General features: G+C 69.3%; 53 protein-coding genes and 2 pseudogenes (1 of these 55 running past the window's edge). 27 read left to right on the top strand and 28 right to left on the bottom strand.

Annotated features, from left to right (window positions below; translation table 11 throughout):
- From BO39_RS22400 to BO39_RS22410, 3 genes are all read right to left on the bottom strand, one after another.
- A partial coding sequence (locus BO39_RS22400) for an IS5 family transposase (RefSeq protein WP_043837804.1) occupies positions 1-287 on the bottom strand: 287 nt, incomplete at its 3' end.
- Positions 288-301: 14 nt separating this feature from the next.
- The gene (locus tag BO39_RS22405; RefSeq protein WP_084698378.1) at positions 302-667 is read right to left on the bottom strand and encodes a LysR family transcriptional regulator; all 366 of its coding nucleotides are present in this window, start codon (positions 665-667) and stop codon (positions 302-304) included.
- A 149-nt stretch (positions 668-816) separates the two neighbouring features.
- Complete coding sequence (locus BO39_RS22410; protein WP_342666336.1) at positions 817-2,100, bottom strand: MFS transporter; 1,284 nt, start codon at positions 2,098-2,100, stop codon at positions 817-819.
- Between the two features lie 97 nt (positions 2,101-2,197).
- Here BO39_RS22410 and BO39_RS22415 point away from each other — a divergent pair, with 97 nt between their 5' ends.
- From BO39_RS22415 to BO39_RS22445, 7 genes are all read left to right on the top strand, one after another.
- Entirely contained in the window at positions 2,198-3,079 is an 882-nt protein-coding gene (locus tag BO39_RS22415) for a LysR family transcriptional regulator (protein ID WP_156963828.1), read from the top strand.
- Between the two features lie 262 nt (positions 3,080-3,341).
- A complete protein-coding gene (locus BO39_RS22420) occupies positions 3,342-4,652 on the top strand; it encodes an ABC transporter substrate-binding protein (RefSeq protein ID WP_052402465.1) in 1,311 nt (436 codons plus the stop codon).
- Positions 4,653-4,662: 10 nt separating this feature from the next.
- The gene (locus BO39_RS22425) at positions 4,663-5,634 is read left to right on the top strand and encodes a carbohydrate ABC transporter permease (RefSeq protein WP_043837732.1); all 972 of its coding nucleotides are present in this window, start codon (positions 4,663-4,665) and stop codon (positions 5,632-5,634) included.
- Positions 5,635-5,636: 2 nt separating this feature from the next.
- Positions 5,637-6,500, top strand: a complete 864-nt coding sequence (locus BO39_RS22430) for a carbohydrate ABC transporter permease (protein ID WP_211257521.1) — start codon at positions 5,637-5,639, stop codon at positions 6,498-6,500.
- A gap of 10 nt (positions 6,501-6,510) precedes the next feature.
- On the top strand, positions 6,511-7,623 hold the full coding sequence (locus tag BO39_RS22435) for an ABC transporter ATP-binding protein (protein WP_043837734.1): 1,113 nt from the start codon (positions 6,511-6,513) through the stop codon (positions 7,621-7,623).
- Positions 7,623-8,612, top strand: coding sequence for a Gfo/Idh/MocA family protein (locus tag BO39_RS22440; RefSeq protein ID WP_043837736.1), 990 nt, complete (start codon positions 7,623-7,625; stop codon positions 8,610-8,612). The genes BO39_RS22435 and BO39_RS22440 overlap by 1 nt, the downstream gene beginning before the upstream one ends.
- Complete coding sequence (locus BO39_RS22445) at positions 8,609-9,262, top strand: GntR family transcriptional regulator (RefSeq protein ID WP_043837739.1); 654 nt, start codon at positions 8,609-8,611, stop codon at positions 9,260-9,262. The genes BO39_RS22440 and BO39_RS22445 overlap by 4 nt, the downstream gene beginning before the upstream one ends.
- 148 nt (positions 9,263-9,410) lie before the next feature.
- On the opposite strand, the gene BO39_RS22450 is transcribed toward BO39_RS22445, so the two are convergent.
- Together BO39_RS22450 and BO39_RS22455 are read right to left on the bottom strand one after the other, a co-directional pair.
- Complete coding sequence (locus BO39_RS22450) at positions 9,411-9,830, bottom strand: SDR family NAD(P)-dependent oxidoreductase (RefSeq protein ID WP_084698379.1); 420 nt, start codon at positions 9,828-9,830, stop codon at positions 9,411-9,413.
- A gap of 285 nt (positions 9,831-10,115) precedes the next feature.
- A complete protein-coding gene (locus tag BO39_RS22455) occupies positions 10,116-10,943 on the bottom strand; it encodes an alpha/beta fold hydrolase (RefSeq protein WP_043837812.1) in 828 nt (275 codons plus the stop codon).
- A gap of 556 nt (positions 10,944-11,499) precedes the next feature.
- Between BO39_RS22455 and dinB the strand changes: the two genes are divergently transcribed.
- The gene (gene dinB, locus BO39_RS22460; RefSeq protein WP_043837741.1) at positions 11,500-12,576 is read left to right on the top strand and encodes a DNA polymerase IV; all 1,077 of its coding nucleotides are present in this window, start codon (positions 11,500-11,502) and stop codon (positions 12,574-12,576) included.
- Positions 12,577-13,175: 599 nt separating this feature from the next.
- On the opposite strand, the gene BO39_RS30325 is transcribed toward dinB, so the two are convergent.
- The 6 genes from BO39_RS30325 to BO39_RS22490 all read right to left on the bottom strand — a co-directional run bounded on the left by BO39_RS30325 (position 13,176) and on the right by BO39_RS22490 (position 19,112).
- The gene (locus tag BO39_RS30325; RefSeq protein WP_169742808.1) at positions 13,176-14,069 is read right to left on the bottom strand and encodes an alpha/beta fold hydrolase; all 894 of its coding nucleotides are present in this window, start codon (positions 14,067-14,069) and stop codon (positions 13,176-13,178) included.
- A gap of 10 nt (positions 14,070-14,079) precedes the next feature.
- Positions 14,080-15,012 carry an alpha/beta fold hydrolase gene (locus tag BO39_RS30330; protein ID WP_052402468.1) on the bottom strand — a complete coding sequence of 311 codons (933 nt, stop codon included), beginning with the start codon at positions 15,010-15,012 and terminating at the stop codon, positions 14,080-14,082.
- A 283-nt stretch (positions 15,013-15,295) separates the two neighbouring features.
- Positions 15,296-16,708 carry an FAD/NAD(P)-dependent oxidoreductase gene (locus BO39_RS22475; RefSeq protein WP_043837743.1) on the bottom strand — a complete coding sequence of 471 codons (1,413 nt, stop codon included), beginning with the start codon at positions 16,706-16,708 and terminating at the stop codon, positions 15,296-15,298.
- Positions 16,705-17,001, bottom strand: coding sequence for a (2Fe-2S)-binding protein (locus BO39_RS22480; protein WP_043837746.1), 297 nt, complete (start codon positions 16,999-17,001; stop codon positions 16,705-16,707). Before BO39_RS22480 ends, BO39_RS22475 begins: the two co-directional genes overlap by 4 nt.
- Positions 16,982-18,106 carry an NAD(P)/FAD-dependent oxidoreductase gene (locus BO39_RS22485; RefSeq protein WP_043837748.1) on the bottom strand — a complete coding sequence of 375 codons (1,125 nt, stop codon included), beginning with the start codon at positions 18,104-18,106 and terminating at the stop codon, positions 16,982-16,984. Before BO39_RS22485 ends, BO39_RS22480 begins: the two co-directional genes overlap by 20 nt.
- Before the next feature lie 76 nt (positions 18,107-18,182).
- The gene (locus BO39_RS22490) at positions 18,183-19,112 is read right to left on the bottom strand and encodes a LysR substrate-binding domain-containing protein (protein WP_052402469.1); all 930 of its coding nucleotides are present in this window, start codon (positions 19,110-19,112) and stop codon (positions 18,183-18,185) included.
- 105 nt (positions 19,113-19,217) lie between these two features.
- Here BO39_RS22490 and BO39_RS22495 point away from each other — a divergent pair, with 105 nt between their 5' ends.
- From BO39_RS22495 to BO39_RS22505, 3 genes are all read left to right on the top strand, one after another.
- Positions 19,218-21,254 carry a hydantoinase/oxoprolinase family protein gene (locus tag BO39_RS22495; protein ID WP_043837750.1) on the top strand — a complete coding sequence of 679 codons (2,037 nt, stop codon included), beginning with the start codon at positions 19,218-19,220 and terminating at the stop codon, positions 21,252-21,254.
- Entirely contained in the window at positions 21,251-22,975 is a 1,725-nt protein-coding gene (locus tag BO39_RS22500) for a hydantoinase B/oxoprolinase family protein (RefSeq protein WP_043837752.1), read from the top strand. Before BO39_RS22495 ends, BO39_RS22500 begins: the two co-directional genes overlap by 4 nt.
- 71 nt (positions 22,976-23,046) lie before the next feature.
- Entirely contained in the window at positions 23,047-24,024 is a 978-nt protein-coding gene (locus tag BO39_RS22505; RefSeq protein WP_043837755.1) for a Bug family tripartite tricarboxylate transporter substrate binding protein, read from the top strand.
- 62 nt (positions 24,025-24,086) lie between these two features.
- On the opposite strand, the pseudogene BO39_RS35295 reads toward BO39_RS22505, so the two are convergent.
- From BO39_RS35295 to BO39_RS22515, 3 genes and pseudogenes are all read right to left on the bottom strand, one after another.
- A pseudogene (locus BO39_RS35295) lies at positions 24,087-24,344 on the bottom strand (transposase); the annotation flags it as partial.
- Positions 24,345-24,362: 18 nt separating this feature from the next.
- Positions 24,363-24,788: a heme-binding protein gene (locus tag BO39_RS22510; RefSeq protein ID WP_043837757.1), complete on the bottom strand. Its 426-nt coding sequence runs from the start codon at positions 24,786-24,788 to the stop codon at positions 24,363-24,365.
- Positions 24,785-25,552 carry a D-glutamate cyclase family protein gene (locus BO39_RS22515; RefSeq protein ID WP_043837759.1) on the bottom strand — a complete coding sequence of 256 codons (768 nt, stop codon included), beginning with the start codon at positions 25,550-25,552 and terminating at the stop codon, positions 24,785-24,787. The genes BO39_RS22510 and BO39_RS22515 overlap by 4 nt, the downstream gene beginning before the upstream one ends.
- Between BO39_RS22515 and BO39_RS34540 the strand changes: the two genes are divergently transcribed.
- On the top strand, positions 25,532-25,846 hold the full coding sequence (locus BO39_RS34540; RefSeq protein WP_281175617.1) for an FCD domain-containing protein: 315 nt from the start codon (positions 25,532-25,534) through the stop codon (positions 25,844-25,846). The two genes, BO39_RS22515 and BO39_RS34540, sit on opposite strands and share 21 nt — an antisense overlap.
- 134 nt (positions 25,847-25,980) lie before the next feature.
- Here the strand turns inward: BO39_RS34540 and BO39_RS22520 are convergent, their stop codons facing one another.
- The 8 genes and pseudogenes from BO39_RS22520 to BO39_RS22550 form a co-directional block, all read right to left on the bottom strand.
- Entirely contained in the window at positions 25,981-26,754 is a 774-nt protein-coding gene (locus tag BO39_RS22520) for an SDR family NAD(P)-dependent oxidoreductase (RefSeq protein ID WP_043837761.1), read from the bottom strand.
- 13 nt (positions 26,755-26,767) lie between these two features.
- Positions 26,768-27,751 carry an NAD-dependent epimerase/dehydratase family protein gene (locus tag BO39_RS30335; protein ID WP_052402470.1) on the bottom strand — a complete coding sequence of 328 codons (984 nt, stop codon included), beginning with the start codon at positions 27,749-27,751 and terminating at the stop codon, positions 26,768-26,770.
- 4 nt (positions 27,752-27,755) lie between these two features.
- Positions 27,756-28,427: an amino acid ABC transporter permease gene (locus BO39_RS22530; protein WP_043837763.1), complete on the bottom strand. Its 672-nt coding sequence runs from the start codon at positions 28,425-28,427 to the stop codon at positions 27,756-27,758.
- A 10-nt stretch (positions 28,428-28,437) separates the two neighbouring features.
- Positions 28,438-29,109 (bottom strand): amino acid ABC transporter permease, encoded by a 672-nt coding sequence (locus BO39_RS22535; protein WP_043837765.1) that lies wholly within the window; start codon positions 29,107-29,109, stop codon positions 28,438-28,440.
- 50 nt (positions 29,110-29,159) lie between these two features.
- Entirely contained in the window at positions 29,160-30,026 is an 867-nt protein-coding gene (locus BO39_RS22540; protein ID WP_043837767.1) for a substrate-binding periplasmic protein, read from the bottom strand.
- Positions 30,027-30,145: 119 nt separating this feature from the next.
- Positions 30,146-30,559 (bottom strand): polysaccharide deacetylase family protein, encoded by a 414-nt coding sequence (locus BO39_RS35170; RefSeq protein ID WP_342666337.1) that lies wholly within the window; start codon positions 30,557-30,559, stop codon positions 30,146-30,148.
- Positions 30,560-30,580: 21 nt separating this feature from the next.
- Positions 30,581-31,066, bottom strand: a complete 486-nt coding sequence (locus tag BO39_RS35175) for a polysaccharide deacetylase family protein (protein WP_342666338.1) — start codon at positions 31,064-31,066, stop codon at positions 30,581-30,583.
- A pseudogene (locus tag BO39_RS22550) lies at positions 31,066-31,386 on the bottom strand (ureidoglycolate lyase); the annotation flags it as partial. The gene BO39_RS35175 and the pseudogene BO39_RS22550, both read right to left, overlap by 1 nt.
- A 367-nt stretch (positions 31,387-31,753) precedes the next feature.
- Between BO39_RS22550 and BO39_RS22555 the strand changes: the two are divergent.
- The 8 genes from BO39_RS22555 to BO39_RS22590 are packed head-to-tail and all read left to right on the top strand — an operon-like array spanning position 31,754 to position 38,055.
- Complete coding sequence (locus BO39_RS22555; RefSeq protein WP_043837768.1) at positions 31,754-32,215, top strand: (2Fe-2S)-binding protein; 462 nt, start codon at positions 31,754-31,756, stop codon at positions 32,213-32,215.
- A gap of 14 nt (positions 32,216-32,229) precedes the next feature.
- Positions 32,230-34,416: a xanthine dehydrogenase family protein molybdopterin-binding subunit gene (locus tag BO39_RS22560; protein ID WP_043837770.1), complete on the top strand. Its 2,187-nt coding sequence runs from the start codon at positions 32,230-32,232 to the stop codon at positions 34,414-34,416.
- A 17-nt stretch (positions 34,417-34,433) separates the two neighbouring features.
- Entirely contained in the window at positions 34,434-34,871 is a 438-nt protein-coding gene (gene soxX, locus BO39_RS22565) for a sulfur oxidation c-type cytochrome SoxX (protein ID WP_043837772.1), read from the top strand.
- A 4-nt stretch (positions 34,872-34,875) separates the two neighbouring features.
- Positions 34,876-35,355, top strand: coding sequence for a thiosulfate oxidation carrier protein SoxY (locus tag BO39_RS22570; protein ID WP_043837774.1), 480 nt, complete (start codon positions 34,876-34,878; stop codon positions 35,353-35,355).
- Between the two features lie 2 nt (positions 35,356-35,357).
- A complete protein-coding gene (locus tag BO39_RS22575) occupies positions 35,358-35,687 on the top strand; it encodes a thiosulfate oxidation carrier complex protein SoxZ (RefSeq protein WP_043837776.1) in 330 nt (109 codons plus the stop codon).
- Positions 35,684-36,445 (top strand): sulfur oxidation c-type cytochrome SoxA, encoded by a 762-nt coding sequence (gene soxA, locus BO39_RS22580; protein ID WP_052402473.1) that lies wholly within the window; start codon positions 35,684-35,686, stop codon positions 36,443-36,445. Before BO39_RS22575 ends, soxA begins: the two co-directional genes overlap by 4 nt.
- 16 nt (positions 36,446-36,461) lie before the next feature.
- A complete protein-coding gene (locus BO39_RS22585; protein WP_043837778.1) occupies positions 36,462-36,770 on the top strand; it encodes a c-type cytochrome in 309 nt (102 codons plus the stop codon).
- A 10-nt stretch (positions 36,771-36,780) separates the two neighbouring features.
- On the top strand, positions 36,781-38,055 hold the full coding sequence (locus tag BO39_RS22590) for an NAD(P)/FAD-dependent oxidoreductase (protein ID WP_043837780.1): 1,275 nt from the start codon (positions 36,781-36,783) through the stop codon (positions 38,053-38,055).
- Between the two features lie 599 nt (positions 38,056-38,654).
- Here BO39_RS22590 and BO39_RS22595 read toward each other — a convergent pair.
- From BO39_RS22595 to BO39_RS30340, 4 genes are all read right to left on the bottom strand, one after another.
- Positions 38,655-40,241 carry an ABC transporter substrate-binding protein gene (locus BO39_RS22595; RefSeq protein WP_043837782.1) on the bottom strand — a complete coding sequence of 529 codons (1,587 nt, stop codon included), beginning with the start codon at positions 40,239-40,241 and terminating at the stop codon, positions 38,655-38,657.
- Between the two features lie 99 nt (positions 40,242-40,340).
- Positions 40,341-41,942: a gamma-glutamyltransferase gene (ggt, locus tag BO39_RS22600; RefSeq protein ID WP_043837784.1), complete on the bottom strand. Its 1,602-nt coding sequence runs from the start codon at positions 41,940-41,942 to the stop codon at positions 40,341-40,343.
- Entirely contained in the window at positions 41,939-43,360 is a 1,422-nt protein-coding gene (locus tag BO39_RS22605) for a dipeptidase (protein WP_043837786.1), read from the bottom strand. The genes ggt (BO39_RS22600) and BO39_RS22605 overlap by 4 nt, the downstream gene beginning before the upstream one ends.
- 112 nt (positions 43,361-43,472) lie before the next feature.
- A complete protein-coding gene (locus BO39_RS30340) occupies positions 43,473-44,357 on the bottom strand; it encodes a helix-turn-helix domain-containing protein (RefSeq protein ID WP_052402474.1) in 885 nt (294 codons plus the stop codon).
- Positions 44,358-44,595: 238 nt separating this feature from the next.
- Here BO39_RS30340 and BO39_RS22615 point away from each other — a divergent pair, with 238 nt between their 5' ends.
- Together BO39_RS22615 and ggt (BO39_RS22620) are read left to right on the top strand one after the other, a co-directional pair.
- Entirely contained in the window at positions 44,596-46,419 is a 1,824-nt protein-coding gene (locus tag BO39_RS22615) for a CocE/NonD family hydrolase (protein WP_043837787.1), read from the top strand.
- Positions 46,420-46,487: 68 nt separating this feature from the next.
- Positions 46,488-48,107 (top strand): gamma-glutamyltransferase, encoded by a 1,620-nt coding sequence (gene ggt / locus BO39_RS22620; protein WP_043837789.1) that lies wholly within the window; start codon positions 46,488-46,490, stop codon positions 48,105-48,107.
- A gap of 34 nt (positions 48,108-48,141) precedes the next feature.
- Here ggt (BO39_RS22620) and putA read toward each other — a convergent pair whose 3' ends face one another.
- Positions 48,142-51,786, bottom strand: a complete 3,645-nt coding sequence (gene putA, locus BO39_RS22625) for a trifunctional transcriptional regulator/proline dehydrogenase/L-glutamate gamma-semialdehyde dehydrogenase (protein ID WP_043837791.1) — start codon at positions 51,784-51,786, stop codon at positions 48,142-48,144.
- Between the two features lie 119 nt (positions 51,787-51,905).
- Here putA and BO39_RS22630 point away from each other — a divergent pair, with 119 nt between their 5' ends.
- Positions 51,906-52,367 carry an Lrp/AsnC ligand binding domain-containing protein gene (locus BO39_RS22630; protein ID WP_043837793.1) on the top strand — a complete coding sequence of 154 codons (462 nt, stop codon included), beginning with the start codon at positions 51,906-51,908 and terminating at the stop codon, positions 52,365-52,367.
- 106 nt (positions 52,368-52,473) lie between these two features.
- Here BO39_RS22630 and BO39_RS22635 read toward each other — a convergent pair whose 3' ends face one another.
- Positions 52,474-53,607, bottom strand: coding sequence for a tripartite tricarboxylate transporter substrate-binding protein (locus BO39_RS22635; RefSeq protein WP_084698383.1), 1,134 nt, complete (start codon positions 53,605-53,607; stop codon positions 52,474-52,476).
- Between the two features lie 477 nt (positions 53,608-54,084).
- Here BO39_RS22635 and BO39_RS22640 point away from each other — a divergent pair, with 477 nt between their 5' ends.
- The 4 genes from BO39_RS22640 to BO39_RS22655 all read left to right on the top strand — a co-directional run.
- Positions 54,085-54,900 carry an AraC family transcriptional regulator gene (locus tag BO39_RS22640; protein ID WP_245615338.1) on the top strand — a complete coding sequence of 272 codons (816 nt, stop codon included), beginning with the start codon at positions 54,085-54,087 and terminating at the stop codon, positions 54,898-54,900.
- Between the two features lie 30 nt (positions 54,901-54,930).
- Positions 54,931-55,341 carry a DUF2000 family protein gene (locus BO39_RS22645; protein WP_043837799.1) on the top strand — a complete coding sequence of 137 codons (411 nt, stop codon included), beginning with the start codon at positions 54,931-54,933 and terminating at the stop codon, positions 55,339-55,341.
- 505 nt (positions 55,342-55,846) lie between these two features.
- On the top strand, positions 55,847-56,173 hold the full coding sequence (locus tag BO39_RS22650) for a hypothetical protein (protein WP_043837801.1): 327 nt from the start codon (positions 55,847-55,849) through the stop codon (positions 56,171-56,173).
- Positions 56,174-56,409: 236 nt separating this feature from the next.
- Positions 56,410-56,834: the start of a Na+/H+ antiporter gene (locus tag BO39_RS22655; RefSeq protein WP_043837802.1), read on the top strand. 1,150 nt of this gene lie beyond the right edge of the window; the window shows 425 of its 1,575 coding nt (coding positions 1-425); it begins with the start codon at positions 56,410-56,412; the stop codon falls past the right edge of the window.

Consider the following 56,834-nt stretch of genomic DNA (forward strand, 5'->3'; position numbering starts at 1 on the left):
ATCTGCCCGGCTGCCTGAAGGCGCTCCAGCAAAGCCCGGTGCAAGGCAGCCCAGACACCGGCCTCCTGCCAGTCCCGGAGCCTGCGCCAGCAACTCATCCCAGAGCCGCACCCCATCTCAGAAGGCAGCATCTCCCAGGGCAGGCCGGACCGCAGCACGAACAGAATGCCGGTCAGCGCCGCCCTGTCGGGCAGCCGCGGCCGCCCACCCTTGGGCTTGGGCCGCTCACGCGGCAGAAGCGGCTCGATCGCCGCCCAGAGATCATCCGGAACCAGGGGCTTCGCCATGCCCCGCAAAACGCTCACCAGCAGGTTTCGTTAGGTGCTCTTAGAGCGACCCCGGGCATATGGCCGAGCACGACGAGGCCACCTTCGCCGCCCGGCCGGCGGCGCAGGTTGCGGGCCAGCCGCTCATGGCTTTCCAGCAGGCCACGCGCATTCGCCAGCAGTTCGCGCGCCGCGATGTCGAGCCGAAGGCCCCGACCCACACGGTGAAACAGAGAGAAGCCCAGCTCGGTCTCGAGGTCCCGGATGACGCGGCTGAGCGGAGAGGCCGAGATGTTGAGGAGCACGGAGGCGCGCGATGCTCTCCGTCTCTGCGGCGCGGACGAAGGAGCGCAGGGCGCGGAGATCGAGCCTGTGCATCGTGGAGCCCGGACCAGGACCAACCGGGGCGCGACCTGGGGTTAACCGTGTGCTCCCGGTCATGGAAGGTGCCGCATCACCTTATTGCGCCGGGCCGGCCCCCCATCCCTCAGGCGCTGGACCTGTCGGAGCGTGACTCCACCCCCCCTCTCCACGCTTGTCCAGGGCCACCTCATCCCGCGGCCCCTTTGGCGCGGCGGGCCGTGGTCTCGATCAGCAAGGCCAGGGCGGCGAGGACGGCGCCGAGGCCGCAGACGGTGCTCCAGCCGCCGAAGTCCCAGGCCACCATGGCCCCGGCCGAGCCGGCCGCACCGCCGAGGAACATTCCGGTCATGAAGATCGTGTTGATTCGGCTGCGGGCGTCCGGTTGCAGGGCAAAGATGACGTGCTGGTTCGAAACGAGCGCGCTTTGCACCCCGAAGTCGAGCACGATCACACCTAGCACCAGCCCGCCCAGCGCCGACCAGGCGCCGAAGATGGCCCAGGCGGCGAGGGTGAGCAGGGCACCCAGCCCGATCACCAGCCGCGGCCCGCGCCGGTCGGCCAGACGCCCCGCCAAGGGCGCTGCCGCGATCCCAACCGCACCCACGATGCCGAACAGCCCGGCCACCTCCGAGCCGAGCGCGAAGGGCGGTCCTGCCAGCCTCAGGGCAAGCACGGTCCAGAAGACGGAGAACGAGCCGAAGAGGGCGGCCTGCATCAGCGTCGCCCGCCGCAGCGCGGGCTGCCCACGCCAGAGATGCACGAGCGAGCGCAGCGCCTGGCGGTAGCCCATAGAGGCCGCCGCGGGCCGGCTGGGCAGGATGGCCGCCATCGCGGCTGCGGCGCCGAGCGCCAGGGGTACGGCGAGCCAGAACATCGCCCGCCATCCGCCATGCGCGGCAACGAAGCCCCCGACGGTCCGGCTGAGCAGAATGCCCGTCAGGACCCCGCCGGTGACGATGCCCACCGTCGCGCCACGCCGCGCGGGCGAGGCGAGATGGGCGGCGAAGGGCACGATCTGCTGCGCCACCGTGGCGGTCATTCCCACAACAAGGGAAGCGAGGACGAGGATCGGTGCGCTGGGCGCCAGCGCCGCGAGAGCGAGCGCGGCGGCTAGGACGACGAACTGACCGACGATCAGCCGCTTCTGGTCCAGCAGATCACCGAGCGGCAGGAGCAGGAACAGGCTTGCTGCATAGCCGAGCTGCGTGGCCGTCGGGATCAGCGCAGTGGCGCCCGAGCCTGCGAAATCCTGCCCGATGATCCCAAGCATGGGTTGGTTGTAGTAGATGTTGGCGACGGCGATCCCCGCCGCGCCGGCCATGGCAAAGGTAAGGCCGGAGCCGAGCGCCGGAGGAAGCCGCCTAACGTCTTCCGGTCCTCTGCCGTGCTCCGGGGTGGTTGCCGCTTCGGGCGTGGCGGGTTGCGGCAGGTGGGGAGACGGCGGCGGCGTTTGTCGGAGGGAAGCGTCCAACACGGACCTTATCCTTTCTGCGGAGCCGGCTTTTTCGGCTCATAAAGCCCTCTGCTGTAGATCTACATTTTGATGGGGCAGTATAACGCCGGCGGATATGATCAACCTCTCTAACCTCGCCGTGCTGGTGGAGGCGGTTCAGGCGGGCAGCCTAGCGGCTGCGGCCCGCCGCCTGCGGATCACGCCGATGCTCGCTTCCCGCCGCCTGGCAGAATTGGAGGAGGAGGTTGGGGCGCGCCTGATGCACCGGACCACGCGCTCGCTGTCCCTCACCGTGGAGGGTGAGGCCTTCCTGCCCCATGCCCGCGCCTTGCTGGAGGAGGAGGCAATGGCCCGCGCTTCCGTCCGTCCGCTTTCGGCCGGGGTGACAGGGACGCTGCGGGTAACGGCCTCGGTGCCCTTCGGCCGGAAGGTGGTGGCGCCCCTGGTCGCCAGCTTCCTAAGGGATCATCCAGGACTGCAGGTGGACCTGCTGCTGAACGACGGGATCGTCGATATCGTGGCGCAGGGTTTGGACCTCGCCATCCGCATTGCCTCGCTGCGCGAGAACACGCTCGTCGCCAGGAGGCTGGCCGACAATCCACGCGGGCTCTACGCCGCGCCAGCCTACCTCGCGGAGCACGGCGTGCCGAAGGCGCCGGCGGATCTCGCGCGCCACCGCTGCCTCGCTCTGACGGGGGTGAGCCACTGGAGCTTCCTGCAGGGCGGCAGAACCCTGCGGCAGCGCGTCTCCGGGCCCTTCACCGCCAGCTCCGTGGAGGCGCTGCATCAGGCATGCCTGGGCGGGCTCGGCGTCACCATGCTGTCGGCCTGGGACGTGCGGGAGGAGGTGTCGGCGGGCCACCTGCTACCGATCCGGATGGGCGCCTGGGAACCCGAGGGGCTGGCGATCTGGGCGGTCTACCCGAGCGCGCGGCTGGTCCCGCCGAAGGTGCGGCTGTTCATTGCCGCGCTCGAGGAGCGTCTCCGGCAGAACTGAACGGCCCCTGTTGTGAAGTGCCCCCCCCGAAGAGCGCGGCTGAAGCGATCACCCGGCTTCCGCGCTGGGGATAGCGCCGGGCGGGAAGGGGGCAACGCGGGGTACGGTCCTTACATTGTCAATGATCGAGCGCTCGTCCGTTCAAACACTCGCCGCAAAGCGGCGGTCGGCGCCCTGTCGCTCGGATGCTCCGGCATTAATGTTGACAATCCGCGTGCCCGCCTGCTCCCCTGCTGGCAACAAACGTACAAGGGAACAGGAAATGTCTCGAAGCTCGTTCGGTTGGCTGCGCGCGGGCGCCGCGGCCCTGGGCCTCTTCGCCGCCATGCCGGCAGCGATGGCCCAGCCGACCGCCGCCAACCCACAGACCGTCACCATGTGGAGCCACTGGCCGGACGAAGCCTCCAAGCGCAACTATGTCGAGGCCCGCGTCCGCGCCTTCGAGGCAGCGAACCCCCAGTGCCGGATTCGGCTGAGTTTCATTCAGAAGGCGGACATCTACACCTCGGCCCGGGCTGCCGTGCGCACCGGCCAGGCTCCCGACATCTTCTGGCTTGAGCCGGACGAGATCGCCTTCGCACGGAACGGCTTTCTTGAGCCGCTCGACAGATACGTCGACCTGAACGGCCTGGAGGATTGGGCGCGCACCTCTTGGTCGCATAACGGTCGCGTCTACGGGCTCCCACTAGAGGCCTATACGGTCGAACTCTATTATAACCGCGACCGCGTTCGCGCACTTGGCGTGGAGGTTCCGGCCAGTGGTCAGCTGAACCAGGCGCAGTTCACCGATCTCGTCCGCCGCGGCGTCGCGGCCGGCATCACGCCGCTCGCGCAGGGCGTCGCGGACCGGCCCTTCCCGGGTGCCTACTTCCTGGAGGAGGTGCTGCTCCGCCGCCTCGGCCCCGACGATTATCGCAAGCTCCTGACCGGCCATCTGCCTTTCCGCGACCCGCGCGTGATGGCCGCGATGACCTGGGTGCGCGAGCTCGTGGACATCGGCGCCTATCCCCGCAGCATGGCGACGCTGAAGCTCGGCGAATCCCACTACTACTTCCACACCAACCCGGGCGCGCTGATGTTCCCGATCGCCAGCTGGTACACCGGCCGCGCCTTCGTACCGCCCGAGAGCGGCGGCCAGCCTCCCGGCTTCCCGCTCGGCCTGATGCAGTACCCCGTGATGGACAACAGCGACTGCCCGGAGTGCAAGACGCTCGCCGTTGGCGGCAGCTACGTCATGTACTCGCGCAGCCGGAACAAGGAATGCGCCGGCGCCCTGCTCAACTCTTTCGTCAACATCGAGAGCGGCAACCAGTGGATGGAGAGCGTCCTCCTCCAGACGGGCATCCGCACCGATCCCAGCCGCATCTCGGGTATTAACGCGCCCTATTTCCGTGAGCTGCAGCAGCGTTCCGAAGGCGCGCGCTTCTTCATCGGCACGCCCCTGCAGTACATGACCGGCCGCTGCGCCGATACCTTCCAGCAGGTGCTGAACCGTGCGCTGCCCGGCGGGCAGATCTCGCCCCAGGACGCGGCGGCGCAGATGGACGCGGCCTGCGCCGCGGCGCCGCAGTAAGGGGCGCCACGTGCCCGCACAGGCCGAAACCGCGCGCATCGCCGTACCCGCCACGCCGCGCCGGTGGTGGCCCGCATCACGGCAGGGGGGGCGCGATCCCGGCGCCCCCTCCTGGCTCACCCTCATGGTCTTCCTTGCGCCGGCGCTGGTGCTCTATGCGGGGCTGACCGCCTATCCCGTTGTCCGCACCTTCGCCGATAGTCTCTACGACCTGGAGAACATGGACGCGCCGCGCTTCATCGGCCTCGCCCACTTCCTTCAGATCTGGTCCGACGAGACCTTTCTCCGCGCGATCCGCAACACCCTCGTCTGGTCCTTCATCGCGCCGTTCCTTGATGTCGCGACTGGGCTGCTACTGGCCCTCTGCCTCTATGCCGGCGTGCCCTTCGCCCGCTTCCTCCGTATCGCCTGGTTCACGCCTGTTCTCCTCTCCTACGTCGTTGTCTCGATCCTCTGGCTCTGGATCTACAACTACGACTGGGGCGCGCTGAACCTTGCCCTCCGCGCAATGGGTCTCGACGGATGGGCCCGCGCGTGGCTCGGTGAGTCGAACACCGCGCTCGCGGCCCTGATGGTCACCCATGCCTGGAAATGGGCCGGCTTTAACATGGTCGTCTGCCTCGCCGCCCTGCACGCGCTTCCTTCCGAGGTGCTGGAAGCCGCCGAGCTCGACCACTGCGGCTGGGTTGCCAAGCTGCGCCATATTATCATTCCGCTGATGCGGCCGACGCTGCTCAACCTCTACATCCTTGCCTTCATCGGCAAGATGAAGGTCTTCGACCTCGTCTGGATCATGACGCAGGGTGGCCCGATGTGGTCCACCGAGACCGTCTCCACCTACGTCTACAAACGCGCCTTCGCCTGGAACACCTTCGACCTCGGCTATCCCTCCGCCATTGCCGTCGTCTGGTTCGTCATTGTCCTGGCCGCCGCCGCCCTGCTGCATCTGGCCTTTCGGCAGCGCGAAAAGCTGGAGTACTGAGCGTGTCGGACATCTCCATGAAAGCGCAGGGATGGGGCGACCGGCTGACGGGGCTTCTCCGCCGCGGCCCGTTGCTCGCTGTGCTCGTGCTCTACACCCTCTACACCACGCTACCCTTCCTCTGGGTTGGCGCCATGTCTCTCCGCACCACCGCCGAGATCAGCGCCGACCACTACGGCCTGCCCTCTCCCGCGCATTGGGGAAAGTTCCGGGCGGCCTGGGTGGACAGCAACTTCGCCGGCTACTTCTGGAACAGCACCGTCGTCGTCGTCACCGCGGTCGTGGTCGTGACGGTTCTCGGGGCCATGGCAGCTCATGCGCTGGCCCGCTACAAGTTCCCCGGCAACCGCCTGCTCTACTTCATCCTCTTCTCCTCCATCATCTTCCCGCCGCAGATCGTCCTTCTCTCGTTGTTCCAGATCCTCGTGAACTACGACCTCTACAACACGCGCATCGGCCTCATCCTCGTCTATGTCTCGCTTCAACTGCCGCTCACCGTCTTCATCCTCGAGGCCTTTTTCGCCCGCATCCCACAGGACCTGTTCGAGGCCGCGCGCATCGACGGCTATACCGATCTTCAGATCTTCCTCCGCATCGTGGTTCCCGTGGGAATGCCCGCGATCGTCACCACGGTCATCCTCAACTTCGTCCATCTCTGGAACGAGTACCTCTTCGCCGTCGTGCTCGTCAGCGACGAGGAGCTGCGGACCCTGCCGGTCGGCATCCAGCGCTTCATGGGCGACTACTTCCAGGACATCGGCATGATCGCGACCGGCGTGATGATCGCCGTCATCCCAGTGATCGTCGTCTACGCCTTTTTTTCCGAGAAGCTGATCCAGGGAATGACGGCAGGCGCCGTCAAGTAGGGGAACGACCATGGCAACTGTCCAGCTGCAGGATGTCTGCAAACGCTACGGCGGCGCGGGAGGCCTTACCGCCGTTCAGGATGTCAGCCTCACCGTCGCTGATGGGGAGTTCATGGTGCTGCTCGGCCCCTCCGGCTGCGGCAAGTCCACCACGCTGCGCATGATCGCCGGGCTGGAAAGCATCAGCGACGGCCGTCTGGCCATCGATGGACGCGCGATGAATGCGGTGCCTGCCAAGGATCGCGACATCGCCATGGTGTTCCAGTCCTACGCGCTCTATCCGCACATGACGGTCGCCGATAACCTCTCCTTCGGCCTCAAGCGCCGCGGCACCCCGCGCGCCGAAATCGAGCGCCGCGTGACGGCTACGGCCGCGATGCTCGGCCTCACCGAATACCTTGCCCGCCGCCCCGCCGCGCTTTCCGGCGGTCAGCGCCAGCGTGTCGCCCTCGGCCGCGCCATCGTCCGGGAACCGAAGGTCTTCCTTTTCGACGAACCCCTCTCCAATCTCGACGCCGCACTCCGCGTCGCCACCCGCAACGAACTGACGCGCCTGCACCGCCGCCTCGGCGCCACCATGATCTACGTCACCCATGACCAGGTGGAGGCGATGACCATGGGCAGCCGTATCTGCGTCATGAACCGCGGGCGCATTGCCCAGGTGGGCGCCCCACTCGACGTCTATCGCAACCCCGCCGACACCTTCGTCGCCCGGTTCCTCGGCAGCCCGCCGATGAACCTCCTGCCCGCCCGCCTCCGCCACGCCGCGGCGGGCACGGTTGCCCTGGTTGCAGGTGCCGAGGTCCCGCTGACTCGGTGGTCCGACGCTGCTCTCGCCGGCATCGCGGAGGCAAGCTTCGGTATACGCCCGGAGGACATGGTTCTGCTTCCCTCCGATGCTGGGCCGCAGCCCTCCATCACCGGCACGGTAGCCAGCGTCGAGCCGCTCGGCGCCGAAACCCTTCTCCTGGTGGACACGGAGGGCGGGGAGGTCACCGCCCGGCTGCATCGCGACACGGCCGCGTGCCCCGGAGATGCGGTCCGCCTCGGAATTCCCTCCACGGCCGCCTATCTCTTCGGCTCCGATGGCCGTGCCATCGCCACCGACCGGGCCGTGAACTAGTGCTTCGCATCGGCCTCGCTGGCGCCGGCATGGTCAGCCGGCACCACCTCATCGCCTGGCGCGCCCAGTCCCACCGTGCCCAGGTCGTCGCGATCGCCGATCCGAGCGACGCCGCCGCCGCGACGCGCGCGGAGGAGTTCGGCATCCCACGCCGCTATCCCGACACCGCCGCCATGCTCGAGGCGGAAGGGCTCGACGCCCTCGACATCGCCTCCCCGCGCGAAACCCATGTCGCGATCGTGGAGGCCGCCACCGGCCGCGGCATTCCGACGCTTTGCCAGAAGCCCCTGGCGCCGAGCCTGGCCGAGGCCGAGGCCCTTGTCGCGCGGGTCGCCGGCCGTGCCCGGCTCATGGTCCACGAGAACTGGCGGTTCCGTCCCTATTACCGCGACATGCGCGCCTGGATTGCCGAGGGCCGCATCGGCACCCCGCGCCAGGCGCTCGCGACCCTCCTGACCGCCGGCATGCTCCCCGGCCCGGACGGCGCCCGCCCCGCGCTTACCCGCCAACCCTTCATGCGCGACCTCGACCGCATGCTGGTGGCGGAGGTTCTGATCCATCACCTGGATACCCTCCGCTTCCTCCTCGGTCCGCTCGTCGTCGAAGCGGCGACGCTTGGCCGCACCTGCCCGGAACTGCGCGGAGAGGACCGCGCGACGATCGCCATGACGGGGCCGGACAGCCTCGCTGCTGTCCTCATCGGCAACATGTCCGTCGCCGGCGCGGCTCCCACCCAGACCGACGATGTCACCATCATCGGCGACAAGGGTACGATCCGCCTCGCCGGTGACCTGATGACATGGAACGGGGAGGGGCGGGACGAGCGCCGCTACGATCTCGCGGCCTGCTACCAGGGTTCCTACGATGCGGTCATCGCCCACTTCCTCGACCGGCTGGCGGACGGCGCACCGTTCGAAACCTCCCCGGCCGACAACCTCCAGACGCTGCGCCTGGTGGAGGACTGCTACGCCCGGGCGGCCCCGTCATGAGCTCGCCGGAACCCGAGATCGTCCAGGCCCTGCAGGAGGAGATCATCTTTGGCCGCCTGCCGCCGGGCACCCGCTTGGTGGAAGACGCACTCCTCGCCCGCTTCGGCGTTTCCCGGCACTATGTCCGACAGGCGCTGGACCGCCTCGAACGCCTCGGCCTGGCTGTCGGCGAGCGCAACAAGGGCTTCACCGTCCGCTCCCTCTCTCCGGTTGAGGTGGAGCAGATCTACGAGGTCCGGGAACTCGTGCAACGCCAGGCCGCGCTCCGCATTCCGCTGCCGGCCCCGCCCGCATTGATCGAGGCGCTGAACGCCATCAACGCCGAACTGGCCGGATACATGGAGACGCGCGACCTCCGCGGGGTGCACGAGGCCAACGACCGGTTCCATCTCCGACTCTTCGGCGCCTGCGGGAACGATCACCTTCTGGCGACCGTGCAGCACTATATGCGCCTCAGCCTCCCCGTCCGGGCGAAGACGCTCGCGGATGTGGACTCTCTCCGCGTCTCGCACGGACAGCACCAGCTCATGATCCAGATGCTCCAGGGACACGATAACTGGGTTCTCGCCCAGCTCTGCGTCGATCACCTCCAGCCCAGCAAGAACGAGTACTTTGCCCGCGCCAAGCTCCGCGACACGCACGCGGCGTAATGGCGGATGCCAGACAGGTCCGGATGGCACCCGGCACGGCTTATGTGACTGGCCAATGCATCGCCCTTGTGCCGAAGCCGTCCGGGTGCGGGCGCGCGAGAGGCGCGTTCGACCGCTCGGGCGCTGCCGGCCGACGCGATGTCCCTTGTCAAGCCGGCTTGGGCGCCGCGGTCGGGACAGCGTTGAAGGCATCGGCGAGCTTGTGCTCGCCGGTGCCGGGATTGTCGCTGATGGCGTGGGCGGCTTCCACAACGCCCGCTTCGTCATTGCTGGACAGCTTCTCCATTGTCCCGGCGAGAGAGATCCTGACGCACTGATCGTCGTTCTGCCCGATCAGGTCAGCGGCGATCCACGGCGGCGCGATCTCCTGAACCGTCACCGGGCTTTTCCGGAGCATCAGGCGCTGCGACAGGGTGTCGCTGTGCAGCGCGGCCTTGCTGGGCGAGTAGACTGCGCTCCGCGCGAGCGGCAGACAGGCCAAGATGGAGGTGTGGTCAACGATGGTGGCGCGTGCCGGGCGCTTCAGGTGCTTGATCAGCGCCCCGGTCAGTTGGACGGGACCGGCCAGGTGTTACTCGATCGTCATTTCGCCGGGCTTGCGGGCCGCCATTCTGCAGGCCTCGAGCCTCTCCGCGCGGGCGGCCCTGGATCGACGAGGATCGGCGCCTCCCCGCCTGGAAACGGGATCGTCACCTCCATCGCCGGCCTAAGGAACAGCACGCGTCCGCTGGCACCCAGCGTCAGCAGAGAAGCACCACCCCTCCGCGTCGCAGGGCGCGGAACGCTGCACCCCGTTGCCCGGAGCAAGAGACGAGGGTGACCTTCCACAGGGGAGGATCGCCCTCGCTGGGCCTCAGCCCTTGATGAAGGCGAGGAGGTCGGGGTTGATCACCTCGGCATGGGTGGTGGCCATGCCGTGGGGAAAGCCGGGGTAGGTCTTCAGCGTGCCGTGCTTCAGCAGCCTGATCCCGATCCGGGCCGCGTCGTCGATCGGCACGATCTGGTCGTCCTCGCCGTGCATCAGCAGGACCGGCACGTTGATCGCCTTCAAGTCCTCGGTGAAGTCGGTCTCGGAGAAGGCCTTGATGCACTCGTAATGGGCCTGGGCGCTGCCCATCATGCCCTGGCGCCACCAGTTGTCTACCACGCCGGGGATCATCTCGGTGCCCGCCCGGTTGAAGCCGTAGAAGGGGCCGGAGGGCACGTCGCGGAAGAACTGGGCGCGGTTGGCGGCGAGCGCCTTGCGGAAGCCGTCGAACACCTCGATCGGTAGGCCGCCGGGGTTGGAAGCGCTCTTGACCATGACCGGCGGCACGGCGCCGATCAGCACGGCCTTGGCCACGCGCCCGTTACCGCCGTGCCGGGCCACGTAGCGCGCCACCTCGCCGCCGCCGGTGGAGTGGCCCACATGGATGGCGCCCTCGAGGTCAAGATGGGCCGCCAGCGCCGCGACGTCGGCGGCGTAGGTGTCCATCTCGTTACCCTTGTCCGTCTGGCTGGACCGGCCGTGGCCGCGGCGGTCATGCGCGATCACGCGGTAGCCCTGGGAGAGGAAGAACAGCATCTGCGCGTCCCAGTCATCCGCGCTCAGCGGCCAGCCGTGGTGGAAGACGATCGGCTGGCCCGTGCCCCAGTCCTTGTAGAAGATCTGCGTGCCATCCTGGGTGGTGATGAAGCTCATGGTCCTGCGTCCTTCGCTCTGGTTGGTGGGGGAGGTCGGCGGCTGGCCCGTCTGCGCGAGCGCCGCCCCCGGGAAGGCCTGGGCGGCGCCAAGTCCGGCTCCGGCCAGGATCGTGTCGCGCCGGTTGATCGCGGTGGGCGCCCTTTCTGCCCTGTCCATGTCGGTTCTCCTGGAAGAGGTGCCTTCTGGGGACCGGCATCCTTGCCCTGTTCAGGCGCATGAATCTTGAACGGATCGGCCCCGACGGACAGGCGGCGTGTGTCCCGAGGTTGGCCGCGGTGAGAGCCGAAAGCGACCGCCGCTCCAGCCCGCCAGGCGCCTCGATGATGCGCTTCGCCAATGCGCGCACGCTGCTTCTTCTGGCGCCATGCGCTCAGCTTCGGACTCCCACGCACAGGCAGAAGGTTGGCGCCCCACCCGCTCCCGGCTTGGATCGTTGAAGCGTCAGGAGGCTCCGTTCTGCGAGAGGGGGGTAGGGAAGCGGCAACCACTGCCCCGCTCCGGCCCTACCATGGTAGGCTAGAACCTTCTTTCCGTTCCCCTCCCCGCTGAGCCTGTGACCCTCGCCCGCAAGATCATTCATGTGGACATGGACGCCTTCTACGCGTCGGTCGAGCAGCGGGATGACCCGTCGCTGGCAGGTCTGCCGCTGGCGGTGGGCGGCTCCCGGGAGCGGGGGGTCGTGGCCGCCGCCAGCTACGAGGCACGAGCCTTCGGGGTGCGCTCGGCCATGCCGTCTCGCACGGCACTCCGGCTCTGCCCGGGGCTTCACTTCGTGTCGCCGCGCTTCGAGCGCTACCGTGAGGTCTCTGCCCAGATCCGCGAGGTCTTCCTGGAGCACACACCGCTGGTCGAGCCGCTCTCGCTCGACGAGGCCTACCTCGACGTCACCGAGAACCTGCAGGGGCTGCCAAGCGCGACCGCCGTAGCCCGACGGATCCGGGCCGAGATCCTGGAGCGCACCGGGCTGACCGCCTCGGCGGGGGTCTCCTACAACAAGTTCCTCGCCAAGCTGGCGAGCGACATGCGCAAGCCCAACGGCATGTTCGTCATTACGCCCGAGAAGGGCCCGGCCTTTGTCGAGGCGCTGGAGGTCTCAAGGTTCCACGGTGTCGGTCCGGCGACCGCCGCCCGAATGGAGGCGCTCGGCATCCGCACCGGTCGCGATCTTCGCGAGCGGAGCCTCGCCTTCCTGCAGGAGCACTTTGGCAAAGCGGGCGCCCACTTCCACGCCATCTCACGCGGCGAGGACCATCGGCCGGTGGTGCCGGACCGGCCGCGGAAGTCCTCCGGCTCGGAGACGACCTACGCGCGCGACCTCACCACCGCAGCGGAGGTGGAGACGGGCATCGCGGCGCTCGCGGAGGAGGTATGGGGATGGTGCGAGAAGACGGGCATCTTCGGGCGGACCGTCACGGTGAAGGTGAAGTTCGCCGACTTCCGCCAGGTGACCCGCGGCCGTACCTCGCCGATGCCGATCACCAGCAGGGAGGAACTCGCGGGGATATCGCTGGAACTGGTACGGGGCGTCTTCCCGCTGCCGAAAGCCGTGCGCCTTCTCGGCGTGACTACCGCAGGCTTCGACAACGTCGCTGAGGAGCGCTCCGGCCAGATCAGCATGGACTTCGGCTGAGCAAGAAATTAGCGGGCAGGCAAAGCCTGCCTGAAGCAGCACGTCCACGTTCGGCCAGCCATTGCGAAGCGGACCGCCAGGGGGCGGCCAAGGCTTGATCCGCGCCTCTTCGAACCCGTTACTGCCGGTGAGTGGTGCCCCACGGCGGATGAAGCGTCGCTCAGCGGGGCGCCCCCGCGCGCAGCGCCTCCGCCAGGGCCAAGCCGGCGAGGCGGGTCGTTGATGCGCACCATCGACGGCGGCTTTGGCGCCTGACCGGACGAAGGGCGGGGCAGCCGTGACCCCGCCCGGGGTTTCGTCGCGTAGCTGGACGCTCCGAGGCTGCGCATCACCCTCGTGGCAGGTTTGAAACGGACGCCAGACGGATGTCTCCTGTCGCTAAGCGGCGCGCCGAGACGTGCCCGATCAGCCGGTACGTCACCTCCAAGAACAGGGCATTGTAGCAGAGCGTGATCTCTGCGTCCGCCTCTGGAATAGTAGGACCTGGAAGGACGATGTTACCGAAGGCGGTCCACGCTGAGGTCACTGGCGAGCGGCTGGCTGAAGCCTGGCAGCCCCAGCTTCGCGATGAGGCACGGCATGCGGCATCCGATCCATGATCACGCCACCTCGGCTATCAACCCATCCTGGAAGGCGGTCAGGACCTGCAGGAAAGGCTCCGGCTGCTCGCGGAAGGGAAAGCTGCCGCTCCGGTTAATCAAATGAAACTGCGTGGCCGGCTGGTGCTGCGCGATGATCCTGAACAGCCAGAGCATGTGATCGCGTGAGACGAGCGGGTCTTCCGCCGCCGCGATGATCTGGGTGGGAACGGGGAAGGCGGCCTCCCGCGCCGCCCGGAACACGCCGAACTTGGCGCGCAACACGCTCGTGGCAAGAGCCGCGGCCGCGGCTGGATCGGCCATGCGCCGCAGCATGGCTTGGTGCGCCTCGCTCTCCGCGGCCGCCACCGCCGCGTCCAGAAGCGCGTCGTCGATATGGTGGTGGGCATAGGACATACGGTCGAACGCCCAGAACTGCGCCTGACGCGTGGTGGCCGGGGAGGGCGCGGCGAAGAAGGTGAGGTTGTCCACCCCGTCGCCGCTCGGCGCGGCGGCAGCGCTGGCGACGATCGTCAAGGATGCAAGAAGGGCCGGCTTCTCCAGCGCCACCATCGCGCCGACCAGCCCGCCTGTATCGTGCCCAACGAGATGCACGGGACCGTCCACTGCCGCGGCGATCGCGGCACAGGCGTGGCGCGCCAGAACCTCCAGCGTCAGCGGGCCATCGCCAGCGGGGGTACCGCCGCTGCCAGGGGAGTCGATGGCGATCACCCGGCGCGCGCGGGCAAGGGCTTCCGGAAGGGCGCCCCAGAGATGCGAGCCGCCGGCATAAGGCACCAGGCCCGGCAGGCCGCCGTGCAGCAGCACCACCGCTGGGCCTTCGCCTCGACCGGCTTCGAGGATGCGGGTCGCCAGGCCATCCGCCTGGATGGTACGGGAGAGGAGCGTGGTCACGGGTTCGTCCTCAACGGGCGCTGTGGAGATCGACAAAGCCGGCGAGCAGCGCATTGAACCGCTCGGGGTGTTCCCGGTAGACGAAGTGGCCGGCCTGGTTGAACACGTTGAAGGTGGTGCGGCGCTCGTGCTTCGCGATGCGCTCGAACAGCTCAATCCCGCGCTCCACCAGGGCGGTTTGGTCGTTGAAGCCCCAGATCACCTGCGTGGGGCGCTGGAGACGTCCCTCGTCAATCCAGGTAAGGGTCTCGCGCTTGTAGCGGGCGAGGTTCGGCAGGAAGAGGCTGGCGCCCAGGCCTTCTCCGACGATCTTGTCCACACCGCGCCTGTAGTCCGGGTTGTTGAGCGTCTCCATTACCACGTCCATCCAGGCTTCCGTCACGACCTCCTTGCGGAAGCAGTAGTTCTCGTAGACCCAGCGGGCGGACTCCCGGGTGAAGGGTGGATGCGGAGGACGAGCCAGCACCACCTCGTTCGTGCCCACGCCGGGGCTGAGCGTGCCGCTGGTGACGATGGTGAGGGAGCGGATCAGGTCCGGACGCTCCATCGCCAGCCGCGCCGAGGCGAAGCCGCCGCGGGAATGGCCGACGATATGCACCGGCGGCAGCTTCAGGGCGACGATGAAATCGCGGATATGCGCGATTACGGCGGCCATCGTGTAGTCCTCGTCCCGCAGGGGCGGGTCGGTGAACCCCTGGCCGATCTTGTCCGGCACCACCACGCGGAAGCGCTTCGCAAGCGGTGCGACCTGCATGTTCCAGGCATAGGCGGAGGAGGCGGAATCAGCGCCGCCGAAATTGCCGCCATAGATGAAGACCAGCGTCTCGGGCCCCTCGCCCGCTTCGTGATAGGCGGTGCGGATTCCGCCGATATCGATGAACTGCCGAGGCGGAAGCGGACAGGGATCAAGCGACTTGCCGTGGCCCGCCGTCATGCTGTCCATCGCCTGTCTCCCCTTGGGGCAACGCTGATCCCGTAGGGGCTAAGTTAGACACAGCGTTCGATAGCTATCAATCTTCCTCCTCTTGCTGCGGTCCGTCCTCGATTGCCTCAGGACGGTGAGCGAATTGGCTCAGCCGAAGTTCGGGCGCATCAAGCGGCTGACACAGGACGGCTTGCCGATGGTGCATCAAGCGTCGCCGCTTGATGTGTTCACACGTCGGAAGGATGGTGTGTCCTCGGCCGCACATAACAGGATTGGCAAACACCATTTGGGATAGCCAGGATTAGCCCCGCTCGACGGCGAGGCGCTCTTCCTCCGTGTTCGGCAGGCTGGCGAATTCGGCAACGGTCAGCGGCTTCACAGGGCTACGCAGGCGATAATAGCCGACTTCGACCGGCGACACGCCGCGTGCTTGCGCGATGGCCTCTGTCACTGTCAGTCCGCAAAGCCTTCCCTGGCAGGGCCCCATGCCGCAGCGCAGGAAGGTCTTCATCTGGTTGGGGCCGGAGACCTGCAGCCGCTCGGCCGTCTCGCGTAGCATGCGCCCTGTCACCTCCTCGCAGCGGCAGGCCAGCGCCTCCTCGGCGGCGCGACGGAAAGCTGTGGCCGGGCGGTAGAGGGCGTCGAGAAAGGCACGGCCCCGCATTTGGCGGGTGAGCCGCGCACGCATTGGTGCGGCGAGGCGGTCGCGGGCCGTTTCCGAGAGGCGGCCGAGCGCCGCCGCTGCCGCCAGTCCCGCCAGCGCGCCACGGGAGGCGGCGGTCTCTGCGCCCGCAATACCCGCACCGTCACCGGCAAGGAAAAGGCCGGGGAGAGAGGTCGCGCCCCATTCGTCCGTGCGCGGCTGGAAGCAGGCCTGCGCCTCGTTCCAGTCCAGCGCGCAGCCGGCCGCGGCGGGCAGGTTGAGATTCGGCGTGACGCCCTGGTGCAGCAGCACGTGGTCCACCGGCACCGTGACCGGCGCGCGGATACCGCGGCGATAGACAACCCGCTCGGCGTGCACCTCGCCCTCGATGGCCAGCTCAGTCACGCCAGAGACGATGGGCACGGCACGCCGTACCCTCGCCATCAGCGCCAGCCCCTTGCGCGCGTAGGGCGTGGCGAGGAAGGACGGCAGATGGGGCAGGGCGCGGCCCCAGTTGCTGCGCGGCGTCGTATCCAGGATCAGGGAGGGCGGCAGGCCCGCCGCAACGGATTGCGCGGCGAACAGCCAGAGCAACGGACCGCACCCAGCCAGCACCACGCGCCCCGTCGCGGCCAAGCCTTGCGCCTTCAGCAGCGTTTGCGCCGCGCCCGCGCTCAACACACCCGGCAACGTCCAGCCGGCGACGGGGAAGGGCCGCTCCTGCGCGCCGGTGGCCATCACCACCTGTCCGGCCTGCACCAGTCGCGCTTGCCCGTCCACGGAGAAGCCGACGCGGCGCTCCGCGTCCAGATGCCAGACGGTGGCGCCAGGCTGGTAGGTGGCGCCGGCCGCGGCGAACGCCGTGGCGATGGCGGCGCCCTTCCAGTAATCGGGGCCCAGCACGGCGCGGTCGGTCAGCGGCGTGGTCGTGACGGCACGATAGATCTGTCCGCCCGGGCCGGCGCCCTCGTCCAGCAGCAGCACGGAGGCACCCTGCGCGACGGCAGCGGTAGCCGCCGACATCCCGGCCGGGCCGGCGCCTATAATGACGATGTCGTATTCGTCGCTCACCGCCCCGGTTCCCTTCGCCCGTGCTGGGTCTCCACCGACATGCCTTCGCGCAGCGGAACGAGGCAGGCTTGGCGGTTGCCGGTGCCGTCGATGACCACCAGGCAGTCGAAGCACACGCCCATCATGCAGTAGCCGCCGCGCGCCGCGCCGGAGACGGCAGTCTCGCGGCAGGCATCGCGCCCGAGAGCGAGAAGGGCCGCGGCCACGCTGTCACCCTCCCGCCCCTCCACCGGCTCGCCGTCCAGTCGGAAGCGCAGCACGGGCCGCGCCACCTCATGCAGCCGCCGGAACATCAAACCTCCTCGTTGTGAAGGCGCCGAGCAGCGCCTCGTCCAGAGCGCCGGCATCGATCATCGGTGCCAGCAGCAGAGCGTGGGCCGCGGCAAGGGTGACGCCGCTGTGGCAGTTGCAGAGGAAGGCGCCAGGTGCCGCCTCGGACTGCTGGTAAATAGGGAACCCGTCCTTCGTCATGACGCGCAGCGCCGACCAGGTGCGGACCACGTTCAGCCGCCCGATCTCCGGGAACATGCGGGCCGCGCGCCGCGCCATCACCGCCAGCACGCCGAGGCCGAGGCTGGTGTCGAATCCCGCCTCCTCCTGGCTATCGCCCATCATGATGCCGCCCTCGTCGGTCTGGCGCAGCGTGACCACGGGATGGGTGAGGAAGGGGGAGGCTTTCTCCGTCACCAGCGCCTGTCCGCGCTGCGGGCGCACCGGGGCCGCGAGGCCGAGCATCGGGCCGAGGCGCGCGTTGCCCGTACCGGCCGCCAGCACCACCTTGGCCGCGGTAAAGGCGCCCTTCGACGTCGCGATGCGGAAGCCACCGCCCGGCAGCGCCTCCATCGTTTCTACCGGATGATCCGGGAAGTAGTCGCCACCGCGGATCGCAAAAGCAAGGTGAGAGGCACGGAAGGCGCGCAGCGCGTTAAGGTGTCCGTCCAGCGGGCAGTAGCTGGCGCCGACCACGTCGGGGCCGATGCCGGGAAAGACCTGCCGGACGCGGGCGCGGTCCCACATCTCGTAAGGGTATGTCTCGAAGCCGGGTTGGGCGTGCAGCCGGGCGAGGAAGGCGGCGCGCCGCTCCATCTCGGCCTCCGACAGCAGCAGGGTGAAGCCGCCGGGCTGGTCGAGGGCGCAGTCCACCGCGCTCTCCTGCTTCAACGCGGCCGCGAATTCCGGCCAGGCCGCCGCGGAGCGCCGCGTCCAGGCGGAGTAGGCGGGCATCCCCATGCCCTTGCTCTGCACCCAAACGAGCGAGAAGTTGCCTCGGCTGGCACGGAAGGCCAGGTCACCCTCGTCCAGGATGGTGGTGCGCCGGCCGAGCCTTGCCATGCCATAGCCGATGGCGGCGCCCATCAGCCCGCCGCCCAGCACCGCCACGTCGTATTCGCGCGTCATGCCTCTCCCGCCACGCTGCGTGCGGTGGAGAGTCAGGGAGCGCGCCCGCGGGGTCAAATCGGTTCTGTGCAGGAGCCTATGTCTTTTCCTGATGGGCGGGGACGAGCGGAGCGAAGCGTGCGTCGCACAGGGCCAGGAAGGCGGCAACGACGCCGGGCCGTTCCGTCTCCGCCGCGCGCACGGCGACCAGGCCGAAGCCGATGGCCGGGCTGAAGGGGCGGGACAGCCCGCCCCGGGCCGCGTGCGTCGCCGCCGTCACCGCGTCCACCAGCCCGATCCCGGTGCCCGCCAGCACGAGGTCCGAGACCACCTGGCTCAGATGCGTCTCCACCTGGATCAGGGGAGCGATGCCGTTCTGCTCCAATACTGCTTCCAACTGTCGCCCGATGCGGGTGGCGGGAGAGAGGGCGACCAGCCTCTCGCCGTCCAGATCCTGCGGCGTGACCATGGCCCTCCCGCCCAGCGCATGGCCTGGCGGCATGATGCAGAGGCAGCCGAGAGCGTAGCGCCGCTCGACGCGCAGGCCGGCGAGGGGCGTCGCGTCGCTGACAAGGCCAAGGTGGCACTCCTGCTTCAGCACCATCTGCACCACCTGCTCCGATGGAACGGCATGGAGGGAGATGGCGGTGCCGGGCCGCTCCTCGGTGAAGCGTTTCATCACCGGGGTCAGGATGCCGGTCGCGGCGGGCAGCACACCGAGGGTCAGCGTGCCGCGCCGTCCCTTGCGGATCTGCCCCGCCACGGCCGCGATACGGTCCAAGCCGATGAGCGAGCGCTCCACCTCCTGAAAGAGCAGAAGCCCCTCGGGGGTCGGCTGCAGTCGGCCGCGCACGCGGTCGAACAGGTGGAAGCCGAGATTCTCCTCGAGCTCTTTCAGCAGGCGCGTGGCTGCAGGTTGCGAGCGGCCCATCGCCTCGGCAGCGGCGGAGACACTGCCTGTGAGGACCGTGAGCTGGAAGGCCTGCAGGGCGCGCTGGCTGATTGCATGGGGCATCGCGTCTTCCATCAGCTTTCCGGATAGGATGGCCGACAATTTGCATTGGAACAATCGTGCGGCGGGTGGGACCGTGATCCGGCGCAACACAGTCGGCGAAGGGTGAACCGGAAATCCATGGTGCGGATCGGCTTCGACGTGGGGGGAACCTTCACCGACTTCACTGTGCACGACACGCGCAGCGGCATGCTGCGCTACTACAAGACTCCCTCCACCCCTGCCGACCGCAGCCAGGCAATCGAGACCGGTCTTGCCGCCATCATCGCGGAGTATGGCGTGCGGCCGGAGGAGATCAGCTTCGTCGGTCACGGCACCACGGTCGCGACGAACATGGTCATCGAGCGGCGCGGCGTCCGCATGGGCATCGTGACGACGCGCGGCTTCCGGGACGTGCTGGAGATCGGCCGGCAGACGCGCCCGGCGCTCTACGACTACGGCCAGGTGCGGCCGCCGCCCCTGGCACCGCGCGCACTCCGCTTCGAGGTGGGCGGCCGCATCGACGCCGCCGGCCAGGAGCTCGAGCCGCTCGACGAGCCGGCGGTCGCCGCCGCCGCGGAGGCTCTGGCGGCCGAGGGAGTGGAGGCGGTCGGGATCTGCTTCCTGCACAGCTACCTGCGCGACGACCACGAGGCCCGCGCTGCCGCCATCATCCGCGCGCGGCTCCCGGACGCCTTCGTTTGCACCTCCTCGGAGGTGCTTCCGGAGTTCCGAGAGTTTGAGCGCTTCTCCACCACCGCGATCAATGCCTATGTCGGCCCGCGCATGGCGGCCTACATGCAGCGGCTGCTGGACCGGCTGGCGGGGCTTGGCATCACGGCCGAGCCGGACACCATCCATTCCAATGGTGGGCTGATGTCGGTCGCGACCGCGCGCGGCTTCCCGGTCCGCACGTGCCTGTCAGGCCCTGCCGCCGGCGTGGTGGGCGCGGCGGAGGTGGCTCGGGCGGCGGGCTTCCCGGATATTGTCACCTACGACGTCGGCGGCACGAGCACGGACGTGTCCCTGGTGGCGGAGGGGCGTCCGGCCTTCGCGACCTCGCGGCTCGTGGCCGACTACCCGGTGCGCACGCCGATGGTGGACGTGCATGTGATCGGCGCGGGCGGCGGCTCGATCGCCTGGATCGACGATGCCGGCGCGCTGAAGGTCGGGCCGCACAGCACCGGCGCCGATCCCGGCCCTGTCGCCTACGGTCGCGGCGGGCAGGAGCCGACCCTCACCGACGCCAACATTGTTCTGCACCGGTTGGACCCCGTGACGCTACTCGGCGGCCGCATGAAGGTGGACGAGGCCGCAGCGCGCCGCGCTATCGAGGAGCGGATCGCCAGGCCGCTCGGCCTCAGCGTGGAGGCGGCCGCGCTGGGCATCATCCGCATCGCCGTCGCCAATATGAGCCGCGCCATCCGTTCCGTCTCCACGGAAAAGGGGCACGACCTCGGCCGCTTCGCGCTTTTTCCCTTCGGTGGGGCGGGGCCGCTGCATGCGGGGGCGGTGGCGCGGGAATGCGGCATCCGCCGTGTCCTCGTCCCGCAGGAGCCGGGCACGATGTGCGCGCGCGGCATCCTCATGTCCGATATCAGCCTCGACTTCGTCCGCAGCGAGATCGCCGAGGCCACCCCGGAGAACTGGCGGGGCATCATGGCCCGCTTCGAGGCCATGGCGCGCCAGGGCGGGGAATGGCTCGAGGCCAGCCAGGTGGAGCCGGCGCGCCGCACCGTCCACCGCGTGATCGATGCCCGCTACAAGGGCCAGAACCACGAGGTGCAGGTCCGGCTGCCGGAGAGGGGCGACTTCACGTTGGATGACTTCCAGCGCGAGTTCGCCGCCGCGCATCGCCGCGAATACGGCTACGACGTGCCTGGCCGCGCAGTGGAGGTGGTAAACGCCCGCCTCAAGGCCGTGGGCCGGGTGGACCGCCCCGCCGCGCGCTTCGAGGGCGGTACCTCCGGCACGCCCGAGCCCCGCGCCATGCGCCAGGTGCATTTCGACGCGGGCCGGATAGAGACGCCCATCTTCGACCGTGCCACGCTCTCCGCCGGCGCCACGATCCCGGGTCCCGCCATCCTGGACGAGATGAGTTCCACCACCGTCGTCGAGCCCGGCCAGCGGGTGACGGTGGACCCTTCCGGCAACCTGATCGTGGAGATCGCCCCATGAGCGACGATGTGAGCGATGCCGCCCGCACTCTCTCCGACCCGATCGCGATGGAGGTCTTCAGCAACCGCCTCCTCTCCATCACCGAGGACATGGGCAACGCGCTGATCCGCTCCTCCTTCTCCACCAACATCAAGGAGCGCAAGGACTGCTCCGTCGGGCTGTTCGACGCCACAGGACGGCTGATCGCCCAGGCCTCCCACATCCCGCTGCACCTCGGCTCCCTCATGGGCAGCGTGCGCGCCGTGCTGGAGGCCTGCCCGATCGAGCGGATGCGGGAGGGTGACGCCTTCATCTGCAACGACCCCTACCTCGCGGGCGGCACGCACACGCCGGATATCGCGGTGGTGACGCCGGTCTTCGTGGAGGGGGCGCCGCGCTTCCTCGCCGCCAATGTTGGTCACCATTCGGATGTGGGCGGGCCGACGCCCGGCTCCATCTCCGGTGGCGCCCGCTCCATCTTCGAGGAAGGGCTGCGCATCCCCGTCATCCGCCTCGTGCGCGCGGGCGAGCTGGACGAGGCCTTGCTGAACCTCGTCGCCCAGAACTCGCGGGAGCCGGAGGAGCGCGCCCTCGACCTGAAGGTGCAGGTCGCCTCCAACCTGCGCGGCGTGCGGCTCATGCAGGACCTCTGCGCCGGGATGGGCCTCGCCGCCGCGACAGCCGCGATCGACGACCTGCTGTCCTACACGGCGCGCCGCCTCGGCAACCGCATCGGCGCCATGGCGGCGGGCAGCGCCATTGGTCGCGCCTGGATGGACGACGACGGGCTGGACGGCGACCCCGTGGAGATCGTGGCGGGCGTGACTGTCGAGGGCGACCGACTCGTCGTGGACTTCGCGGGCACCGCTCCGCAGGCGCGCGGCGCGATGAACGTGCCGGAGAGCGCACTGCGCGCCACCGTCTACTACGCCGTGAAGGCGCTACTGGACCCGGAGCTGCTGCCGAACCAGGGCCTGGCCGAGCGCGTCGAGATACGCGCACCCGAGGGCAGCCTGGTCAATCCGCGATTCCCCGCGGCGACGGGCGCGCGCAGCATCACCTGCAACAAGGTGGCGCGCGCGCTCTTCGCCGCTCTCGCCGAGCTGCTGCCGCCGGAGCGCGCGATGGCCGCGAGCCTCGACAGCGTGCCCGCCATCATCTTCTCCGGCGAGCGGCGGCGCGGCGACGGCACCTTCGTCTACCTGGAGACGATGGGCGGCGGTGTCGGTGCACGCGGTGCGGCGGACGGCATGGACGGGGTGCATGTCCACGTCACCAACACCTCCAACCTGCCGGCCGAGGCGCTCGAGAACGAGTACGCCCTGCTGGTGGAGGAGTACGCGCTGGTGGAGGGATCGGGCGGCGCCGGGCGGCACCGCGGCGGCCAGGGCATCGCCCGCCAGATCCGCGCGACGCGGGACGGGATCGTCTTTTCCGCGCGGTCTGACGGGCACAAGGCTGGCGCGCCGGGCCTCTTTGGCGGTCTGTCCGGCGGTAAGGCGCGGCTGCTGCGGAACCCCGGCACGAACCGCGAGGAGGAACTCTCCTCCAAGGCCGCGAACCTCGTGCTCGCAGCCGGCGAGAGCGTGCGGCTGGAGACGCCGGGCGGTGGCGGGTTCGGCGCACCGGCGGAGCGGCCGGCCGCGGCGCTGGCGGCGGACCTCGCCGACGGCCGACTGACGCGCGACGAGGCCGAGCGCGACTACGGCGCGGCGCTGGTCGCTGTCGCGCTGCAGAACTGAAGCGAGGCGCGGCCCGGAAGAGGCCGTCCCCGCGAGATGCCGTCACGCCTCCGTTCGAAGGATGCAGAACCGTGCTCACACGACGTGACTGGCTGGCCGCTCTGGCGGCCGCCCCCACCGCGACCACCCTGACCCGCCCGGCGCTCGCCCAGGCCTGGCCGTCTCGCCCCGTCCGCCTCGTGGTGCCCTTCGCGGCGGGAGGGGGCACCGACGTGCTTGCCCGCATCCTCGCCAACGGGCTCTCCGAACGCCTCGGGGCGACGGTGGTGGTGGAGAACCGCACCGGTGCCGGTGGCAATCTCGGCCTGGAGAACGTGATTCGCGCGCCGGCCGATGGCTACTCGCTTCTCATGGGCACGAACGGGGCGGTGGCGGTGAACCGGCACCTCTACCACAATCTCGGCTTCGACCCGCTGAAGGACCTTCTGCCGATCAGCCTGGCCTTTCGGATCGAGCATCTCCTCGCCGTCTCGAATGCCTTGCCCGCACGCTCCGTAGGCGAGCTGATCGCGACGGCGAAGGCCCGTCCTGGCACGCTCACCTTCGGTTCCGCCGGCACGGGCTCGATGATCCATCTTGCAGGGGAGCTGTTCCGGCTGAAGGCCGGCATCGACATCACCCACGTTCCCTATCGCGGCGGTGGCCCGGCGATGAACGACCTCGTGGCCGGAACGATCGACATGATGTTCGACAGCCTTCCCTCGGCCGAGCCGCAGGTGAAGGCCGGCCGCGTGCGGGCGCTGGCCCTCTGCGGCACCCGGCGCCACCCGCTGCTGCCGGAGCTGCCGACGATGGAGGAGGCGGGCCTGCCCGGCTACGCGGCCGCCTCCACGGGCGGTCTCTTCGCGCCGCAGGGCACGCCGCCGGGCGTGATTGAGCGCGTGGCGGCGGCGGTGCGGGAACTGACCGGCAGCGCCGCCTTCCGCGAGCAGATGGGGCGATCCGGTGGGGATGCCGTGGCGGCGGGGCCAGTCGAGCTGGCCGCGATGATGGCACGCGAGAGCGAGCAGTGGGGCGCAGTGGTGCGCGAGGCAAAAATCTCGGCCTGAGGCATGTGGTCGATCCTTGCGGCTGCCTGCTGACGCTCAGGCAACGATCGGTGCAGGCCGGCAACAACACCGGCCCCCGACCAATTCCGCAAAGAGCGCGAGCAGCCTGGCCCGGGCCCACAGCCCGTCTCAGCGGGCTGCATCTCCCAGGGCAGGCCCTGCTTCGGCACGAAGAGAATGTCTCTCAACGCTGCCCGATCTGTCAGCCCCGACGGCCCACCCTTGGGCCCAGGCAACCCGTGCGGCATCAGCGGCTCGATCGCTGACCATGGGCAGCCTAGGCGGAGGGGCTTAGCCAAGCCCCTCTCAATGCTGAGCAATCGGCTTCGTCAGGTGCGCTAAGTCCCGTCCGCCAGCCCGACGGAGCGCAGGGCGGCGGCGGCCACCTGGCGGTCTTGGTCCCCGGTGCCGGAGCCGACGCCAATGCCGCCGACGACCTCGCCTTCGACAATGACCGGCAGCCCGCCCTTCAGGTTGGTCATGCGGAGCCCGGTCGCGAGGGCGAGGCGCGTCTCCATCTCCGGCGCCAGGCCACCAGTCGGCGCACCCGTGGCGGCGGCGGTCGCGGCCTTGGCCTGGGCAGAGGCGATGGAGAGGACGCGCGAGCCGTCCATCCGGAGGAAGCCGACGAGGTTCGCGCCCTCATCGGCGATAGCAATGCATTGCGGCACGCCCATCCGCGTCGCCTCCGCCTCCGCAGCGGTGAGCAGGGCCATGACGGTCGCATGGGTCATCTTACGGGCAGGGCGCGTGAGCGCGGTCATGGGACGTTCTCCGGAAGGTTGGTGACGAGCATCGCACCGGGCGCATGAGTCGCGAAGAGCGGCACGCCAGAGGCCTGGAGCGCGGCGAGGGCGGTGAGGCCGCAACCCCAGAACACCGCACTCTCTCCCTCTTCGGGGAGGAGGGGCCCGCCCCAGTCCGGGCAGCCCGGATCGGCGATGCCGAGCGCGGCGGGATCGCCGATGTGAAGCGGGGCGCTGTGGCTGCGGGGCAGGCGGGCCGTGATCGCCGCCACGCGTGCGACGTCCCCTTCCGCAAAGGGCCGCATGGAGACGACAAGGGGTCCGTGCAGCCGCCCGGCCGGCACCGCCTCCCGCCCCGTCCGAAACAGCGCGCCCTGTATGCCGAGTTCGACATGCCGCAGCCGGATGCCCGCGGCGGCGAGGGCGGCTTCGGCACCGAACCAGCAGCCGACCGCGAAGGGCGTCCAGTCCGGACGCCATTCCGCCCCAAGGAAGGGGACGCGGCGTGGCGCCTTGCCGGTCTCGTGCACGAGATAGGCGGGAAGGTCACCTGTCACATCAAGGTCGATGTCGAGATCGGGAAGGCGCGGGTCACCGGGTTCTCCCGCAGCCAGCAGGGGGCAGGACCGGGGATTGGCCTGGCAGAAGGCTGCGAAATCACTGGCCCATTCCACCGGCACGACCACGAGGTTGGCCTGCACGAAGCCCCGTGCACGACCGACCGTAAGCCCGTCCCAGCCCGCCCGGGCGGCGCGGCGGAGATCGAGGCCGCTCTCCGCCATCAGACGTGCCGCACCGCGCCTCGACCTCCGCCGCGAAGGCAGGAAGCGAGGCGGCTGCGCGAGGCGATCAGACTTTCGGGCGGTTTCCACGTCCTGGTCGCGGATCTTTCGGGCAACCCGATCCTGGCCTCGGCTGTGAGGCTCCTCGTGGCACGGACGAGCCTGGTGGTCGCGCTGTTCGAAAACGGCAGCGGCCTCGCCTGCTGGCACGACGACCACGCCGTCTTCATCGATCTTGTCCGGCGGCGGCGGCACCGGGCCGCGGCCGCGGTGATGCGGCATCATCTCGTCTAAACTGAGCGGGATCTCAGGCTTGATCGCCCGCGCAGCGGTGGGATCGACGTGCGCCTGGTACTGGCACGGCCGCCCGCATAGCTTCCAGAAAGCACGCAAGGCGGGTCGCCGCGGATCAGGCCTTTCCACGCGGCTCAGGCGGCCATCCAGCCGCCATCCACCATCAGGTTGTGTCCGTTAACGAAGCTCGCTTCACCGCTCGCCAGGAAAAGCGCAGCGCGGGCGACGTCGAGCGGCGTGCCGAGGCGGGGGAAAGGTGTGCGTGCCTCGGAATAGGCGATCCAGCGTGGCTCAATGGCGCGGCCAGTCTTCCCCGTCAGGATCTTGCCTGGCGCCACGGCGTTGCAGACGATGTGCTGGTGCCCGTAATCCGCCGCGATCTGTCGGGTCATGTAGACGAGGCCGGACTTGCTGACCCCGTAAGCGAAGTCCTCCGGCGCCGCGATCATGCCATGCTGGGAGGAGATGTTGACGATCCGCCCACGTGCCTCATCCACCACGGGCTGGAGGAGCATCTGCCGAACAGCAGCACGGGCGCAGAGAAAGGCGCCCTTCAGGTTCACTGCAATAACGCTGTCCCATAGCGCCTCCTCCGTCTCTGCCAACGGCTTGCCCGCACGGATGGCGGCGTTGTTGACAAGGATGTCCACCGCCCCGTGCCTGGCAACAGTTTCGCCGAACAGGCCTTCCACCTCTGCTTCGCGGGCTACGTCGCACCGAATGAAGGTGCCCTCGTGGCCATCGCTGCGGATCGCCTCCACGACCGGAATTCCGCCCTCTACCACGCCCTCCGTCGCGTCGGCGACAACCACCCGCGCTCCTTCCTGCGCGAAGAGGCGCGCGATCGCGCGGCCGATGCCGGACGAGCCACCCGTCACGATCGCGACCTTGCCGGCCAGTCTTGTCATGCTCGTCCCCTCTTCAGGCGCCGCAAAGGGCAATGCCCTCGGGGCTGTCGCGCCACGTCAGGTAACGCCGGGCCACTGCGGCCAGGTCGTCCGTCACCGGCGCGCGGCCGATCGTCGCATGAAGACGGCCGAGGTCCATCGGTGCACGGTCCTGTTCCAATCCATAGCGCACTGTTGGGGCGTCCGGGCCTATCCGCCATTGAAAAGCCGGGCAGAGGGCGGAGAGGGCCTCGCACCAGGCAGCAACCGTGGTCATGGCGCCGCCGCCGAGATTGATGGTGGCGTGCTGCGGGAAGGGCGACGCGAGAAGGTCGGCGATCGCAGCCGCTGCCACCTCCGCGTCGATCCAGTCGGCCGCCATTGGGCGGGGCAGAACGCACTCGCGCCCAGCGCGTGCCGCTTCGGCGCATTGCCAGTGCGGAGAGAGCAGGGGGCGCACGCCTGTCGCGTGCTCGCGGATGCCGAAGCAGGGGCCGAGGCGCACGGTCAGCGTATCGATGCCGTAGAGCGCGCCGAGGCGGTTGATGGCCTGCTCCGCTGCAAGCTTGGTGATGCCGTAGAGGGCGGCGGGCTGCAGCAGGGTGGAATTCTCGTGCAGCCGTCCATCGCTGGCGGGCGGGGCGAAGCCATAAACCGCGACGGAGCTGAGGCCGAGCACCCGCCGCACCCCGGCGCGGCGCGCCGCCTGCATAAGGCGAACGGTCCCGCCAAAGTTCACCTCCGCGATTAGGTCAGGCCGCTCAACTTCCGCTGCGGCATCGGGCGTGAGCGCGGCGGTGTGGATGACACGGTCGATGCCGCCAGCGAAGGCGCGGTCCAGGTTCTCGGGTGCGCGGATGTCGCCCTGGATGAAGCGCGCTTGGCCAATCCAGCCCTGGGTAAGGGCCTCTGGCGGTGGGGCGGGTGCGAAGAGCACCACCTCTTCACCCCGCTTAAGCAACGCGCGGGCGATGTTGAGGCCGACGAAGCCGGTACCGCCGGTGAGAAGAACGGCCATGGAGTCACTGCCTCGCCAGTGCCCGCCGCTCCAGCACCGCTACCCAGCGGGAGAAAGGCCAGAGGAGGACGAAGTAGATCAGCGCCGCCGCGAGCAGTGGCGTCGGGTTGTAGGTCTGCTCCTGCGCCACGCGGGCGGAGCGCAGCAGTTCCGGCATGGCCACCAGCGCCCCGATCGACGTGGTCTTGACCAGTTCCAGGGCATTGCCGACGAGCGGCGCGATCACCTTCCGCACGGCCTGCGGCAGCAGCACGAGCACGAGGACTTGGAAACGGCTGAGGCCCAGCGCCGATGCAGCTTCCGCCTGCCCGCGCGGAATGGAAGCGAGCCCGGCGCGGAAGATTTCTCCGAAATAGCCCGTGTTGTTCAGCCCGAGCGCGAGGATCACTGCCGCAAAGCTGCCAAGGCGGATGCCGAGGAACGGGAGCCCGTAGAAGACCAGCACGAGGAGTACCAGCACGGGGAAGGCGCGCAGAAAATCAATGAGCACGATGAGGAGACGGCGCGTAACCTTGCCGCCAAAGCTATAGACCAGCGCGACGGCGAGCCCGCCCGCAAGCGCCGTGGGCAGCGCCACCGCAGCGAGCGAAAGGGTGATCCACAAGCCCTGCACGAGCAGCGGATAAACCTCGCTCAGGCTGTCGAGATTGGCGAAGTTGTCGATCAACTCCTGCATGGCCCCGCTCCTAGCCCTGCCGTACCGCGCGTCGCTCGAGCCAGCGGCTGAGGATTACGAGAGGGATGAAGAAGGCGAGGTAGAAAGCGGCTGCCAGGGTGAGGGGGGAGGGGTTGGCAGTGATGGCTGTCACGCTCTGTGCACTGCTGAGCGCCTCCGGCAGGGCTACCGCGGAGCCAAGGGCGGTGCCCTTGGCGATGGCGATGGCACGGTTGGCAAGCAGCGGCACGGCCAGGGAGATGGCCTGCGGAAGCACCACCAGCGGGAAAATGCGCTCCGTCCGCAGCCCCAGGGCTCGGGCTGCGTCCCACTGGCCACGTGGAACCGCCATGATCGCCGCGAAGAAGATGTCGGCCGCAAAGGCAGACAGCACGCAGCCCAGCGCGAGCACGGTGGTCGCAAAGGGGGAAAGCGAGACGTCAAGATACGGCAAGGCGAAATAGAGCACGATGATGATGACCAACTGCGGCAACGTGCGGAACACGTCCACGTAAGCCGCGACCGCCCAGCGCAGCGGGCGGATAGGAGCGCAGCGCAGCAGCGCCAGCGCCAGCCCGACGAGCAGCCCGAAGGCAATGATGCAGAGCGAGACAAGCACCGTGATGCCGAAGCCGCGCAAGACTTCGGGCAGCGCGCCCGCCATGACACCCGCATTGAAGTAGTGCTCGATCAGCCGTTCCATGCTCTGCCCCGAGAGGCGGAGCCTTCAGAGGCCCCGCCTACTCCCTGGCCTCAGCCGCAGGAGGCGGCGTGCGGCGTGGTATCGTGCCCGGCGAAGCCGGGTGGACCATAGCCGTCATAGATGGTCAGAAGGGTGGAGCCCTCCGCAGGCGCCTCGCCGTACCACTTCTCGTAGAGGCCGCGCAGGCTGCCATCGCGCTTCATGCACTCGAGCACGCCTTCCACCCGGTTCCGGTACTCGGCATCCTCCAGACGGAAGGCATAGCCGAAGTTGCGGCCGTTGAAATCCTTGAAGCCAACCTTGATTCCGCGGTTGCGGGAGGCGGCATAGACGGTGGTGGGGATCTCGTTCAGGGCGGTGAAGGCACGGCGCGTCAGCACAGCCTGCACCGTGTCCGGGAAGGTGTCGTAGCGCTGTACCTCGAAGCCGTAGCGGGTCGCGTTCTCCGTTGCCCAGGTGTCCGAAATGGTGCCGCGATTGACGGCAAGCACCTTGCCGCGCAGGTCCTCGAAGCCATTCATCGTGTCAGCCTGGCGAATGATGAAGCCGTTGCCGGTGGCAAAGAACGGCTCGGTGTAGAGCATCCGCGCCGCGCGCTCGGCCGTGATGTTCAAGGGGTTCACCGTGAACTCGATGCGCTTGGAGAAGAGCGCGGGGAACAGGCCGGAGAAGTTGATGTCCACGATCTCGACCGACGGGCGGCCGAGGCGCTTGGCGATCTCACGTATCAGGTCGGCCCCGAAGCCCTCCGGCCCACCGGCGCCGCGTACCATCCAGGGCGCGACGCCAAAGTCCGAGCCCACGACCATCGGCGCGCCTGAGGGATGGTCTGCCTCCTGCGCCCTTGCGCCGAGCTGCGTGCCCATGAGCAGCAGCGAGGCACCACAGAGATGCCGCAGGGCTGTCAGGAGGTTCATGAAAGTCGCTCCGCTTCGATGTTCCGGTCGCAGGGCGGCCGTGGTGATCGATGCCAGGGGTAAGCCTCTCGCGCGACGGCCGGACCTCGGGCAGCGCTGTGTCAGCAAGCCTTATGCCATTACTCGTTCAGGCCGTGACCGGGATAGGGGTGCGTTGCCACCCAATGCCGCGCGATGTCGATGCGGCGCGTGATCCAAACCTTGTCGTGTCCGGCGATGTGATCCAGAAGGCGTGCCAGACCGATCGCGCGGGCAGGGTGCCCGATCATCCGCATATGCAGGCCGATGGACATCATTTTCGGCGTCTCCGCGCCCTCGGCATAGAGCATGTCGAAGCCATCGCGTATGAAGGCGAACCAATCGTCGGCGGTGCCCACGCTGCCTGTGAACTTGCCGTCGTTATGTGTGAGCGAATAGGGCACGACAAGGTGGCCCTTGCCCTCCACGGTGACCCACCAGGGCAACTCGTCCGCGTAACTGTCGCTGTCGTAGAGAAAGCCTCCCTCCTCCGCGAGCAGGCGGCGCGTGTTCACGCTGGGACCGTAGCGGCAATATCAACCATCGGGTCGGTGACCAACCGTCTTCTCCAGCGAGGCGACGGCGCGGCGGATATGTTCCCGCTCCTCTGCCTCCGGCAGTTGGAAGTGCTTCACCCAGCGCCAGCCATGGCAGCAGACATCGTAACCGGCCTCCCGGATAGCCGCGGCGGCTTCCGGATTGCGCTCAAGGGCAAGCGCGCAGCCGAAGATGGTCATCGGCAGCCCACGTTCCCGGAACAGCCGCAGGAGCCGCCAAAAGCCAACGCGGGAGCCATACTCGAACATGCCCTCGACGGCGAGATCGCGCCCGCTGCCTGCGCCTTGCCCGCCAGAGTCGGAGACGCCCCACTCTGAGACGCCGTCCCCGTCCGGATAGGACAGCTCCGACCCCTCCTCGTAGTTCATCACAAAGTTGACGGCGATGCGCGCACCGCCCGGCCAGCGCGGGTCAGGCGGGCTTGCGCCGTAGCCACGGAAGTCGCGACGTACCTCATAGACCATCAGCGCGCGGCCTCCGTGACATCGAGAGTGAAGGGAGCCACGTCCACGAACTCCTCGTCCTTCTCGGTGCCGTCCCGCCACATCAGAACAGCGAACCGGGCGGGCGCATCGAGCACCGTCATGCCGTAGTGCCAGATATTGGCGGCATAGGTGACGCCCTGGCCGGGAGCGGCGAGGAAGGCTTCGGCACGCGCCATGTCCGGCCCTCCCAGCGGCGAATGGGGCGCCACGAGGACTAGGAAGCGTGCCGGCCCAAGCGGGATGAAGCTCTGCGAGGAAAAGACGTGCCGTTCCATCTGGCGCACCTGCAAGGGTAACGCCGCGGGGGGGGCGCTGGCTCAGCGTGAGGCTGGGCCGCGCATGGGGGCGGGTGGATAGCAGCGCTCGGTCGTAGGCCCTGCGCGCATTCGCGTCGGGAAGGGTAAGCACCTCACCATATGCCGCAAAGGCGTCATCCGTCATCGGCCTGATCGGCACCATCGCGCTAGCTCTCCCCTTCCAGGCCGTCGGTGTGCCGACGCAAGCGACGTGCCGCGGCTGAGGGCCTGGCACCTTCCGGAACCAGACCGGGTCCTGAGCGCCACTAGACCCGCCGGCTTCTGCCCGGCCGCTCACCTTTCGGTTGCAGCGACGGCCGATGCCGTTTGATAGTCGGCGCAACGAGAACGTCCAGGGGCGGCAACCAAGATGGCCAAGCTGAACATCAACGGCAACCTCGTGGAGGTGGATGCGGAACCCGATACGCCCCTGCTCTGGGCGATCCGGGACCATGTGGGCCTGACCGGCACGAAGTACGGGTGCGGCGTGGCGCAGTGCGGCGCATGCACCGTTCATGTGGACGGCCAGGCGATCCGCGCTTGCTCCATGCCGGTTTCCGCCATGGCCGAAGACCAGAAGATCGTCACGATCGAGGGCCTGTCGCCCGACGGGAACCACCCGGTTCAGGTGGCCTGGCGAGCGCTGGACGTGCCGCAATGCGGCTTCTGCCAGTCCGGCATGATCATGGCGGCCGCCGCGCTCCTCGCCGAGAAGCCGAAGCCGACGGACGACGAGATCAACGAGGCGATCACCAATATCTGCCGCTGCGGCACCTTCAACCGCGTGCGCGCCGGCATCCACCAGGCCGCCGCCGCGGGCACGACGGGCTGAGGGGGAGACGCGCCATGACCATGCTCGACACCGTGCGGCCCTCCCGCCGGTCCCTCTTGAGGGGTGCCGGAGCAGCCGTCCTGCTCGGCTTCCACGTCCCGCCCAAGGGCGCCCTGGCGCAGCCGGCAGCACCCGCCGCCTCCGCCGTTCCGGAGGTGAATGCCTGGGTCGTCATCCACCCCGACGACCGCGTCGTCCTTCGCATGGCCCGGGTGGAGATGGGGCAGGGGACGCGCACCGGCCTCGCTCAGCTCATCGCCGAGGAGCTGCAGTGCGACTGGTCGAAGGTCTCGACCGAGTACGTGACGCCCGGCCAGAGCCTCGCCCGCAACCGTGCGTGGGGCGCCTTCCTGACGGCGGGTAGCCAGGGCATCCGGCAGAGCCAGGACTATGTCCGCAAAGGCGGCGCGGCCGCGCGCATGATGCTCGTCCAGGCTGCGGCCCTTCGATGGGGCGTGCCGGCCGACCAGTGCAGCGCGAGGGACAGCGTCGTCACCCACGGGCCCACCGGCCGCACGCTGCGCTACGGCGAGGTCGCTGCCGAGGCCGCCAAGCTGACGCCGCCGGCGGAGGTTCCGCTGAAGGACCCGCGCGAATGGACCATCGCCGGGCAGCCGCTGGCGCGGCTGGACACGGCAGACAAGACGACGGGGAAGCAGGTCTACGGCGCGGACCTGCGGATGCCCGGGATGCTCGTCGCGGTGCCGCGGCGTTGCCCCGTCTTCGGCGGGCGCCTGAAGTCGTTCGACGCGGCGGCCGTGACGGGTATGCCAGGCGTGAAGCACGTCTTGCAGGTCGGGGACTCCTGCGTTGCGGTCGTGGCGGACACCTTCTGGCGCGCGAAGGCGGCGCTCGACGCCTTGCCGGTCGAGTGGGACCTGGGCGAGAACGGCCGTGTCTCCTCCGCCACCGTCGGCGCCATGCTGGACGAGGGGCTGACCGCCACCGAGGCCTTCGTCGGAAACGAGAACGGCAACGCGCGCGCCGCCATCGCGGGCGCCGCCCGGAAGGTGGAGGCGACCTATTCTTACCCCTTCCTGAACCACGCCCCCATGGAGCCGATGAACGCCACGGTGCTGTGGACCCCCACGCGCTGCGACGTTTGGTGCCCGACGCAGAACGGCGAGGCAGCGCTGGCCGCCGCCGCCGGTGCCGCCGGCCTGCCGCAAACGGCCTGTGACGTGCACCGGGTGGACCTCGGCGGCGGCTTCGGTCGGCGCACGGTGCATGATTGGCTGGAGGACGCGGTCCGCATCGCCGGCCAAGTCCCCGGCGTGCCCGTCAAGACGATGTGGACGCGCGAGGAGGACATGGTGCAGGGGCGCTACCATCCCGTCACCAAGTGCCGGCTGACGGCGGGCCTCGACGCCAACGGTGAGATCACCGGCCTGCACATGCGCATCTCCGGCCAGTCCATCCTGTCCACCGCCTTTCCGGGCGGGCTGCAGAACGGGCGTGATCCCGTGCAGTTCCAGGGGCTGAACGCCGGCGGGGCGGAGGGCGCGATCGGCTACAGCTTCCCGAACCTGCTCATCGACCACGCCATGCGGAACACGCACGTGCCCGCCCATTTCTGGCGCGGCGTGAACCACAACCAGAACGCCATCTACCTGGAGTGCTTCCTAGACGAGGTCGCGCACGCGACGAACCAGGACCCGCTGGCGCTGCGCCGCAAGCTGATGGCGAAGCACCCGAAGCACCTGGCTGTGCTGAACGCGGCGGCCGAGCGGATCGGGTGGGGCTCGCCCCCGCCCGCCGGTGTTTATCGCGGCCTCGCGCAGCAGATGGGCTTCGGCAGCTACGTCGCCGCGGCGGCGGAGGTCTCGGTCAGCGACTCCGGCCTGCTCCGCATCCACAGGATCGTCGCGGCGACCGATCCCGGCCACGCCGCGAACCCGCGGCAGATCGAGATGCAGGTCGAGGGGTCCTTCGTCTACGGCCTTTCCGCCCTGCTCTACCAGGAGATCACCGTGAAGGACGGCGCGATCGAGCAGACGAACTTCGACAGCTACAACGTCCTGCGCATGGACGAGATGCCGAAGGTCGAGACGATCGTCATGCCCTCGGGTGGCTTCTGGGGTGGCGTGGGCGAGCCGACGATCATGGTGGCGGCGCCCGCGGTGCTGAACGCGATCTTTGCGGCCACTGGCAAGCGGATCCGCGACATGCCGCTGAAGCACCACGACCTCCGCCGCGCCTGACGCACGACGGGGACCGCGTGCGGGGAGCCGTGGTTGCGCTGATCGCCCTGCTCGCCGCCGCGCCGGCGTCGGGCAGGGTCGCGCCCTTCGTGGTTCAGGAGGATGCGATTGCCGCGCCGCTGGACGGCCTCGCGGGCGACCCCGTGCGGGGCGAGGCCGTGACACGGAACCGGGAAACGGCGAACTGCCTTATTTGCCACGCCATCCCCGGTACGACCGAGCGGTTCATGGGCGACATCGGCCCGCCGCTCGCGGGGGTTGGTTCACGCCTGGCGCCGGGGCAGATCCGGCTGCGGGTCGTGGATCCCACGCTCGTAAACCCGGAGGCGATCATGCCGCCCTATTATCGGACGGAGGGGCTGCTGCGGGTGGACCCGCGCTATCGAGGCCAACCCGTGCTGACCGCGCAGGAGGTGGAAGACGTCGTCGCCTACCTCGCCGGCTTGAAGGAGTGATGCAATGGGGCGCTTTTCCCGCCGTGCCGTGCTGTCCTTGCCGCCTACGTTCGGTGTGGCTGCGGGTGCTCGCGCGCAGACGCCCGCCCAGGCGGTGCTCACCCAGGCGCAGAGCGACGAGAGCTTCGCCGATGCGGAGCGCGCCATCCTCGCCGGCCGGCTGCCGGTCGCCGGGGGGGTTGTGCTGGACCTGCCGCCGCTGTCGGAGAACGGCAACTCCGTGGACCTGACCGTCACGGCCGAAAGCCCGATGACGGGGGAGGACCACGTCACGACCATCCACATCCTGTCGGAGAAGAACCCGTTCCCGCGCGTAGCGACCTTCCACCTGACGCCGCGCTCCGGCCGCGCGGAGGTCTCGACGCGGGTCCGGCTGGCCACGAGCCAGACGCTTGTCGCCCTCGCCGAGACCAGCCGCGGGGCCGTTCACCGGGTCAGCAAGGACGTCATCGTCATTCTCGGCGCCTGCGTGGAGACGGGCTGACCATGCGCACCGTCCCGATCACCGCCCGGATCACCATGCCCGCTTCCGCTCGGAAGGGGGAGGTCGTTCCGGTCCGCGTCCTTGTCCGCCACGCGATGGAGCGCGCGGCCAACGCGCCGGGCGTGGCGCCGACGCCGCGCAGGATCCTCCACACCTTCCGCGTGACCTACGGCGAGGAGGAGGTGTTCCGCATGGACCTCTCCCCCGGGATCACCGCCAACCCCTATGTCGAGTTCACGACCGTCGCGGCCGAGAGCGGCACCCTCGTCTTCGAGTGGCACGAGGATGGTGGCGCGATCTACCGCCGCGAGGCGCCGCTGGTCGTGACGTGACCGCGGGCCGCCGCACGACGCGCGCCCTCCTCCTGGCCCTGCTGTGGCTCGCGGTGGGGCTCCTGGCGGGGGCCGCGGAGATCCGGCCAACGCGCGACTATCTCTCCCCCGAGCTGCGCCGCGCGCAGGACGACCCCTCGCGCCACCCCGGCTGGCTCTGGGTCGAAGAGGGCGAGACGCTGTGGCAGGACGGCGAGCGGAGTTGCCAATCCTGTCACGGCGAGATCGGCACCATGTCGGGCGTCGCTGCGCGCTATCCGGCTGTGGCGGGCGACGGCGCCTTGTTGAACCTGGAAGGCCGCATCGATCGCTGCCGCACGCAGCACCAGGGCCAGCCCGCCTTTGGCTACGAGAGCGAGCCGCTCCTCGCCCTCACCGCCGCGGTTGCGCTCCGCTCCCGCGGAATGCCCGTGAACGTCGTGACCGAGGGCCCGGCCGCGCCCTTCCTGGAGGAAGGGCGCCGCTTCTACGAAACCCGCCAGGGCCAGCTGAACCTGGCCTGCGGCCAGTGTCATGACGACAAAGCCGGGCAGCACCTGCGAGGCGACGTCATTTCGAATGGCATCGGGACGGGCTACCCGGCCTATCGCCTTGACTGGAACACGCTGGGGTCGCTGCACCGGCGCCTGCGGGCCTGTTCGCTCGGCGTGCGTGCGGAGCAGTTGCCTCTCGGCTCGGCCGAATACCTGGCGCTGGAGCTGTTCCTGGCGAGCCGCGCGAAGGGCCAGCCGATCGAGGCACCGGGCTTGCGGCGATGAGGGAGGAGACGCGTCGATGAGCCAGCGGCATCGCTTGGCCCTGGAGTGGGGCATCGTCGGCCTGACCTTTCTTGCTATCGCGGGGCCAGCCCGGTCGCAGCCCGCCCCGCTCGCGGCGCAGGGGTGCCTCGGCTGCCATGGGCCGAACGGTGCGGGCAGCGGAGGCATTCCCAGCCTGGCCGGGCGGGATCAGTCGGAGCTGGCCACGGCCATGGCGGCCTTCCGCGCCAACGAACGGCCCGCGACAATCATGAACCGCATCGCGCGGGGCTATACCGAGGCGGAGATCGCGGCAGCCGTCGGCTACTTCGCGGGAACGCGGTGAGGAGGCGCGCATGACGACCCTGAGGCGGCGTTCCCTCCTCACGGCCGGCGCGGCTCTCTGCGCCCCCGCGCTGCCCCGCGCGCAGGGACAGGCGCGGCTGCTGGTGATCGGCGGCGGCTTCGGCGGAGCCTCGGCCGCGAGTTTTGCGTGCCGGAGCTATCCTTGGCTCGACGTCACGCTGGTTGAGCCGCAGCCGCGCCTTATCACTTGCCCCTACGGCAACCTCGTCATCGCCGGCGAGAGGCGGATCGAGGAAATCACCCACGGCTATGACGGCCTGCGCGCCCGGGGCGTGCGGGTGGTGCAGGACTGGGCGGAGGACGTCGACCCCGTCGCGCGCCGCGTGCGGCTCCGCGGTGGCGATGCACTTCCCTACGACCGGCTGATCCTGTCGCCGGGCATCGCAATCCGCTTCGGCGCGATCGATGGCTACGACGAGGCCGCTTCCGGGACCATGCCCCACGCCTGGATCGCGGGGGATGGCGCGCAGATGCTGCTGCTGCGCCGCCAGCTCGAGGCGATGCCGGATGGCGGCGTCGTCGGCCTCGCCATCCCGGCCAACCCCTTCCGCTGCCCGCCCGGCCCGTACGAGCGGATCAGCATGATCGCGCACTACCTCAAGCGCCATAAGCCGCGCTCCAAGATCCTCGCCCTCGACGCGAAGGACAGCTTCAGTAAGCAGGCACTCTTTCAGGACGGCTGGACCGCGCTCTACCCAGGTATGATCGAGTGGGTGCCCCTGGCCGGTGACGGGCGGGTTGTCCGCGTGGACGTGCGCGAGGGCGTGCTGGAGACCGAGTTCGGCACGCGGCACCGGGTGGATGTGGGCAACGTCATCCCTCCCCAATCGGCGGCGCGCATCGCCACCGCGGCGGGCCTGACGGACAGGACGGGCTGGGTTACGGTGGACACTCGCACCTTCGAGGCGCGGGCGGCACCGGGAGTCCACGTGATCGGCGACGCGAACATCCCGGGGCCCATGCCGAAATCCGGCTTCGTCGCGAACTCCACGGCGAAGCAGGCCGTTGCCAGCGCCGCCGCCCTGCTGCGCGGGGAGGCGGCGCCGGAAGGGGTCTACTTCAACACCTGCTACTCCCATGTCGGGGCGGAGTTCGGGATCTCCGTCGTCAACATCTTCCGCCCCAGCGCAGACGGGACCGGGATCGTAGAGGTGCCGAACTCCGGCGGCGTGTCGCCGCGTGGCAACCTGCCGGAACAACGCCGGCTGGAGGCGGGTCATGCCGACGACTGGTACAGGAGTATCACGGCGGACATGTTCCGCTGAGCGCACAGGCAGCGTCTTTCGGGGCCTTGTTCGAAGTACGTAGAGATATATCAGCAAGCGGGCGAGGGCTTGCTCTCGGGTAGCGGCACTTGGCCGGATATAGACACCATGCCTCGTGCTCGTCCCGGCAGGGGATGGCCATACAGGTGGTTCCTCGCACTCGCGTGGTGCAGGAAAGCTATGGGGACGCAGCAAGCGCGCCGGGCTTCGCGTCGCGATACCGCCCGAAGGATAATTCCTTCCCAGAAGGTGCGCCGGCTGAGCAGGGCAGGCAAAGCGACCGCGAGCTGAGGCGAAGTAGCGACCGACGCATGCGGCCGAGTGCGGCGGCCAACGGAATGGCCGCCCCGCGATGAACAATGCATAGAAGCTGACATGCTGGTGCTGGCAGCGAATCTGCTCATCAGCCGGGGGTTGAACTGGTCCGACGCGCTGGTCGCCCGGCCCGCGCCGCCGAAGCTGCTAAGGGCGCTATATAATCCGACAGCCATAAGGTCGGGTTCGCGCCAGTCGAGGCGTCGATGGCGCGAGGGTGGAGATGAGCCGGTGTCATCTCCACCCGTTGTTGGGATCCGCACTGGTCAACGGAGCGGGCTGCGTCAGGCCGGCTTGATGTCCATGGCCAGCGTGCGTTCGTCACGCCGCGGTTGGATAGAGATGTCCTTCCGCGTGGCCCAGAGATTCTCGAGCATCAGGATCGGCATGATGGGAACATCCGCCATGGCGCGCTCCGTCGCGGTGATGAGGAGCCCTTCGCGCTTGGCCGCGTCCATCTCCTCCACCGCCTCGAAGATGTGCCTGTCCAGGTCCGGATTGGAGTAGAGTCCGTAGTTGTAGGAGCCACGGTTTCTGGATTTGTCCTGGGTGGCGATGCAGTTCGTCAGCATGTACCCGCCTTCGAAGGTCGGGCTGCCCCAGCCCCAGAGCGCCATGGAGAACTCCTGCCGTGTTCCCCGGCCGAAGAAGCTGCTCCAGGGCAGGGCCTCGACGTTCGTCTGCACGCCAATGCGCGTCCACATCTGCGCCACGGCCTGAGCGAGACGCGCGTCGTTGGGGTACCGGTCGTTCGGCGTGTGCAGGGTGAGGCGGAAACCCTGGCCCAGGCCAGCCTCCGCAAGGAGCTGCCGCGCGCGGTTCGGGTTGTACTCGGGAACCGCAACGCCGGGCGCGTAGGAATAGCCGCCCTCCGGCATCCACTGGTTCGTGGGCGCGGCGGTGTTCAGCATGATCCTGTCTGCCAGCGCCGAGCGCTGGATGGAACAGGAGAGCGCCTCGCGCACCCGACGGTCGCGGAACGGGTTCTTCGGCAGGGGCTGGCCGTTGTTCCCCAGCACGAAGGGGCTCTCGCCCTCGCGGGAGAAGTCGGGGACAAGGTACATGCAGCGAATGCCGCCGACCGAAACCACCGAGACCTGCGGCTCGCTCCGCAGCTTCGGAAGATCGCTGACCGAGGGCGTGTCGATCACGCCCACGTCGCCGGAAAGCAGCGCCGCGCTGCGTGCCGCCGGGTTCGAGAGCAATCGTAGCGTCACCTTCTCCCAGGGCTGCTTCGGCCCCCACCAGCCGTCGAATCGCCGCATCTCCACGCGGCTGCCGGGTGTGAAGGAGACGAAGCGGTATGGGCCTGTGCCGATGGCGGCCTTGCCGGAATTGTAGTCGGCGGTCGAGGCACCCTCGCCGGCACGGCGGGAGAGGATGCCGACATAGGTGAGGTTCAGCAGCAGGTCCGGCGCGGGCTGGTGGGTGTGGACGCGGAGCGTCAGCGGGTCCGGCACCTCCAACCGGCTGACGGCGCGCAGGAAGGTGCCGAAGCCTCCCGGGCTGTTCGGCACGTTTGGCGCGCGCTCGAAGGTGAAGACGACGTCGTCGGCGGTCAGCTCGCCGCCGTCGTGGAACTTCACGCCCGGGCGCAGCTTGAACTCCCAGAGGGTGTCGCTAACGGATCTCCAGCTCTCCGCCAGCACGGGCACGAGCTTGCCGTCCGGCGTCCGGTCCACCAGGCGCTCGAACATGTGCATCGCCACGGTGTGGTTCGGCGTTGCGTGGAAAAAGTGCGGGTCGATCGTTGTGAAGGCTCCGCCCAGCCCGATTTCCAGATCGGTGCCGGCGGCCCGGGCGCCGTGGGGAAACACGGCCGGGAGAGCGGTCAGCGACGCTGCCGCCGCCAGAAGGTCACGGCGCTGCATGGGACATCTCCTTCACCATTCCTGCCTCTCTTGCCCGCCTTCGCCGCGGGAGAAGCGCTATTCGCATCACCCGGCTCGACCGGGAAGGCCTCTTCCGGCTCACGCTGCGAGCGCCACGCCATCGCGCTGCGGGTCCGCGCCACCCGTCAGCCGCCCGTCCTCCACGCGAATGGCATGGATCGCCGCGAAGGCGAAGCCCATGTAGGAGCGGGCGACCGGGTAGCCCTGCGCCTCGAGGGCGTCGGTCACGTAGCGCGGGATGCGGTTCGATACGTCGATCGTGTCGCTGTTGACGGAGATGCGCGGCGCGGCGACGGCCTCGAACATCGTCATGCCGAAGTCGATCACGTTGCTGATCCCCTGCGTGAGGGCCGGCACGATGGCGGTGCCCCCCGGTGCGCCGAGGACGATGTAGGGGTCGTCCCCCCGGAACACGATCGTCGGGCACTGTGAGGACGTCCGGCTCTTGCCCGGCGCGATCGATCCCGCCCGTCCGGGACGGGGATCGAAGCCGTTCATCAGCCCGTTGTACATGAAGCCCATCCCGTCCGTGATGACGCCGGAGGGATTGCCGAGCGTGTGCGTCAGCGCCACCGCGTTGCCGTCGGCGTCCACGACCGTGACATGGGTGGTGTCCGCGGCCTCGTAGGGCATGCGGGCGACATGCGCCTTCTCCCCGCGCCGGATGCGGGCCGCGATCTCTGCCGCACGATCTTTCGAGAGCAGCATCTCCACGGGAACGTCGACGAACTCCGGGTCGCCGATATGGACGTCCTTGTCGATCGCCACCTGCTTCATCGCCTCCGCGAGGATGCGAAGGTGCTCGGCGCTGCCGTGCTCCAGCGCGCCGATATCGAACCTCTCCAGGATGTGCAGCAGCTGCACGAGGCTCAGCCCGCCGCCCGGTGCCTGCAGGCTCGCCACGCGGTGGCCGCGGTAGCTGCCCCATACGGGATCGCTGCGCAGGGTACGGTATTCCCGCAGGTCCTCCATGGAGAGCAGGCCGCCATGGCGCCGGAAGTCCGCTACGATCTCCTCCGCCATCTCCCCGCAGTAGAAGAGATCGGGCCCTTGCCGCGCGATCCGCTCCAGCGAGCGCGCCATGTCAGGGTTGGAGACGTGCTGGCCAGGCCGCTTCGGCGTTCCGTCCGGCGCACAGTAGATCTCGCGCCCCGTGCGGCTGAAGCGAAGGAGGTCCGCGGGGTTCAGCATCCCCGTCGCGCGCTGGTCCAGTGTCCAGTAGTAGTAAACATAGGGGCGCACCATGAAGCCGCGCCGCGCCTGCTCGATCGCCGGGCGCATGATGTCGGCCAGTTCCATCGTACCAAAGTCGGAGAGGGCGTCGGTGTAGCCGCGCAGGTTCCCGGGCGTCCCCGGGGCCAGGTAGCCGATCTCGTTCACGTGGTCCTTCACGAGATAGGCGAAGCCGTCGCGGGACTGGCCCGTCACCATGTCCGCCCACATCTCCGGCCGTGCCGCGCGCGGGGCGCGGGCGTAGAAGGTCAGGTGCTGGTGGACGCCGCGGCCGGGCATGTAGACCTGCATGGTCCCGTAGCCCGCGATTCCCGTCATCAGCGGGTCCACCACGCCCTGCACGAAGGCCGCTGCGATCGCAGCGTCCACCGCGTTACCGCCCCGCCGAAGCGTCAGCACCCCGGCCTCGGCCGCCTCCGGCTGGGCCGCCACCACCATGCCCTTCATGCCGGGCCTCCTCTCACGCTGCGCCGGAATGGCGCGAAATCCGCCTCCGCCATTCCGCCCAACTCGGTCAGCAGCATCGCCCAGGCGCGCAGCCCGAGCGGGATGGATTCGAGGTGGAAGAACTCGTTGGGCGCGTGCACGTCCTCGTCCGGCAGGTTGAAGCCGAACATCAGCGTGTCGATTCCCAGCAGCTCCTGGAACAGCGCCGTCACCGGCACCGTGGCGCCGAGCCGCACCGGCACCGGCGGCCGCCCCATCAGCCGCTCCAGCACCGCCGAGCCCGCGCGCAGCAGGGGATGGTTCTCCGCGAGGCTGGAGGCGGGTGAGTTGCCGCTCTTCGGCGTGATCCGTAGCGAGACACCGGGCGGGCAGTGGCGCGCGAGGTGCTCCGCCACCAGCGCCACCGCCCGTTCCGGATCCTGGCCGGGAACGAGGCGCACGGTGATCTTGGCGAAAGCCTCGTCCGGGATCACGGTCTTGCTGCCCGCGCCGGTGTAGCCGCCCCACATCCCGTTCACGTCGATGGCAGGGCGCAGCGTGAGGCGCTCGCGCAGGGTGTAGCCGGGCTCGCCGAAGGCGGCGGCGCCCACCTCGCCGCAGAAGGTGGCCTCGTCCAGGGGGAAGGCCGCGGTGTCGGTCCGCTGCTTCGGGGTCAGCGCCGGCACGGCCTCCAGGAAACCGGGCACCGCGATCCGCCCCTCCGCATCGTGCAGGGAGGCGACCATCCTGGCCATCTCGTGCAGTGCGTTGCGCACAGCCCCGCCGTAGCGGCCGGAATGCAGCTCTTTGCCGGCGCTGCGCAGCGCCAGCTCCAACCCCGCAATCCCGCGCGCGCCGACATTGATGGTGGGGATGGTCTCGCTGGCCCGCCCACCATCCGCCGAAATCATGGCGTCGGCGCCCAGCAGGTCACCGTGGCGCCGCACCAGCTCCCGCAGGCTGGGGCTGCCGGTCTCCTCCTCGCCCTCCAGGAAGAACTTCACGTTCACCGGGCAGCCTCCGGTCACGCGGAGGAAGGCGGCCACCGCTTCGATCGCGATGGTGGTGGAGCCCTTCACGTCCGAGGCGCCGCGCGCGTAAAGGCGCCCGTCCTTTTCCACGGGCTCGAAGGGGTCGGTGCGCCAGGCCGCGAGCGGGGCAGGGGGCTGCACGTCGTAGTGGCCATAGACCAGCAGGGTGGGGCGGCCCGGCGCCCCCTCCCAGGCCGCGTAGACGGCCGGCTCCCCGCCGCCGTCCAGCAGCCGCACGTCGGAGAGGCTGATCCCGCGCAGCCAGTCCAGCAGGAAGTCGCGGGCGGCCCCCATCCCCTCCGCGAAGCCCGGATCGGCGCTGACGCTCGGCAGGCGCAGGAAGGCGTCCAGCCGGGCGCGGATGGCGCTCTGGCGAGCCATCAGGTCGTCGATGACCGCCTTCGTCATCCTGGCGCTCCCCTCACCGGCCGCACGCGGCCTCCTGGGGCAGGGAGGATAGGGCCGACCGACCCGCTCAGCCCGCCGGAAACGGCGGTAATCATGCTGATCCTGCTCCCGGCTAGGCGGGCCCGTCCCGATACGTCCGTGGTGTGATGCCCATCTGGGCCCGGAAGACGCGGGAGAAGTGAGAGGCGTCCTTGAAGCCGCAGTCCAGGGCCACAGCCAGAACTCCGGCTCGGCCATCCCGCAGCAGCCGGCAGGCGCGGGCGATGCGCGCCTCTTGCAGGTAGCGGTACGGCGTGCGGCCTGTCGCGGCGCGAAAGAGCCGGGCGAAGTGGAACTCGCTATAGCCGGCCGCGTCCGCCATCTCCGCCACCGTCAGCTCCTCCGCCAAGCGGGCGCGGACCAGCGTCTCGACCCGCCGGAGCCGGGCGGGTGAAAGGGCGCGCGGCAGGGAGGGCGGACTTGAGGCGGCGGGCAGGTGATAGCGGCGCAGCAGGTGGGCAACCAGCGCCCGGCAAAGGCCATCGGCCAGCTCGGTCAGATAGGGGCCGCCTCCCTCCATCGCGTCAAGGATCTGCAGGCCCAGCTGTCGGATGAGGGTATCGGATCCGTAGAGCGGGTCGGACAGCGTGAACGGCCCGCACCCCTGCCCGGCCACGGACTGGAAGGCTCTCGGTGGCAGCATGAGGTGCAGCAGGTCGAAGGGATCGGTTGTGGACCAGCGGCGCTCCACGCCCGGAGGCACGATCCGCACCGCATGGGACCCGATGGGCCCAGCCCAGACCTTGCTTTGCCCAAGCCAGGCCTCCGCCCGCATGGGGCGAAGGTTGAGCGAGACGATGGTGTGGTCGGACAGCAGCGGCCGCATCTCGAAGGCACTGGTCAGCTCGCGGCTCCACCGGATCACCGACGTGCCGGTGGAGGGCAGGTCGAGCAGGGCCGCGGCCGGTCGCATGCCCCACCCCGCCTGGCGCTCCTGCATGAAGTCCGCACCCGGCATGCTCTGCTCCTAGCTCCTGCCCTCGTGCGTCCCGAGCCTGCGCAGGGAAACGGCCCCGGACAAAGACCCGCCATGTTGAGGAAACTGCCGCGTCCGCGCCAGGGCCTCACCGCTCCGGGTGGCACGAGGCCGGTCCCCGGCCGTCGCGGGGGTTTGACGCGGGCCGCCTGCCGGTCCATCGCTGGCCGCCCGCGACGAGGTTCCATCCTGTCCGGCCGGGACGCACGAGAGGAGCCGCATGTCCGACAGCGATCGCGAAAGCACCGCCTGGAAGGTATCGCCGAGCGCCTACGCGGCCATGCGGGAGGCGCCCTTCGCCCTGCCGCCCCGTCCGCTCTCCCGCTACCTGCCGATGCGGGACGGCTGCCGCATCGCACTGGATGCCTGGCTGCCTGAGGGCGCGACGGGGCCCGTGCCGGCGGTACTGATCCTGACGCCCTACTATCGCCGTTTCGCCGTCGCGCCGGGAAGCGAGGCCGATCCGATCCCCAACGCGGGCAAGTTCGTGCGCCATCTGGTCCCGCGCGGCTACGCGGTGGTGGTGGTGGACGTGCGCGGCACCGGCGCCAGCTTCGGCACGCGCGACAGCTTCCGCTCGCCCAAGGAGCGGGAGGACAGCCGCGAGATCGCGGACTGGGTGGTGGCGCAGCGCTGGTCCAACGGGCGCATCGGCGCGACCGGCATCTCCTATCCCGGCGCCGCCGCGGACTTCCTGGCGAGCACGGGGCACCCTGCGGTGAAGGCCATCGCGCCGCTCTTCGCGGTCTGGGACACCTATGCGGACAACTACTATCCCGGCGGCATCCTGCTGAAGGAGCTGGCCCGGTCCTATGACGAGCTGATGGTCGCCATGGACCACGACCGGCGCGACCTGCTGCGGAACTTCGTCTACTACGCAAACCCCGACCTGCGCGGCCCGCACCCCGTGGACGAGGATCGGGATGGCGCGCTGCTCGCCCAGGCGATCCACGAGCACCTCGGCAACTTCCGACAACCCGACTTCATGGGCGAGTTCCGCTTCCGCGAGGAGTCGCTGCCCTATGATCCCGGCTTCTCCTCCGCCTCCTTCAGCCCCTACTCCGTGCGGGACGGCATCGGGCCGGACGTCGCAGTTCTCGCCTGCTCCGGTTGGATGGACGGCGCGGGCTACGCGAACGGCGCGATCAGCCGCTTCCTGACGCTGGAGAGCAACCCGGTCCACCTGCTGCTCGGCCCCTGGGACCATGGGGCGCGCTGTAACGTCTCCCCCTGGCGACGGGAAGCGGCCCCCGACTTCGACCTGCTGGGCGAGCTTACGCGCTTCCTCGACCACTACCTCATGGGCCGCGACACCGGCCTCGATGCCGAGGAGCGGGTCCATTACTTCACGATGCACGCGGAGAGATGGCGCGCCGCGCCGTCCTGGCCGCCGGTGCCGGAGACACGTCGTCTCGCCCTCGCGGCCGAGGGCACGCTGGCCGAGGGGCCGGGTGAGGCGGGTGAGGACAGCGCGCGTGCCAACTTCGCCGCCGGCTCCGGCCACGGCACGCGTTACGAGCGCATCGCGGGCATCAACAGCACCACCTACTACGCGGACTGGGCGGAACGGCAGGCAGGGCTGCTCTCCTGGACCTCCCGGCCGCTCGAGGTAGATAGCGAGATGGCGGGCCACGGCCTCGCTGATCTCTGGATCGCGGCCTCCGAGCCGGACGCCGCTCTCTTCGTCTACCTCTCCGAAGTCGAGGCGGAGGGGACGGTGCGCTACGTCACCGAGGGACTGTTGCGCGCCCTGCACCGCAAGGAAAGCCCGGCGCCCGCTTCCTATCGGACCACCTGGCCATTCCGCTCCTTCCGACGCGAGGACGCTGCACCGCTGGTTCGGGACAGGGCGGAGCGCATCCGCATCCCGCTGCTGCCCACGGCGTGGCGCTTCCGCGCGGGCAGCCGCATCCGGCTCTCCATCGCCGGCGCCGACGCGGACCACTGCGTGCAGGTGCCCCATGGCCGCCCGCCCGTGCTGACCGTGCTGCGCGGCGGCGACCGTGCTTCCTTCCTTGAGCTGCCCTTGCGGGCTATCGACTGACGAAGAGGCGCGCCGCCGCGGCCCGTTACCGGGGCGGTCGGGTCTCGCCGGATCTGTGGAGAGCGACAATGCGTGGCATGGTGGTGGCGGCGCAGCCGGAAGCGGCCGAGGCCGGGGTGGAGGTGCTGCGGGCCGGCGGCAACGCGGTGGACGCCGCCATCGCTTGCGCCTTCAGCCAGGGCGTGGTGGACCCGCAGATGTGTGGGCTGGCCGGCTTCGGCGCGATGCAGGTCTGCATGCCAAGCCAAGGCGTGCACACGGTGCTGGAGTTCTTCGCCCGCGCCCCGCTTTCCGCCACGCCGGAGATGTGGGCGGACAGGTTCGTGGGCCAGTCGCGGGATGGCTTCGTGTTCCTGCTGAACGACAAGAGAAACGACGCTGGCTACGGCTCCATCGGCACCCCCGGCAACGTGGCCGGCTACGCCGAGGCGCTCTCGCGTTTCGGCACCATGCCGCTGCGGGAGGTGATGGCCCCCGCGATCGCCCAGGCCCATCGAGGTGTGATGGTGCGGCCGTACATGCACTACTACTGGGCGATCGACCACGGCGGCGACGGTCAGGTCAACGTGGAGGACAAGCTGCGCCTCAGCGAGACGGGGCGGCGGGTATACTTCCGCGCCGACGGCACGCTGAAGCGGCCGGGCGACACGCTGCGCAACCCCGACATGGCCCGCACGCTGGAGCGGATCGCGGAGGGCGGCGCCGAGGCGTTCTACCGCGGCGACATCGCGCGCGAGATGGTGGCTGATATGGCCGTCCATGACGGCCTGATCACGATGGAGGATCTGGCGGCCTACCGCGTGCGCGAGAAGGCGCCGGTCTGGGGCACCTATCGCGGCCTGCGGGTCGCCTCCAACCCGCCGCCCGCCGGTGGCGGATCCCTTATCGAGTTGCTCGGCATTCTCGAGCATTTTGACCTCGCCTCCATGGAGCACGGCAGCCCCGAGCACCTGCGCGTGCTGGCCGAAGCGATGAAGTGGATGACCGTGGACAAGGACGCCCACATGGGCGACCCGGACTTCGTGGACGTGCCGCTGGAGCGCCTGCTCTCCCACGAGCACACCGCCGCGCTGGCCGCGCGTATCCGCGCCGGGGAGAAGGCGCGCGTGATCCGCGCGGAGGAGCCGCGCGATCCCCCCGACACCACGGTCGTCTGCGTGGTGGACGCCCAGGGCGGCGCGGTCGCGCTGACGCACACACTCGGCATTCCCTCCGGCGTTATCACGGACGGGCTGGGCTTTATGTACAACGGCTGCATGAGCGGCTTCGACCCGCGCCCAGGCCGTGCCGCCTCCATCGCGCCGGGCAAGAGCCGCGCGAGCGCCATGGCGCCGACCATGCTCTTCGACGGCGGATCGGAAGGCGGGGCGCCCTGCATGGTGCTGGCCGCGCCCGGAGGCACCTACATCGTGCCCGCCCTGGCGCAGGCAGTCATGAACGTGGCCGATTTCGGAATGAGCATGAGCGACGCGGTAGCCGCGCCGCGCATCGTCGCGCTCAGCGACACGATCGACCTGTGCAACCGCATCCCGCACGCCACGCAGGCGGCGCTGGAGGCCATGGGCTACCCGGTCGCCCGGTCCTACCAGAGCCACGCCTTCGGCGCGCCGCACGGACTGCTGGTCCGGGATGGCCGCTGCACCGGTGGCGCCGACCCGCAGCGGGACGGCGTGGCGATGGCGGCCTGACGCGCCGCGAGCCGTCCTAAGCGGCGGCGGGGGGTCAGAGGCTCATCAGGCTCGCGTTCCCGCCGGCCGCCGCGGTGTTGGTGCTGGTGGAGCGCTCCGCTACCAGCATGTCGAGCGGGTAGAGGCCATCCCGCCCGACGATGACGGGGCGGATGGGCCCGGGCGCCTCCGCGACCTCCCGCAGCAAGTCGCACAACGCCTCCTCGCCGCCCTCGAAGAGGGCCGCGTCAGTCTCGGCCACGTCTCCTTCGGCGAGAGGCATCGCAATGGCTGGTGGCAGTTCGCCGAGTTTGGCGAGATCCTCGGCCGACACTCGCGCAGCATTCCCTGTGGCCAGGCACGCCGCTAGCTGGACCAACAGCCCGTCCCGCGTCCTGGCGCGGCACAGCACGGTACCGCGCGGCTGCAGGGCGTACAGGTTCCGCTCGCCCACCGGTCCGGGCAGCTCGATCTCCAGCCCGGCCCGTGCGGGCGTGCCCTGGCGGGCGCACCGGTCGGCCAGCGCAGCCTCGTTCCGTGCGCGCAGCCAGTCCGTCAGGGCCGACAGGGCAGGAAGCGGCGGGGTGGCGGGCAGGGGCGGCTCCGCCGGGCACGCGGAGAGGAGGCGGCGCAGGTAGAGCGGCCCGCCCGCCTTCGGGCCCGTGCCGGACAGGCCATGGCCGCCGAAGGGCTGCACGCCGACCACCGCGCCGATCAGGTTGCGGTTGACGTAGATATTGCCCGCGCCCGACCGGGCCGTGAGGCGCCCGATCGTCTCGTCGATGCGGGAATGCACGCCGAAAGTCAGGCCGTACCCGGTGGCGTTGATGTCGCGCATCAGCGCGTCCATCCTATCGCGCGGAAAGCGCAGCACGTGCAGCACGGGACCGAAGACCTCCCGCTCCAGCTCCCCGATGCTGGCAATCTCGATGATGGTCGGCGCGACGAAGCTGCCATGGCGGCAGGCCTTCGGCAGGGGTGGCGCATGCACGGGGCGGGCGGCCGCGCGCATGGCGTCCACATGGCCCTGGATCCCGGCCCGTGCCTCCTCGGTGATGGCGGGGCCGATATCGGTGGAGAGCCGATCGGGGGTGCCGACCGAAAGCTCTGCCAGCGCGCCCTTGAGCATCGTCAGAACACGCTCTGCCACTTCGTCCTGCAGGCAGAGCACGCGAAGGGCCGAGCAGCGCTGGCCCGCGCTATCGAAGGCGGAGGCGAGGACGTCCGCCACCACCTGCTCCGCCAATGCTGAGCTATCCACGACCAGCGCGTTCTGCCCGCCCGTTTCAGCGATCAGGGGGACAGGGGCGCCGAAGGCGCCGAGGCGGCCCGCGAGACTGCGCGCGATCAACCGCGCCACCTCCGTGGATCCGGTGAACATAACGCCCTGCGTGCGCCTGTCGGCGACCAGCCGCGCCCCCACCCTGCCGTCACCGGGCAGGAGCTGAAGGACAGCGGGCGGCACCCCGGCTTCCCGCAGCAGGCTCACGGCAAGGGAGGCGATCAGCGGCACCTCCTCCGCCGGCTTCGCCAGCACGGGATTGCCTGCCCCCAGCGCCGCCGCGACCTGGCCGGTGAAGATCGCCAGCGGGAAATTCCAGGGCGAGATGCAGGTGACGGGACCGAGCGGCCGGTGCTCCGCGCCGAGGGCACGGGCCTGCGCGGCGTAGTAGCGCAGGAAGTCCACGGCCTCCCGTATCTCGCCGACCGCGTTGGGCAGAGACTTGCCGGCCTCACGAACGATGGGGCCGAGCAGGCTGGCCATGCGGGCCTCCATCAGCCCAGCCGCGCACTCCAGCATGGCGGCGCGCTCCGCGGGCGGTACGGCAGCCCAGCCAGGCGCGGCTGCCTCGGCCTGTGCCAGCGCGGCGTCCACGATGACGTCGGTCGCCTCCACCACATGGCCCACCAGGTCGCGGCGGTCGGCCGGGTTGCGAACCTCCTCGGCTGCGCCGTCCACGCTGCCGTTGCCCAGCAGTGGGGCAGCGCGGAGCGGAGCGGCGTCGGTCCTTAGCGCTTCCGCCAGGACGGCAAGACGGTCCTCGTTCGTCAGGTCCAACCCGGCCGAGTTCCGGCGCGTACTGCCGAACAGGTCGCGCGGCTGCGCGATGCCGTCATGCGGTCGGCCCAAAGGCGAAAGGGTCAACGCCTCGGCCACCGGGTCCGCTGCGAGCGCTTCCACCGGTATGTCCGGGTCATTGACGCGGTTCACGAAGGAGGAGTTGGCGCCATTCTCCAGCAGGCGCCGGACAAGATAGGCCAGCAGCGTCTCGTGCGTGCCCACCGGGGCATAGATGCGGCAGGGGCGGTCGAGGTGGTTGTGTCCGACCACCTCCTCGTAGAGCGGCTCCCCCATGCCATGCAGGCACTGGAACTCATACTGTTCCGGGCGCCATGCCGCCGGGCCTGCCATCTCGTGGATCGTGGCCACGGTGCGTGCGTTGTGGGTGGCGAATTGCGGGAATACTGCGTCGGGCGATGCTAGTAGCCTGCGGGCGCAAGCGAGGTACGACACGTCCGTGTGGATCTTGCGAGTGAAGACGGGAAATCCCTCCAGGCCGTCCACCTGGGCGCGCTTGATCTCGCTGTCCCAGTAAGCACCCTTGACCAGCCTCACCATCATGCGCCGCCCCGTGCGGCGGGCAAGATCGACGACGAAGTCGATCACGAAGGGCGCGCGGCGCTGGTAGGCCTGGATGACGAAGCCGACGCCGTTCCATCCCTCCAGCCGCTCGTCGTGGCAGAGGCCTTCCAGCAGGTCGAGCGACAGCTCCAGCCGGTCGGCTTCCTCCGCGTCGATGTTAAGCCCGATATCGTAGCGACGGGCCAGCACTGCCAGCCCGGCGACGCGCGGAAGCAGCTCCGCCATCACCCGGGCCCGCTGCGCGCGGCTATAGCGCGGGTGCAGGGCGGAGAGCTTGATGGAGATGCCAGGGCCTTCAATGATGCCGCGCCCCGCGGAGGCCTGTCCGATGGCGTGGATCGCGTTCTCGTAATCCCGCAGATAGCGTGCGGCATCTTCCGCCGTGGTCGCGGCCTCGCCGAGCATGTCGTAGGAGTACCGGAACCCCTTGGCCTCCAGGGCGCGGCTGCGGGCGAGCGCCTCCTCGATCGTCTGGCCCGTGACGAACTGCTCCCCCATCATCCGCATGGCGAGATCGACGCCCCGACGGATGACCGGCTCCCCCGCGCGGGCGATCAGCCGGGTCAGTGCCGCGCCCAATCCCACCTCGCTGCTGGTGGATGAAAGCCGGCCCGTGACGACCAGCCCCCAAGTGGCGGCGTTGACGAAAAGGGAAGGGGAATGGCCGAGATGGGCACCCCAGTCCCCACCGCCGACCTTGTCGCGGATCAGGGCGTCGCGCGTGGCCCTGTCGGGGATGCGCAGCAGGGCCTCGGCCAGGCACATCAGCGCAACCCCTTCCTGGCTGGAGAGGGAGAACTCCTGCACCAGCGCTTCCACGCCGCCGCTCCGCCGTTTGGCGCGGAGCGCCGTGATCAGGCGGCGCGCGAGCGAGGCAACTCTCGCATCCGCCTCCTGCGGCAGCACGGCCGCCTCGACCAAAGGGGGAAGGCACCGCTCCTCGGGGCAGCGATAGGCCGCCGTTACAGCGGCGCGCAGCGCTGGCTGAGGGCGCAATTCGTCAGCAAGCGGCTGGAACAGCTTCCAGTCGGTCTCGGGAAGGGCGGCGGTGCTCATCGTCGCGTCGGTCCTGACAGGGCGGCCCCAGGCTAAAGCTGGTCGCGCCGCATCAACATGCGATAGATACGCTGGCGGCCCGCAGGATTCACTAGTTCGGGCGTGCATGGGCGTGAAAGATGCAGGAACTGGATCGAACGGACCGACTGATGCTGGCCATCCTCCAGCGGGAGGGGCGGATCACCAATCTGGAACTCTCCGACCGCATCGGCCTTTCCGCGACCGCGACGAGCGAGCGGATGCGGCGGCTGCTGAAGGAGGGGCTGGTGACGGGCTTCGGTGCTCGGCTTGATCCGCACCGGCTGGGCTTCGGCCTCCTGATCTTCGTTGAGGTGCTGCTCGACAAGACCACGCCGGATGTCTTCGACCGCTTCTCCGAGGCCGTGAACCGCTCCCCCGAGGTGCTGGAGTGCCACATGGTCGCGGGCGGCTTCGACTATCTCGTGAAAACCCGCGTGCGCGACATGGCGGCCTACCGTGACTTTCTGGGAAAGGTTCTGCTCGGCCTGCCCGGAGTCCGCGAGACGCGCACCTACGCGGTCATGGAGGAGGTGAAGACGAACGGTCCGCTGCCGCTGTAGGCGCGCGATCCGCGGCGACTGAACCAGCTTCCGGAGCAAAGGCCGAACAGCTGGTCCCGACCCTCCAAACCGGTCCGACCGCGGCTGCGGCTCGTGGCCTGGGTGGTCAGTCGAGTTTTGCGCCGGAGGCTTCCACCAGTTGCCGCCAGATCGGCGTTTCATGCTTGATCTTGCCGGCGAGCGCCTCTGGCGTAGCGGATGGTTCGGCGGTGAAGCCGACCTCACGCATCCGCTCACCGAGCTTGGGATCGTTGCCCGCCTGCAAGGCAGCGGCATGCAGCTGCCTGATTATCTCGGGGGCGGTCGCCGCGGGAGCCATCAGAGCCTCCCAGGCGCCGATGTCGAGCGTGCCCAATCCAAGGTCCGCGAAGCCGGACATGCCGGGAACGGCGGGAAGCAGGGCAACGGGACGGGCGCTTCCAACGGCCAGGGCCGTCACCTCGCCCTGGTTGATGAGCGGCATCAGTGCCGGCGTGAGCTCGAACATCATGTCGATGGTACCGGCCTGCAGGTCCGCAACTGCCGGAGCGGCCCCGCGATAGGTAACGTGCAGCGCCCGGATGCCTGTCGCCTTCTGCACGGCCGCCATGGTGAGGTGCGCGGTACTGCCCACGCCGGCGGTGCCGAAGCGCAATCCTTCCGGATTGTCGCGCGCCCAGGTGATCAGCCTGCGGAAGTCGCTCCAGCCATGCCGCGCCGCGGCCTGCTTGTTGACGGCGCAGACAACAGTGCCGGCGCTGAGCTGGCAGATGGGGGCGAAGTCGCTGTCGGGATCGAAGGGGAGGCGGCTATAGAGCGCCTTGTAGGCGCAGAGCGTGGTCATGCCGACCACGCCCAGCGTCGTTCCATCCGGACGGGCCTTGGCGACATAGTCGGCACCGACAATGCCCGCCCCACCAGAGCGGTTGTCCACCACGACCTGCTGGCCCAACAAGGCTTCCATCCGTTCCGAGAAAAGCCGCCCCACCAGGTCTACGGCACCACCGGCCGGGTAGGGGACGACAAGCCGGATGGGCCGCCCACCCGAGACCTGCTGGGCGCGCGCTGGGCGGACCGCGGGGACAATGGCTCCCAGCGTCAAACCCAGACTGGCAGTGAACGCCCGTCGGCGCGCTATCAAGGAGGATGGGTTCACGGGCATTGCGGCGTCCTGGTGGCCACTATGGCCGGGCAATTGGAACGGCGATGGCCCCGGAGCGTTCCATCGTTCCATCCGGCCGGTCCCGTCGACGCTGCGCATATACACGTGGCATGCACCGCCTCATCGGCAGGAGGCAGCGGTATTTGGGATCAACGGCGGGTGAAAACCCCGCCTCCAGCACGGAGGCAGGCACGATACTCGTGTGTCGGCGTGCGCCAGGGGCAGGAGAGGGGAGCTCGCCGTGACAACCGGGGGCGGTGCCGGTCAACTCTGCGCAAGCTCCCGACAACGGCCACAGTTCCGTTCCTCGGACGGAGCGGCCGCACCTTCAAGGAGGATGTGATCGGCGGCTTTGCGCCCGATGCAATCTGAGCATAGCGTCGCCGCTGTTCCAAAAGCGAACACGACTGCCCACCGGCGTGAGGTCCGGGACCCCTTCGTGTCGTCGCTGAAGGTCGATGGGCACCATCCAACGGCCTAATTTCGGCCCGTTTATTGCATCTCATGACCAGCGCGATGACAAGGACACCCGCCGCAACCTCCCCGATGCCTGAGCCACCGGACCAAGTACACCTGGTGCGTGACGAGGCAACCGGGGTCGAGGCGGTCCGGGCCCGCTTCGCCGCCCATGCCTACGACGCCCATCGCCACGACGATTGGCTGGTCGGCGTCACCGAGCGCGGGGTGCAGGACTTTCTCTGCCGCGGCGCGCGCCAGCGCAGCACCGCCGGGCGGGTCATCCTGATCGAGCCCGACGAGGTCCATGACGGACAGGCCGGGGCGCCGGGCGGCTTCGCCTACCGCATGCTGTACCTGCCCCAGCGCTGGCTCCGGGGCGGACTGGCCGATCTGGGCGGCGGCGATCCCCGCTTCGCGACCTGCCTGCACGACGACCCGGCCCTCGGGGCCGCCATCCACGCGGCCACCGCCGCCCTGTTCCGGCCGGGCGAGCGGCTGGCAGCCGACGCCTCGCTGGACGCGGTGCTGCACCGGCTCCGCCCCCATCTCGGCCATCCGGCACGGCCCATGGCGGCGCGTCGCGATGCCCAGGTGGCGCGTCGTGCAAGGGAGGTCCTGCACGACACCCTCGCGGCGAACCCCGGTGCGGATACCCTGGCGCGGTCGGCAGGCGCCGCGGACCGTTTCCATCTTGCCCGCTCCTTCCGGGCAGCCTTCGGCACCTCACCTCATGCCTACCTCATGCAGATCCGCCTCGTGCGGGCGCGCCACCTCCTGGCGGGTGGGGAGCGGCCGGCGGATGTCGCCGCGGCCTGCGGCTTCGCGGACCAGAGCCATCTCGGCCGCCGCTTTCGCCGCGCCTACGGCCTGACCCCCGCCGCCTACCGCGCTTTGTGCACGGGCGTTCCAGACAGGATGGCCGGAAACGCCTGACGTGCCCGCTCGACCCGCGGAGGGGGCAGCATGCTGTTCGATACGAAGGTGGCCATCCTGGTGCTGGACGATCTCGCCGTCTGGCAGAAGCTCAACGTGACCGCGTTCCTGGCCACCGGGATTGCCGCGGCCGCGCCGGAGGCGATGGGGGAGCCCTACGAGGATGCAGGGGGCCGCCTCCACGCCCGCCTCCTGGGCCAGCCCATGCTGATCTTCGCGGCCGGTCCCGAGGTGCTTCAGCGCGCCTTCAGGCAAGCCATCGAGCGGAACCTGACCCACGCCGTCTACGTCCGCGCCATGTTCTCGACCGGACATGACGCGGCGAACCGCCACGCCTTCCGGGCCGAGCCGCCGGACGCGCCGGACCTCGTCGGCCTTGCTCTTCGCGGTCCCAAGAAGGATGTCGACAAGGCCACGAAAGGCGCAGTGCTGCATTCTTAGGCCTGTTTCAGGTTGAAGGCAGCCAGAGATGGTTTGCCCTTCAACAGCCGTTTCTCCGACGTTCCAGTTGAAAGCAGACTATCTGCTCCCCGCGAGCCCACGACATAGCGAGCGAGTTCAGCTCGGCCGCAGCCGGATGGCGCCGGAAGCTGGCAACGTCGAGCGCCTGCCCCAACTGGCCTGCGTACAGGCCGCCCGTGATCGGCATCGGTCATTCCACTATTCCGCGTGGTGGGCTGGAGGAAGGGGGACCTGCTCCTGATTGTGGGAATCGGTTGGCAGCCCGGCGGCTCCGCGCAATGGCCGCGCCGGTTGGGAAAACGTACTCCTCACCCAAGCGGGCCTGGGCGAACTTGATCAGGGCCCGGAACTCCGCAACTCAGTGCCGTCGCCCAGGATTTTCAATGAAGCTGCGGCGCCAGGCCAGGATTTAGGTTCAAAGCAGCCTACTCGGCGCATCCCTGATCTCCCTTCCGCGCTTGATGAGGGGAACAGGAGATCGTCCGTGACACAGATTTCCTCAGGCGACTTCAACGCCCGGTGCGACGCGGAGACGACTGTAGAGCACCCTGTGCAGGATCACGGCCCCGGCTGGGCCCTCTTGGCGGAAGCTGAGGGGGAGGGGAACTCCGCGGGCACCTTGGTTTCAGGTGCTGGCCCGGCCGATGCCGCAGCGGGTGACACTTCGGAGGGTGTGCGGCAAGGCTGGATGATCGCGCGGACCGGAGCCGGTGGTGACTTGCTGGAGGCTGCGCTGGCCGGCTTTCGCGAGTGCAACGCGGCCGATCTGAAGGCGGGACCTGGCCAGGGCGCGGTTCTTGGCAGGGACTGAGCAACTGCTTGTACCTTGCCAGAAGAAGAATGCAGCGCACCGCCGCGCTCCGTTGCGTCCAGGACGGCTCCGGGCGCTAAGCATCAGAGGTTGGATGTTCTGGCCGGAGAGGCCCTGGCTCGAGCGCTTTGGAACTATCCATCCTGACGAACTCTCGGCACGAGTGCCCTCCCGTGCTGCCCGCCCTTCAACCCAGAGAAAGGCGGCCAGGGCAAGTCCGGCCGTGCGCTGGTCCTATGCACGTTTTTGAGCTTCTCCTGGTTCTTCTTGCCGCCTGTGTGGCCCTCGCGGTGCTCGCGAACCGGCTGAACCTTCCTGTCGCAGTTACACTGGTGCTCGGCGGTATGGGGTTGGCTTTCGTCCCGGGTTTGCCGCCTCTCGTGCTGGATCCAGAACTCGTGCTGGCTCTCTTCCTGCCGCCGCTTCTGCAGGTCAGCGCCTACCGGACGGACTGGCCTGCCTTCCGCAATCATCTCCGCCCGATCCTGCTGCTGGCGATCGGGGCTGTGTTCTTCACCGCTGGGTTGGTGGCGGTCGCCGCCAAGCTGTTCGTGCCGTCTTTGCCCTGGTGGGCGGCGATCACCCTTGGCGCCATCGTGGCGCCGCCCGATGCCGTCGCCGCCGCCTCCGTCCTGAGCCGCTTCAAGCTGCCCAAGCGGAT

It is taken from the genome of Roseomonas aerilata DSM 19363 (assembly GCF_000711725.1).
Lineage (GTDB): Bacteria > Pseudomonadota > Alphaproteobacteria > Acetobacterales > Acetobacteraceae > Roseomonas > Roseomonas aerilata.

Bases quoted from the DNA above. Each gene is read 5' to 3' on its own strand.
- BO39_RS22415 (WP_156963828.1), top strand. From the start codon at position 2,198: ATGATCAACCTCTCTAACCTCGCCGTGCTGGTGGAGGCGGTTCAGGCG.
- BO39_RS22420 (WP_052402465.1), top strand. From the start codon at position 3,342: ATGTCTCGAAGCTCGTTCGGTTGGCTGCGCGCGGGCGCCGCGGCCCTG.
- BO39_RS22435 (WP_043837734.1), top strand. From the start codon at position 6,511: ATGGCAACTGTCCAGCTGCAGGATGTCTGCAAACGCTACGGCGGCGCG.
- BO39_RS22445 (WP_043837739.1), top strand. From the start codon at position 8,609: ATGAGCTCGCCGGAACCCGAGATCGTCCAGGCCCTGCAGGAGGAGATC.
- BO39_RS22455 (WP_043837812.1), bottom strand. From the start codon at position 10,943: ATGAGCTTCATCACCACCCAGGATGGCACGCAGATCTTCTACAAGGAC.
- BO39_RS30330 (WP_052402468.1), bottom strand. From the start codon at position 15,012: ATGGACAGCATGACGGCGGGCCACGGCAAGTCGCTTGATCCCTGTCCG.
- BO39_RS22480 (WP_043837746.1), bottom strand. From the start codon at position 17,001: ATGTTCCGGCGGCTGCATGAGGTGGCGCGGCCCGTGCTGCGCTTCCGA.
- BO39_RS22485 (WP_043837748.1), bottom strand. From the start codon at position 18,106: ATGACGCGCGAATACGACGTGGCGGTGCTGGGCGGCGGGCTGATGGGC.
- BO39_RS22490 (WP_052402469.1), bottom strand. From the start codon at position 19,112: ATGGAAGACGCGATGCCCCATGCAATCAGCCAGCGCGCCCTGCAGGCC.
- BO39_RS22495 (WP_043837750.1), top strand. From the start codon at position 19,218: ATGGTGCGGATCGGCTTCGACGTGGGGGGAACCTTCACCGACTTCACT.
- BO39_RS22500 (WP_043837752.1), top strand. From the start codon at position 21,251: ATGAGCGACGATGTGAGCGATGCCGCCCGCACTCTCTCCGACCCGATC.
- BO39_RS22510 (WP_043837757.1), bottom strand. From the start codon at position 24,788: ATGACCGCGCTCACGCGCCCTGCCCGTAAGATGACCCATGCGACCGTC.
- BO39_RS22515 (WP_043837759.1), bottom strand. From the start codon at position 25,552: ATGGCGGAGAGCGGCCTCGATCTCCGCCGCGCCGCCCGGGCGGGCTGG.
- BO39_RS22520 (WP_043837761.1), bottom strand. From the start codon at position 26,754: ATGACAAGACTGGCCGGCAAGGTCGCGATCGTGACGGGTGGCTCGTCC.
- BO39_RS30335 (WP_052402470.1), bottom strand. From the start codon at position 27,751: ATGGCCGTTCTTCTCACCGGCGGTACCGGCTTCGTCGGCCTCAACATC.
- BO39_RS22530 (WP_043837763.1), bottom strand. From the start codon at position 28,427: ATGCAGGAGTTGATCGACAACTTCGCCAATCTCGACAGCCTGAGCGAG.
- BO39_RS22535 (WP_043837765.1), bottom strand. From the start codon at position 29,109: ATGGAACGGCTGATCGAGCACTACTTCAATGCGGGTGTCATGGCGGGC.
- BO39_RS22540 (WP_043837767.1), bottom strand. From the start codon at position 30,026: ATGAACCTCCTGACAGCCCTGCGGCATCTCTGTGGTGCCTCGCTGCTG.
- BO39_RS35175 (WP_342666338.1), bottom strand. From the start codon at position 31,066: ATGGTCTATGAGGTACGTCGCGACTTCCGTGGCTACGGCGCAAGCCCG.
- BO39_RS22555 (WP_043837768.1), top strand. From the start codon at position 31,754: ATGGCCAAGCTGAACATCAACGGCAACCTCGTGGAGGTGGATGCGGAA.
- BO39_RS22560 (WP_043837770.1), top strand. From the start codon at position 32,230: ATGACCATGCTCGACACCGTGCGGCCCTCCCGCCGGTCCCTCTTGAGG.
- BO39_RS22570 (WP_043837774.1), top strand. From the start codon at position 34,876: ATGGGGCGCTTTTCCCGCCGTGCCGTGCTGTCCTTGCCGCCTACGTTC.
- BO39_RS22575 (WP_043837776.1), top strand. From the start codon at position 35,358: ATGCGCACCGTCCCGATCACCGCCCGGATCACCATGCCCGCTTCCGCT.
- BO39_RS22585 (WP_043837778.1), top strand. From the start codon at position 36,462: ATGAGCCAGCGGCATCGCTTGGCCCTGGAGTGGGGCATCGTCGGCCTG.
- BO39_RS22590 (WP_043837780.1), top strand. From the start codon at position 36,781: ATGACGACCCTGAGGCGGCGTTCCCTCCTCACGGCCGGCGCGGCTCTC.
- BO39_RS22595 (WP_043837782.1), bottom strand. From the start codon at position 40,241: ATGCAGCGCCGTGACCTTCTGGCGGCGGCAGCGTCGCTGACCGCTCTC.
- ggt (WP_043837784.1), bottom strand. From the start codon at position 41,942: ATGAAGGGCATGGTGGTGGCGGCCCAGCCGGAGGCGGCCGAGGCCGGG.
- BO39_RS22605 (WP_043837786.1), bottom strand. From the start codon at position 43,360: ATGACGAAGGCGGTCATCGACGACCTGATGGCTCGCCAGAGCGCCATC.
- BO39_RS30340 (WP_052402474.1), bottom strand. From the start codon at position 44,357: ATGCCGGGTGCGGACTTCATGCAGGAGCGCCAGGCGGGGTGGGGCATG.
- BO39_RS22615 (WP_043837787.1), top strand. From the start codon at position 44,596: ATGTCCGACAGCGATCGCGAAAGCACCGCCTGGAAGGTATCGCCGAGC.
- ggt (WP_043837789.1), top strand. From the start codon at position 46,488: ATGCGTGGCATGGTGGTGGCGGCGCAGCCGGAAGCGGCCGAGGCCGGG.
- putA (WP_043837791.1), bottom strand. From the start codon at position 51,786: ATGAGCACCGCCGCCCTTCCCGAGACCGACTGGAAGCTGTTCCAGCCG.
- BO39_RS22630 (WP_043837793.1), top strand. From the start codon at position 51,906: ATGCAGGAACTGGATCGAACGGACCGACTGATGCTGGCCATCCTCCAG.
- BO39_RS22635 (WP_084698383.1), bottom strand. From the start codon at position 53,607: ATGCGCAGCGTCGACGGGACCGGCCGGATGGAACGATGGAACGCTCCG.
- BO39_RS22645 (WP_043837799.1), top strand. From the start codon at position 54,931: ATGCTGTTCGATACGAAGGTGGCCATCCTGGTGCTGGACGATCTCGCC.